The organism is Escherichia sp. 94.0001 (assembly GCF_013369155.2).
Lineage (GTDB): Bacteria > Pseudomonadota > Gammaproteobacteria > Enterobacterales > Enterobacteriaceae > Escherichia > Escherichia coli_F.
The window spans coordinates 1-50445 of the sequence record NZ_JABWMS020000032.1 but is presented as its reverse complement, the minus strand read 5'-3'; the positions used below and the strand labels follow the sequence as shown (position 1 = coordinate 50445).

Here is a 50445-nt window from a genome sequence, read left to right as displayed (position 1 = left end):
AGATTATTGTTTTTGGGGATTTGGTTGCGTTATCAAAAACGGAATGATTTAAAGTTCATTGGTTATTGATAGATTATTTGTCTGGTTTGTGTGTTTTATATTTTTATGGTCTATGCTTTAAAATTGGCGCTTTCATTAACCTATTGAAATAATGTATTTTTGTTATTTATTTCTTTATGTGTGTTCACGTGCTTTATATATGTCCGCAATCGGACTTAGGGGAAAGAATAATTGAACCATTCCTCTATAACGCCGCATAATCGTAAACGCGAAACATAATATGTTTTCTATGCATTGATAATTGATGGATCAACTTATTACGTCCCTGAGGAGGGATGACAAATGCACTCCTGGAAAAAGAAACTTGTAGTATCACAATTAGCATTGGCTTGCACTCTGGCTATCACCTCTCAGGCTAATGCAGCAAACTATGATACCTGGGGGTATCATGACAACACCACGACCGATTTAGTTTGGCCGTATGACACTGACAATGATGGAATTGCCGATGTTGGCGGTATGGACCCGATGGGTTCAGATGGTAACTACGTAACTTACAATGGTTTTGTTTACTATAACAATGCCAATGGTGATTTCGATACCGTCTTTAAAGGCGATACCGTTAACGGTACCATTTCTACTTATTACTTGAATCATGATTACGCTAGCGGTTCTGTTAACCAGGTAGATATCAGCAATTCAGTAATTCATGGGGCAATCACCTCTGAACTGCCATTTGGTTATTACAGCATTACGCCTGAAAAAGTTAATGAGAAAGGTGAAGTTACATCACCACAGATTTATAACGGCTACACTTTCCATAATGGAACCACTACTGACCTTGACTACAATTGGTACGATGGTGATGTATTCACTCTGAACGTATCCAATTCCACCATTGATGATGACTATGAAGCGCTTTACTTCACTGACACATATCTTGATGGTGATAAATCTAAGTCAACCAATGAAACGTTCTATACCGCTCTGGGTGTTGCAGTAAATCTTGATGTTGAAAGCAATATCAATATTACCAACAACTCCCGTGTTGCTGGTATTGCGCTGTCTGAAGGCAACACAAGCAACACGACTTATACTAGCGAATATCATCAGTGGGACAACAACATTAATGTGTCTAACTCCACTGTAACTTCAGGATCACAGACTCCGCTGGAAGAAAGTGATGGCTTCTTCGGTAAATCTGCTGAACCAAGTGATTACGCTGGTAATGGTGGCCAGAATGACGTAGCACTGTCATTCACTGACAATGCTGGCTCAAATTATTCCATGAAAAACAATGTAAACTTTGACCATTCAACTCTGTTGGGTGATGTCGAATTTACAAGTCACTGGAATAACGATGGCGTATTCTTCTATTCCACCGGTCATGACAGTAACGGCGACGGCGTCCTTGATACCAACGGCGGTTGGGTAGATGACGCTCAGAACGTTGACGAACTGAACATTACTCTGAATAACGGTAGTAAGTGGGTTGGTTCAGCAAACATGAGTGCTGAAGTAATTGCTCCGGCAGATATGTATGACGTTGCGCCGAACAGCCTGACCCCTGGTGCCACCATCGAAGCTAATGATTGGGGCCGTATTATTGACAACAAAGTATTCCAGAGCGGCGTATTTAACGTAGCACTGAACAATAGTTCAGAATGGAATACCGTTAATAGTTCAGTAATTGATACATTAGCTGTAAATAATGGCTCTCAGGTAAATGTTACTGATTCCTCTCTGGTATCAGATACCATTGGTTTAACCAACGGTTCTTCACTGAATATTGGTGAAAATGGCGTGGTTGCTACAGACCACCTGACTGTTGATAGCTACAGTACTGTTAATTTAACCGAATCTACTGGTTGGAATAATTATTCTAATCTGTATACCAATACTATCACTGTGACTAACGGTGGTGTGCTGGATGTGAATGTTGATCAGTTCGATACTGAAGCTTTCCGTACAGATAAACTGGAACTGACTAGCGGCAACATCGCTGACCACAACGGCAACGTAGTTGCTGGTGTGTTCGACATCAACAGCAGCGATTATGTTCTGAACGCTGATCTTGTGAACGACCGTACCTGGGATACTACCAAGTCTAACTACGGTTACGGTATTGTTGCTATGAACTCTGATGGTCACCTGACTATCAACGGTAACGGCGATGTAGACAATGGTACTGAACTGGATAACAGCTCTGTTGACAACGTTGTTGCTGCAACTGGTAACTACAAAGTTCGTATCGACAACGCAACTGGCGCTGGCGCAATCGCTGATTACAAAGATAAAGAAATTATCTACGTAAACGACGTCAACACCAACGCGACCTTCTCTGCTGCTAACAAAGCTGACCTGGGTGCATACACCTATCAGGCTGAGCAGCGCGGTAACACCGTTGTTCTGCAACAGATGGAGCTGACCGACTACGCTAACATGGCGCTGAGCATCCCGTCTGCAAACACCAATATCTGGAACCTGGAACAAGACACCGTTGGTACTCGTCTGACCAACTCTCGTCATGGTCTGGCTGATAACGGCGGCGCATGGGTAAGCTACTTCGGTGGTAACTTCAACGGCGACAACGGCACCATCAACTATGATCAGGATGTTAACGGCATCATGGTCGGTGTTGATACCAAAATTGACGGTAACAACGCTAAGTGGATCGTCGGTGCGGCTGCAGGCTTCGCTAAAGGTGATATGAATGACCGTTCTGGTCAGGTGGATCAAGACAGCCAGACTGCCTACATCTACTCTTCTGCTCACTTCGCGAACAACGTCTTTGTTGATGGTAGCTTGAGCTACTCTCACTTCAACAACGACCTGTCTGCAACCATGAGCAACGGTACTTACGTTGACGGTAGCACCAACTCCGACGCTTGGGGCTTCGGTTTGAAAGCCGGTTACGACTTCAAACTGGGTGATGCAGGTTACGTGACTCCTTACGGCAGCGTTTCTGGTCTGTTCCAGTCTGGTGATGATTACCAGCTGAGCAACGACATGAAAGTTGATGGTCAGTCTTACGACAGCATGCGTTATGAACTGGGTGTAGATGCAGGTTATACCTTCACCTACAGCGAAGACCAGGCTCTGACTCCGTACTTCAAACTGGCTTACGTCTACGACGACTCTAACAACGATAACGATGTGAACGGTGATTCCATCGATAACGGTACTGAAGGGTCTGCGGTACGTGTTGGTCTGGGTACTCAGTTCAGCTTCACCAAGAACTTCAGCGCCTATACCGATGCTAACTACCTCGGTGGTGGTGACGTAGATCAAGACTGGTCCGCGAATGTGGGTGTTAAATATACCTGGTAATATTCTTCACTCCGAAGAAATAGGTAATTTAATCTAAATAATGCCCGTCAAGGATTTGACGGGCATTACTGCAAAGGACGCGCAAATGTTATCTGTAGTTAAACCTCTTCAGGAATTTGGTAAGCTCGATAAATGTTTGTCCAGATACGGCACGCGCTTCGAGTTTAATAATGAAAAGCAAGTTATATTTTCAAGTGATGTCAATAGCGAAGATACTTTCGTTATTTTAGAAGGCATTATATCTCTGCGTAGAGAAGAAAACGTACTTATCGGTATTACCCTGGCACCTTTTATTATGGGGCTGGCTGATGGATTGATGAAAAACGATATACCATACAAATTAATATCAGAAGGAAATTGTACGGGATATCATCTGCCAGCCAAACAAACCATTACGCTTATTGAACAAAATCAACTCTGGCGAGACGCTTTTTACTGGTTAGCCTGGCAAAATAGAATTCTGGAATTACGCGATGTGCAGCTCATTGGACATAATTCCTACGAACAAATCCGCGCCACGTTATTATCAATGATTGACTGGAATGAAGAATTACGCTCACGTATTGGCGTGATGAATTATATCCATCAACGTACACGCATATCGCGTTCTGTCGTCGCAGAAGTTCTCGCTGCTTTACGTAAAGGCGGCTATATCGAAATGAATAAAGGCAAACTGGTCGCTATCAACCGTTTGCCTTCAGAGTATTAATCAGGACGCGGGGATGACCAACGGTTTATTCCCGCTCAGTTCGGTCACCAGGTCATTGATGCCATCGCTCATATTTTTAAAGCGCGTCAATGGCGAACGAGTGACCACCACAAATGCGCCAATATTCTTCTGCGGGATCATCGCCATATAGGTAATGAAACCGCCACCACCACCTGTCTTCTGAATAATCCCTGGACGACCCTCTTTCGGGGCCATATATACCCAGCCTAAACCAAGCGCATCCGCTTTGCCGGGGACATCCATGCCAATCACTTTTGTAAACTGCGCTCGCTGATAAATCAACGTCTGCATGCGATCTGCCTGGTTACTGCGCTGATAAAAATCAGATGACAAATACTGCTGCATCCAGCGCATCATATCGCCAGGCGTGGAATAGACGCCGCCACTGCCAATTGCCGCCAGCGTGTTATTGCATGGACTGGCACCGCGCTCAGCAACCATTAAACGTCGGCACTGATCCGGCGATGGAGTGTAGGTCGTGTCTTTCATCCCCAATGGACGGGTAATCTGCTCTTCAAACAACTGGGTATAAGGCTTGCCAGACGCATTCGCAAGTGCATCTGCCAGCAGGTCGAACGCAAGGTTAGAGTACGCCGCCTGACTGCCTGGCGCGGCTTTCAGCTTCGCCGTAGAAAGGTATTTCCAGCGTTGCTCGCGCGTTGGCCAGACAAACACCGGACGATGTGCCGCGCCACCGGGCTGTTCACGGGGCAGGGCGCTGGTATGGGTTGCCAGATTCACCAGCGTAATGGGCGTCCCATTGTAGGTCGGTACGCGTGCGCCTGGCGGAGCATATTTACTTAGCGGATCGTTTAACTTCACGGTCCCCTGGTCGAGCAATTTCACCAGCAACTCACTGGTCATTAGCTTGGTGAGCGAAGCAATACGCACGACCGAATCCAGCTGCGGGCGAACGTTATTACCCGGGCGCGTTTCGCCATAACTGCGAAAGACGCGCTGGTTACCGTCGATAACAACCAGCGCCATCCCCGTGGCACCACTGCCATAAAAAATATGATCGGCATAACGATCGACAATATCAGAGGCGAACTCCGGTTCAGTGATCGGCTGCGCCGCATGGACGGGGGTCAATAACGCCGCACAAAGCACGGCAGAAAAAAGCAGACTACGTTTCAACGGTGGTGTCCATAGATTGAATGAAGGTAACTGAGCGTATTTATACTACTCATTGATGGATTGCAAAGGGCGAATTAGTGCAATAATAGTGTTAAAAACGTAACGGCGCGTAAACACGATCTTTTTCCTGCTCACCAATGCCTGCATTTGTGATCCTGCGCGTGTTAATCCGCTAATGTAAATAATCTTTGGTTTGTGAAATCCGTCGAAACAATTCTTATGGTCAGGCTGGCGAACTATGCGCCTTGCTATGGGTCACAATGGGCGGTTTCATTTGGCTGATTCTTTGTAGCGGTCATGCGGTTAATACACAGCAGTTGTTAAAACGATAAGAAGTTAGCAGGAGTGCATATGTTTAAGTCTTTTTTCCCAAAGCCGGGAACGTTTTTTCTCTCGGCCTTTGTTTGGGCATTGATTGCCGTTATCTTCTGGCAAGCCGGTGGGGGAGATTGGGTGGCGCGCATCACCGGAGCTTCCGGGCAGATCCCAATTAGCGCCGCGCGTTTCTGGTCGTTAGATTTCCTGATTTTTTACGCTTACTACATTGTTTGCGTAGGGCTTTTTGCACTGTTCTGGTTTATTTATAGCCCGCATCGTTGGCAATACTGGTCAATACTCGGTACTGCGTTGATTATCTTCGTCACCTGGTTTTTGGTAGAAGTTGGAGTTGCCGTCAACGCCTGGTATGCGCCGTTTTATGATCTGATTCAAACTGCGCTAAGTTCGCCGCATAAAGTCACTATCGAACAATTTTACCGCGAAGTGGGTGTCTTTCTGGGGATTGCGCTGATCGCGGTGGTGATCAGTGTGCTGAACAACTTCTTTGTCAGTCACTACGTGTTCCGCTGGCGTACGGCGATGAACGAATATTACATGGCGAACTGGCAACAACTGCGTCATATCGAAGGTGCCGCCCAGCGTGTGCAGGAAGACACCATGCGTTTTGCTTCAACGCTTGAGAATATGGGCGTCAGTTTTATCAACGCTATTATGACGTTGATCGCCTTCCTGCCGGTACTGGTAACGCTCTCTGCGCATGTGCCAGAGCTGCCGATTGTCGGGCATATTCCGTATGGTCTGGTGATTGCTGCTATCGTATGGTCGTTGATGGGGACCGGATTACTGGCAGTGGTTGGGATCAAACTGCCGGGACTGGAGTTTAAAAATCAGCGTGTAGAAGCTGCCTACCGTAAAGAGTTGGTTTATGGTGAAGACGATGCATCGCGCGCGACGCCGCCTACGGTACGCGAGCTGTTTAGCGCCGTGCGGAAAAACTATTTCCGCCTCTATTTTCACTATATGTATTTCAACATCGCCCGCATTCTCTATTTGCAGGTCGATAACGTTTTCGGTTTGTTCTTGCTGTTTCCGTCGATTGTTGCCGGTACGATTACGCTCGGCCTGATGACGCAGATTACCAACGTTTTTGGTCAGGTTCGCGGTGCTTTTCAGTACCTGATTAACTCATGGACCACGCTGGTTGAGTTGATGTCTATCTACAAACGTCTGCGCAGCTTTGAACATGAGCTGGATGGTGACAAAATTCAGGAAGTAACCCATACCTTGAGTTAAAAAGGAGAAGTAATGTCGCGCGTCAATCATCTATCTTCGCTTTCGTTGTTGGCGGTTCTGGTTTTAGCAGGGTGTAGTAGTCAGGCTCCGCAACCGTTGAAAAAGGGCGAAAAAGCGATAGATGTGGCGAGCGTCGTGCGGCAGAAGATGCCCGCGAGCGTGAAAGACCGCGATGCCTGGGCGAAAGATCTTGCCACCACGTTTGAAAGTCAGGGGCTGGCACCGACGCTGGAAAATGTCTGCTCGGTGCTGGCGGTGGCGCAGCAGGAGTCAAATTATCAGGCAGATCCGCCCGTTCCGGGCTTAAGCAAGATAGCATGGCAAGAGATTGACCGTCGTGCCGAACGGATGCACATCCCTGCTTTTCTGGTTCATACCGCGCTAAAAATCAAATCGCCAAACGGCAAAAGTTATAGTGAGCGGTTAGATTCTGTGCGTACAGAAAAGCAATTAAGCGCGATTTTTGACGATTTGATCAGCATGGTGCCAATGGGGCAGACGCTGTTTGGTTCGCTTAATCCAGTGCGTACCGGTGGACCGATGCAGGTCAGCATTGCGTTTGCCGAACAGCATACCAAAGGGTATCCGTGGAAAATGGACGGTACAGTCCGTCAGGAAGTCTTCAGTCGCCGCGGCGGATTGTGGTTCGGAACTTACCATTTACTGAATTATCCCGCCAGTTATAGCGCGCCGATATACCGTTTTGCCGATTTTAACGCTGGCTGGTACGCCAGCCGTAATGCCGCTTTTCAGAACGCGGTCAGTAAGGCCACTGGCATAAAGCTGGCGCTGGACGGTGATTTAATTCGTTACGACAGTAAAGAACCTGGGAAAACAGAGCTGGCAACGCGAAAACTGGCAGGCAAACTGGGGATGAGCGACAGCGAAATTCGCCGTCAGTTAGAGAAAGGGGACAGCTTCTCTTTTGAGGAGACGGCGCTGTACAAGAAAGTTTATCAACTTGCCGAAGCGAAAACGGGTAGATCACTACCCCGCGAAATGTTGCCTGGCATTCAACTGGAAAGCCCGAAAATCACCCGCAACCTGACTACGGCCTGGTTTGCGAAGCGCGTAGACGAACGGCGTGCGCGTTGTATGAAACAGTGATCAAACAGGAATGTCATGCCAGATAAAGCGTTTTAGGTCCTATCTGGCAAGTAAATCTTACTGGCGGCGATGTCGCCAGTGCAGCCATAGCGCCACCACTGCAAAAATGAAGCAGCCAATTAAAAATGGGATCAGTCCGAAAATGGTACCGACACCTAAACCAATTTCCACCCGTGGGCGGCCTGTTTCCTGAGCCTGCATTAAACGCTCATAGACGCCGGGCGCATGCACTAACAGGTTCAGCAATTGCGCCCCAGCCCAAAAGCAAAACAGCACAAACAACGCATAGGCAATGTTGCCAGGCGTAGAAGAGGCATTGCGATATTTTCCGCTAAACAGCGATTTTGAAAGGGTGAAATCAGCCATAAAACCTCCGGAAGTCATCTGCTTCTCTTCTGGTGTGATACCAGCGGCTTATGGCAAGTCTGACAGGTCATTTAGATTGTCAATATCAGAATCATGGTAAATTGATGTTGGGAATATTCCCGAAGCGGGAATATTTGTCACGAGTCACAAAACGGTAACTTTAAGTTAAACTTTTTAACGATACGGGAAATGCTGTCTACCCCACAGACGTAAGTTATCGATTATGCGAAGATGTTATTTTTCGTTAACGGAGCTGCCATGAGTCTGCCTGTAAAAATTCGCCGTGACTGGCACTACTATGCGTTCGCCATTGGCCTGATATTCATTCTTAATGGCGTGGTGGGGTTACTGGGATTTGAAGCAAAAGGTTGGCAGACCTATGCCGTTGGTCTGGTGACGTGGGTGATTAGTTTCTGGCTCGCGGGGCTGATTATTCGTCGTCGCGATGAAGAAACTGAAAACGCCCAATAACAGAGGATTGGGCGTTCTGGGGGCTGACAAAGTGCTCGTTGTTTTTGCCGGATGCGGCGCGAACGCCTTATCCTGCCTACAAAATCAGTATATTGCAATTATCTTGTAGGCCTGATAAGCAAAGCGCATCAGGCAATCTTACAGTCTTAAATGCCCAATAACAGTTATTGGGCATTTAAAAATTACATTGTGGTTTTCAATGCGTTATCCGCAGCGTGACGCTCCAGCGCCAACTCGATCAGACGTGTGATCAGGTCGGTGTAACCCAAACCGCTGGCTTGCCACAGCTTCGGATACATACTGATGTTGGTGAAGCCTGGCAGTGTGTTGATCTCGTTGATTACCACTTCGTTCTCTGGGGTTAAAAACACGTCTACACGCGCCATGCCTGCGCAACCCAACGTTTGATAAGCCTGAACGGCAATTGCCCGGATCTTATCGTTAATTTCAGGCGTAATGGCTGCCGGAACCACCACTTTCGCGCCATCTTCGTCAATGTACTTGGTGTCGTAGGCATAGAAATCGCTGGTTAGTACGATCTCGCCACAGGTACTGGCTTGCGGATTGTCGTTGCCCAGAACCGCGCATTCGATCTCACGACCTTTGATCCCTTGCTCAACGATCACTTTATGATCGAACTCGAACGCCAGATCGACGGCAATTGCGTACTCTTCTTCACTGGTTACTTTGCTGACACCAACAGAAGAGCCTTGGTTAGCGGGTTTTACAAACAGCGGTAACCCCAGTTTTGACTTCACTTCGGCAAAACTGATGCTTTGACGATTGGTGCGTGTCAGGGTAATAAATGGCGCAATGTCCAGCCCGGCATCGCGTAGCAGACGTTTGGTGACATCTTTATCCATACAGGCCGCTGACGCTAAAACATCAGAACCCACAAACGGTAAATTGGCGACCCGCAGCATTCCCTGCAAGGAACCATCTTCGCCTAGCGTACCGTGAACAATCGGGAAAATGACATCCACCGTCGGCAATGGCTGACCGTTTTGCGCGTCGATAAGCTGATGCTCATGTTTACCAGGCACCTGCGCAAGACTGGTCGCCGAAGGGCGCAACGCAATATGGGCAGGATCGTCTGCATTTAGCAGATAATTGTTGGCATCGCTGACGTGCCATTGCCCTTGTTTATCAATGCCCAGCAGCACAACGTCGAAGCGACTTTTATCAATGGCATCGACAATGTTTTTTGCCGATTGCAAAGACACTTCATGTTCCGCTGATTTACCACCAAAAACGATTCCTACCCGCAGTTTTTCCATCTTGAAAACCTATCCCGTCTAACACAAAGTGCATACATTACCACGACAAAACGGGGGATTCGCGGCCTTCTGACAGAATGTTGCAATCTTCTACTGACAAAGTGTGCAACGTACTGGTGAAGAAAGTGCGTTATCTCAAAGATGTGCGCAAGATCACAAAAATGATGAACGGGAAGCTAATTTATTCCTGGTTTAAATGGCCATGCAGTGAGTTTTTTTCTCTTAATTATAAGTTAGCAAAGAGAATATATTTCATAACTTTTACTTATAATAAAGGTTGATAATTAAAAACCTATACTTTGTATGGTTACTTATTTAAATAAGAGAAACGTTTCGCTGATAAATATGGAAAAATATTTGCGCAAAGTATTTCATTCGTCATAAAAATACTACCTCCAGACACTATGAAGTTGTGAAGCATAATGTTAACTTCTCCATACTTTGGATAAGGAAATACAGACATGAAAAATCTCATTGCTGAGTTGTTATTTAAGCTTGCCCAAAAAGAAGAAGAGTCGAAAGAACTGTGCGCGCAGGTAGAAGCACTGGAGATTATCGTCACTGCAATGCTTCGTAATATGGCGCAAAATGACCAACAGCGGTTGATTGATCAGGTAGAGGGGGCACTTTACGAGGTAAAGCCCGATGCCAGCATTCCTGACGACGATACGGAGCTGCTGCGCGATTATGTAAAGAAGTTATTGAAGCATCCTCGTCAGTAAAAAGGTAATCTTTTCAACAGCTGTCATAAAGCTGTCACGGCTGAGACTTATAGTCGCTTTGTTTTTATTTTTTAATGTATTTGTACATGGAGAAAATAAAGTGAAACAAAGCACTATTGCACTGGCACTCTTACCGTTACTGTTTACCCCTGTGACAAAAGCCCGGACACCAGAAATGCCTATTCTGGAAAACCGGGCTGCTCAGGGCGATATTACTGCACCCGGCGGTGCTCGCCGCTTAACGGGTGATCAGAGCGCCGCTCTACGTGATTCTCTTAGCGATAAGCCTGCAAAAAATATTATTTTGCTGATTGGCGATGGGATGGGGGATTCGGAAATTACTGCCGCACGTAATTATGCCGAAGGTGCGGGCGGCTTTTTTAAAGGTATTGATGCCTTACCGCTTACCGGGCAATACACTCACTATGCGCTGAATAAAAAAACCGGCAAACCGGACTACGTTACCGACTCGGCTGCATCAGCAACTGCCTGGTCAACCGGTGTCAAAACCTATAATGGCGCATTGGGGGTCGATATTCATGAAAAAGATCACCCAACGATTCTGGAAATGGCAAAAGCCGCAGGGCTGGCGACCGGTAACGTTTCTACCGCAGAGTTGCAGGATGCCACTCCCGCCGCGTTGGTGGCGCATGTGACTTCGCGCAAATGCTACGGTCCGAGCGCGACCAGTGAAAAATGTCCGGGGAACGCGCTGGAAAAAGGCGGAAAAGGATCGATTACAGAACAGCTGCTTAACGCCCGTGTCGATGTTACGCTTGGCGGCGGCGCAAAAACCTTTGCGGAAATGGCAACCGCCGGTGAATGGCAGGGAAAAACGCTGCGTGAACAGGCACAGGCGCGTGGTTATCAGTTGGTGAGCGATGCTGCCTCACTGAATGCGGTGACGGAAGCGAACCAGCAAAAACCCCTGCTAGGACTGTTTGCTGACGGCAATATGCCAGTGCGCTGGCAAGGACCGAAAGCAACGTACCACGGCAATATCGACAAGCCCGCAGTTACCTGTACGCCTAATCCGCAACGTAATGACAGCGTACCGACCCTGGCGCAGATGACTGATAAAGCCATTGAATTGTTGAGTAAAAATGAGAAAGGCTTTTTCCTGCAAGTTGAAGGTGCATCAATCGATAAACAGGATCACGCGGCGAATCCTTGTGGGCAAATTGGCGAGACGGTCGATCTCGACGAAGCCGTACAACGGGCGCTGGAATTCGCTAAAAAGGATGGCAACACGCTGGTCATAGTCACCGCTGATCACGCCCACGCCAGCCAGATTGTCGCGCCGGACACCAAAGCGCCGGGCCTCACCCAGGCGCTAAATACCAAAGATGGCGCAGTGATGGTGATGAGTTACGGGAACTCCGAAGAGGATTCACAAGAACATACCGGTAGTCAGCTGCGTATTGCGGCGTATGGCCCACATGCCGCCAATGTCGTTGGACTGACCGACCAGACCGATCTCTTCTACACCATGAAAGCCGCCCTGGGGCTGAAATAAAACCGCGCCCGGCGGTGAATTTTCGCTGTCGGGTGGTTTTTTTGCGGTTAGCAACCAGACTTAATGGCAGATCACGGGCGCAAACGCTCATGGTTAAAACATGAAGAGGGATGGTGCTATGAAAATAACATTACTGGTTACCTTGCTTTTCGGACTGGTTTTTTTAACCACCGTCGGCGCTGCCGAGAGAACCTTAACCCCGCAACAACAGCGTATGACCTCCTGTAATCAGCAGGCGACGGCGCAAGCGTTGAAAGGGGATGCTCGTAAGACCTACATGAGTGATTGCCTGAAGAACAGCAAGTCTGCGCCTGGTGAAAAAAGTTTGACGCCACAGCAGCAAAAGATGCGCGAATGTAATAATCAAGCAACGCAACAATCTCTGAAAGGTGATGATCGTAATAAGTTTATGAGCGCCTGCCTCAAGAAAGCCGCCTGATACCTGATAGTGCTAACGGGTGAGCTACGAAAATGGCTCACCCGAAATTTCATACTTCTGCCTTTAGCCCCGTCTCTATAATTTGGGAAAATTGTTTCTGAATGTTCCCAAAAATAATGAATGATGAAAACTTTTTCAAAAAAGCGGCGGCGCATGGGGAGGAACCTCCTTTAACTCCTCAAAACGAACATCAGCGGTCCGGGCTGCGCTTCGCCCGTCGCGTCAGACTACCCCGCGCGGTTGGCCTGGCTGGCATGTTCTTACCGATTGCTTCAACGCTGGTTTCGCACCCGCCGCCGGGCTGGTGGTGGCTGGTGTTGGTCGGCTGGGCGTTCGTCTGGCCGCATTTAGCCTGGCAGATTGCGAGTAGGGCTGTCGATCCGCTTAGCCGGGAAATTTATAACTTAAAAACCGATGCAGTATTAGCGGGAATGTGGGTAGGCGTAATGGGCGTAAACGTGCTGCCTTCCACCGCGATGTTGATGATTATGTGTCTGAATTTGATGGGGGCAGGCGGCCCCCGTCTGTTTGTCGCGGGTCTGGTGTTGATGGTGGTTTCCTGCCTTGTCACCCTCGAATTGACGGGCATCACCGTGTCGTTCAATAGTGCGCCGCTGGAATGGTGGCTCTCCCTTCCCATTATCGTCATTTATCCTCTGCTGTTTGGCTGGGTCAGCTACCAGACGGCAACCAAACTGGCGGAACATAAACGCAGGTTGCAGGTCATGAGTACCCGCGACGGTATGACGGGCGTGTATAACCGACGTCATTGGGAAACGATGTTACGCAATGAATTTGATAACTGTCGGCGGCATAACCGCGATGCGACGTTACTGATTATCGATATCGACCATTTCAAGAGCATCAACGATACCTGGGGCCATGATGTGGGCGATGAAGCGATTGTGGCGCTTACCCGACAATTACAAATTACCCTGCGCGGTAGCGATGTGATTGGTCGGTTTGGTGGCGATGAGTTTGCGGTGATCATGTCCGGTACGCCAGCTGAGAGCGCCATTACCGCCATGTTACGGGTACATGAAGGATTAAATACGTTACGCCTGCCGAATACGCCGCAGGTGATGTTACGGATTAGTGTGGGGGTTGCGCCGCTGAACCCACAAATGAGTCACTATCGTGAGTGGTTGAAATCGGCAGATTTGGCGCTTTACAAAGCAAAGAAAGCCGGACGTAACCGCACCGAAGTGGCGGCCTGACGTCCGGCAAAAGTCATCAGGATTTACTGAGTTTTTCTGATTTTTCCATACACTTCGTCATCGCTTCGATCACGGCGGCACGGAAGCCTTTCTCTTCCAGTACGCGTACCGCCTCAATGGTGGTGCCTCCCGGTGAGCAGACCATATCTTTCAGTGCCCCCGGATGTTCTCCCGTTTCCAGCACCATTTTTGCGGAACCCATTACCGCCTGAGCGGCAAATTTATACGCCTGGGCGCGTGGCATCCCGCCCAGCACGGCGGCGTCGGCCATCGCTTCGATAAACATAAAGACGTAGGCTGGCGAAGAACCGCTCACACCGACCACCGGGTGGATCATCGGCTCGGCAATTACTTCCGCTTCGCCAAAGCAGCGGAAAATATTCAGCACATCAGCGGTATCTTCTGGGGTTACCAGCGCGTTTGGCGTTACGGAGGTCATCCCGGCATTAACCAGTGCGGGAGTGTTCGGCATGGCGCGGATAATTTTCCGGTCATGGCCCAGCGCGCGGGCAAGCTGGTCGAGCGTGACACCTGCTGCAATAGAAACGACCAGAGAGTCTTTATTCAGGCTGGAGGTGATTTCGCTAAGCACTTTAATCATGATGCCTGGTTTAACGGCGGCAAAAATGATGTCGGCGATTTGCGCCACTTCTTGCGCCGATTCTGCGGCGTTGATGCCGAACTGGTCATGCAGGGCGGCGACTTTATCCGGGGAGGGGGTATATACCCAGATTTGCCCTGGAAGCACCTGACCGCTGGCAATCAGACCGCCGAGAATGGCTTTTCCCATATTGCCGCAGCCAATAAAACCGATTTTCTTTTCCATTGCCTCACTCCTGCCGTGAAATTCATTGTTTTGATAATCGCTGGCAGAAGCATAAACAGAACTATGCCGGAAGGCAAAAGCGCGACACAATAGAGAATTACCCAACAAAGGATGACTTTATGACAATTTGGGTGGATGCCGACGCGTGTCCCAATGTAATTAAAGAGATTTTGTATCGCGCGGCTGAACGTATGCAGATGCCGCTGGTACTGGTAGCAAACCAGAGTTTACGCGTACCGCCTTCGCGATTTATTCGAACGCTGCGCGTCGCGGCAGGTTTCGACGTTGCCGATAACGAAATTGTCCGGCAGAGTGAAGCGGGCGATTTGGTGATCACCGCAGATATTCCTTTGGCTGCTGAAGCCATCGAGAAAGGCGCTGCGGCGCTTAATCCACGCGGCGAACGTTACACACCAGCGACCATTCGTGAGCGCCTGACGATGCGCGATTTTATGGATACCTTACGCGCCAGTGGGATCCAGACCGGGGGACCAGATAGCCTTTCACAACGTGACCGCCAGGCCTTTGCCGCGGAGCTGGAGAAGTGGTGGCTGGAAGTGCAACGTAGTCGTGGCTGAATGTAATTTATTATTTACACTTCATTCTTGAAAATTTATTGGTATAGTAAGGGATGTATTAAAATTTTCACTTTAAGTGGAATTTTTTCTTTACAATCGAAATTGTACTAGTTTGATGGTATGATCGCTATTCTCATGACACCGGCTTTCGCCGCATTGCGACCTATTGGGGAAAACCCACGATGACACAACCTCTTTTTCTGATCGGGCCTCGGGGCTGTGGTAAAACAACGGTCGGAATGGCCCTTGCTGATTCGCTTAACCGTCGATTTGTCGATACCGACCAGTGGTTGCAATCACAGCTCAATATGACGGTCGCGGAGATCGTCGAAAGGGAAGAGTGGGCGGGATTCCGCGCCAGAGAAACGGCGGCGTTGGAAGCGGTAACTGCGCCATCCACCGTTATCGCCACGGGCGGCGGCATTATCCTGACGGAATTTAATCGTCACTTTATGCAAAATAACGGGATCGTGGTTTATTTGTGTGCGCCAGTATCAGTCCTGGTTAACCGACTGCAAGCTGCACCGGAAGAAGATTTACGGCCAACCTTAACGGGGAAACCGCTGAGCGAAGAAGTTCAGGAAGTGCTGGAAGAACGCGATGCGCTATATCGCGAAGTTGCGCATATTATCATCGACGCAACAAACGAACCCAGCCAGGTGATTTCTGAAATTCGCAGCGCCCTGGCACAGACGAGCAATTGTTGATTTTCGAGCGCCTATACTTAACGTTCATCCCGTGAAATAAGGAAGAACGATGCCAACGAAACCGCCTTATCCTCGTGAAGCATATATAGTGACGATTGAAAAAGGAAAGCCAGGACAGACGGTAACCTGGTACCAACTCAGAGCCGATCATCCTAAACCAGACTCGTTGATCAGTGAACATCCGACCGCTCAGGAAGCGATGGATGCGAAAAAACGCTATGAGGACCCTGACAAAGAGTGACCGCATCAGACTGCTCGGAAGGGATTCTGAGTGCCACCACAAGGGATCTGCGTCACATTTTTCACAATTCATGTTTTTCAAATAATTAGAATATTAAACAATAACAATCCATTACTGGAATCATTTGGAATCTTTACATTATGCCGTGCAGGTCTGCTGCTACGCTTTTTGTCATTTGTAGCACAGGTAAGTGTCGGCAGTGGTGCTTAGCGCTTGCCCGGTAATTAACGACGAAATAAAAGTAAGGTGGAAGAACAATGAGTGCGTCGTTGGCGATTCTGACCATCGGCATTGTACCTATGCAGGAAGTTTTGCCGCTCCTGACAGAATACATTGACGAAGATAATATTTCCCATCATAGCCTGCTGGGGAAGTTAAGCCGCGAAGAAGTGATGGCGGAGTACGCGCCAGAAGCAGGCGAAGACACAATTCTCACATTATTAAATGACAACCAGCTGGCCCATGTTTCGCGTCGCAAAGTGGAGCGAGACCTGCAAGGTGTGGTTGAAGTGCTCGATAATCAGGGTTACGACGTCATTATATTAATGAGTACGGCAAACATTAGGAGTATGACCGCGCGTAATACGATCTTTCTTGAGCCGTCGCGAATATTGCCACCGCTGGTTTCCTCTATTGTTGAAGATCATCAGGTGGGGGTTATCGTTCCGGTTGAGGAGATGCTGCCCGTTCAGGCGCAAAAATGGCAAATTTTGCAGAAACCGCCAGTATTTTCATTGGGTAACCCCATTCATGATTCGGAACAAAAAATCATTGATGCCGGGAAAGAATTACTGGCAAAAGGGGCTGATGTCATCATGCTGGATTGTTTAGGATTTCACCAACGTCATCGCGATTTACTGCAAAAACAGCTCGATGTTCCTGTCTTGCTCTCTAACGTATTGATTGCACGGCTAGCTGCGGAATTACTGGTGTAATTTTGCGTGACAGCCAGCGCCTCTGGCCCCTATAGTGAAGTAGATGTTCAACTACCAGACAGGGCCAGTTTATGCTTCAAAGTAATGAGTACTTTTCCGGCAAAGTGAAATCGATCGGCTTTTCCAGCAGTAGCACTGGCCGCGCCAGCGTAGGTGTTATGGTTGAAGGCGAATACACCTTCAGCACCGCTGAACCGGAAGAGATGACGGTAATCAGTGGCGCGCTGAATGTGTTACTGCCTGACGCGACCGACTGGCAAGTGTACGAAGCCGGTTCGGTATTTCATGTTCCCGGTCACAGTGAGTTTCATCTGCAAGTTGCCGAACCTACCTCTTATCTGTGCCGCTATCTGTAATTCCCCGCCTTCCCCTTGAACGGGAGGGCATTTTTCTGAAATATCCTCTCTTTAACCCATAATAATATTTCCTTTGCTGCGATTTTTTCGATTTCCGATATATTCATAATTCATCAAGGTTGATATAAATATCAGTGAAGATTATGAATAGAATTAATATATTGGTCATCTGTATGGTCGTGTTTTTTATGACTGGCAATGCATGTGCCACAGAGTGGATCAGTAGCGAGGACCTTATCACCTCTGACTTTCATCTTATGACGGCAGATGAGCGCAACGTGGTTAAAGCGGCAACCAACGATAGTATGGAAGCTGCTTATATGCTAAAAGATAATATCCGCTGGTATTATCATAATGGTGACCTATCATTACCCGCTAACTTCAGCAATCAAAATAAACTGGTGGTGAACGGTAATTTAACGATTTCCGGCGATTATGATGATTATCTGTCAGGTAATGGTCATCTGATTGTATTAGGTAATGTTATTGTCGACAACTTTATTAATCATGATTTCGCGTATGTGAAAGGTCAGATGACAGCGAAAGGTTTGGTTTATGCTGATTATAATGATCACAACTTTGAAGTGATGAAAGGAATTAGCGCGCGAGGCATTATTGTTTCCGATAAAGCAACGCAATTTGAGGTCATCAAAGCTGAGTTTTATATCAATGAAGATGAAAGCGGTGAAGAATATAACTGGGACGAGAATATTCAAAAATCCTATTCACTGGTGACGCCTAATCTTTATGATCATAGTGAAATCGAAACCGATAATATTTCCAATGCGTATCCTGACTATGATAGCGTCGTAGACAATATCGTTCAGGGTTTACCTCTTTTTCGAGATAAAGCTGCTCCTGAAATTAATGAGAAATTACAATGGATTGAAACGGGGAAACTCGATAATTTCCTTGCGGATAAAATAAAGCATGAAGATCCACTGGTGGCACGTTTTCTGACTCATATAGAAAGTTTGTCAACCGCCGTTATGCTGCAATTGTTACAGCACCCTGATGACCAGACGCGTGAATCAATGGCGCAGTCCTGGCCTGCTCAACACATGCATTTGCTTACCGATGAATTAATTAAAGATGAAGCTGTTGCCAGAGGACTGGTTAAAAACAGCAATATATCCGCCGAAGTGAATAAAAAATTAATGTCTGTACCCGTCGAGAGCGTACAGCTGGAGCAGGCCAGACAGGATAATCTTTCTCCTGATATTGTTGTGTCGTTAAGTCAAAGCCCTTTTCTCAGTGTGCGCAAGACATTAATCAGCCATTACGATTACGCCTGGCTGGTTCCAACTGCAGTGGTTGATGAATTGATAAATAGCGAAGATCCGGAGTTACGCGAAAGAATTACCGGAACCGATTTAACCGCACAACAAGCGGTGTTGTTGAGTAAAGATAAATCGCTGAAAGTTCGTCAAGCATTAGCCCGGACGCTTACTGAACTAAAAATCACCCAACTGTCAGCGACCCTGAGGACAGAGGATGTTGAACGTATCGCAGAACAAATGTATCTGGATAATAAAGAAAATAAAAATATCGTGAAGGCGTTATTGGTCGCTTTGCCGGAGTCGCGTCAACTGACTTTGGCAAAAGAAGATGTGCACAACTTACGTGACGGCATGCGTTATCTGACCTCGAAGGAAGTGATTAGTTATCTACTGAATCAGCATGACATTCCCAGCATCTGGTATGAGCTGGCACGCGATAAATTATTACCTCTGGAGTATAAGAAACAATTATGGCAACACACCTTAAAATTAATGATGAGTAAACGGCAAGAAGATCAAGAGCAAGCCTACGAAGTACAGCTGGCGCTGATTGATAATGGTATTATTGACGAAGAGATGTTTAATAATGCCATCGATTTACTGGTTTATTTACCTGCTGAATACCGCTATCGGATGCGAAACCAGTTATTTGATAATAAAGATTTACCCTCCGGAATTATCAACAAACTCGATCAACAGTATCGTTTTAACTCCGACTGGGCGTTGTCTGTTGTCAGTATGAAAAATAGCACCCGTAGACAAAGTGAAAGAGGATTACACCGCTGGAATCATGAGGAAAGCGATATTTTTGCGGAGCTGGATACGATAAAAGATAAATCAGATGATGAATGGTGGTGCGGATTGCTGAAAAGTCACAATGATCATTTGCGGCAGACGGCGTTGCGCAATGTACATACTCCAGCCTCTTTGTTAACGACATTGACTGAGTCACAGGATCGGGCGCTGGCTATTAATAATCCACAGTTGGCTGCCGATGTGAAAACGGCGTGGTTAAAAGAGGATCCATCATTAATCTTATTTGTCGATCAGCCCGATCTTTCGCAGTTACGTGATTTAGTGAAAACCGGGGCAACGCGGCAAATTCGCAGTGAAGCGCGTAATCGGCTTGAGGAAAAACAATGACACAACGCCCCTGGAGCAAGTTACAGAGGGAGATTTATGACTTACTGACGCCAACGATCAACCTGCAAATTCACTGTACCCGTTATCCCATGCGCAGCCAAAATGGTGGAAGCACCGATTTACCGCGTTATTGGATCACGTTGGATAAAGACGTGATCTGGGATTACCCAAAAGACTTTATGGCAGGCAATGGTGGAGTGCGTAATTTTCATGGTGAAACTTGCTGGTATCCTTATCTGACGGATATTTGTTCAATTTCTGATTTATTGCGTGAATATATTGATACCCCAAAAGCGGAGCTGTTAACGAAACAATTTACCAGCGATAAATGGGGGTTAGTGAATATTCTGCGTGCCGCTGACAGGCGAATAGGGATGAGACGGTTGGATCAGTTACGGCGTAAAACGCATAATATTGCTGCTCTAAAAATTATTGCCCGCCGTAGCGAATGATTATATGCCTGGTGTGGATTCGTACGCCGGATAAGACGCCGCAGGCGTCGCATCCGGCATTAAAGGCAAATCAGCAATTAACGTTGTGCTTCGCCACCTAATCCTTCGATCAGGTTTTGGATTAATGCTGCCAGTTCACCGGTCATCAGGATGAAATCGGCATCAAAACGTTGGGCAAAATCTTCACGGTCGATATCTTCGTTTTGATCGCGCAGCTCGTCGCAGAACTTCAGACGCTTGAGTGAACCATCGTCGCACATCACAAACTGAATGCGCTGCTGCCAGTCGAGCGCCAGTTTAGTCACCACTTTTCCTGCTTCAATGTGGTTGGTGATTTCTTCGCTGGTCAAATCTTGTTTCTTCGCGCGGATCACGCCGCCATCTTCCAGCAACGATTTCAGTTCGGCTTCATCAAGCAGCTGGAAGCCTTGTGCCGCACTACCAGAGCGTACCCATTCGGTCAGCGTCAGTTCAATCGGGTTTTCCATGCTCAATGGTACAACCGGTAACGACCCCAGGCTTTTACGCAGTAATGCCAGCGTATCTTCTGCTTTTTTGGCACTGGCGCAGTCCACCATAATCAAACCGTTTACCGTGTCGATCCACATCATGGTTTGGCTGAAACGGCTGAAAGCGCGCGGCAGAAGAGAGTGCAGCACTTCATCTTTCAGCGAATCTTTTTCGGTTTTCTTCAGCTTGCGCGCCTGTTCCGCTTCCAGCTTGGCGATTTTTGCTTCCAGCGCCTGTTTAATCACCGGAGACGGGAGGATTTTTTCTTCTTTGCGCGCGCAGATAACAATTTGACCATTGGCAACGTGCGTTAACGCATCGCTGTGCGATCCCATCGGAGGAACCCAGCCCATCTTCGCCATGTCCTGGCTGCCGCATGGGGTAAATGCCATCGAGGCTAGCTGTTTTTCCATCTCTTCTGCACGCAGCGAAATCTCGCGGCTAAGACGGTAAACCATTAAATTTTTGAACCACAGCATGATAATTTCCACGGCCTTGTCGTTAAATTTAGCGGGCATGATAACGAATTGTCGGCGGCCTTGCATTGCCAATCCGGTTGTCCGTCTCTACGCTATTGATATTGAAAAAAATAAGGAGAGTACCGTGCGTATAGGTATCGATTTAGGCGGCACCAAAACTGAAGTGATTGCACTGGGCGATGCAGGGGAGCAGTTGTATCGTCATCGTCTGCCCACGCCGCGTGATGATTACCATCAGACCATCGAAACGATCGCCACGTTGGTTGATATGGCGGAGCAGGCGACAGGGCAGCGCGGAACGGTAGGCATGGGCATTCCAGGCTCGATTTCGCCTTACACTGGCGTGGTGAAAAATGCCAATTCAACCTGGCTTAACGGTCAGCCATTTGATAAAGATTTAAGCGCGCGGTTGCAACGGGAAGTGCGGTTGGCAAATGACGCCAACTGTCTGGCGGTCTCGGAAGCGGTAGATGGCGCAGCAGCGGGAGCGCAGACGGTATTTGCCGTGATTATCGGCACGGGATGCGGCGCGGGCGTAGCGTTCAATGGTCGAGCGCATATCGGCGGCAATGGCACGGCAGGCGAGTGGGGACACAATCCGCTACCGTGGATGGACGAAGATGAACTGCGTTATCGCGAGGAAGTCCCTTGTTATTGCGGCAAACAAGGCTGCATTGAAACCTTTATTTCGGGTACGGGATTTGCGACGGATTATCATCGTTTGAGCGGACATGCGCTGAAAGGTAGTGAAATTATCCGCCTTGTTGAAGAAAGCGATCCGGTAGCGGAGTTGGCATTGCGTCGTTACGAGCTGCGGCTGGCAAAATCGCTGGCACACGTAGTGAATATTCTCGATCCGGATGTGATTGTGTTGGGGGGCGGGATGAGCAATGTAGATCGTTTATATCAAACGGTTCCGCAGTTGATTAAACAATTTGTCTTCGGCGGCGAATGTGAAACGCCGGTGCGTAAGGCGAAACATGGTGATTCCAGCGGCGTACGCGGCGCTGCATGGTTATGGCCACATGAGTAAAAAAACCAGGCAATTGGTGCATCATGCCTGATGCGACGCTTGCCGCGTCTTATCAGGCCTACAAAATGAGCAGCTCGCGTAGGTCGGATAAGACGCTCGCGCCGCATCCGACAACAAGCAGTGACTGCAACCTATCCCACTGGTTTCGCCAGCACCGGACTATCCGCCGCTTGCTGGCGCTTATAGCGACCATACAGTAGCAACGACGACATCGCAGCAAACGAGAGCAGGGCGGCAGGCAGCGCCACGTAATTATAAGTCAGCCCCAGCGTCAGCATCATACCTCCGCAATATGCGCCGACGGCGCTACCGAGGTTAAACGCTATTTGCCCACCTGCGGCACCTAATAATTCTCCACCTTTGGCATTTTGCAGTAACAATATTTGCAGCGGTGCAGAGAGGGCAAATAATCCCGCGCAACAAATAAAAGCAAAAATAAGCGACGTTGTTTTCATGCCGCCGAAGAAAAAGAGCATCAGCAATGCCAGCACAATAATGAAATCAGTCACTGCCGCAATGCGTAGTGGTGAATAACGTCCTGAAATCCGGCCACTTAGCACATTCCCCAACACCATCCCCAGCCCAACTAACATCATAATAAAGGTCATCGCCGTTTCCGAAAAACCGGAAATAAACATCATGTATGGCTTTACGTAGCTGAACCAGGCAAATACACCCGCGTTGCCAAACATCGTGGCAGCGAAAATTAACCACGGGGCCGGGCTGCGCAAAAAGTGAAATTGTTCGCGCAGCTTTCCTTTCGCCTCGTCGCGAATATCCGGCACCCAAAAATAGACCGATGCCATCACCGCGATATTAAACACAGAGATCAATAAAAAGGTGTAACGCCAGCTAAACTCCTGACTTAAATACGTCCCCAGCGGAATGCCCAGCAAATTGGCAACTGTCATCCCCGAAACCATCCCCGCCACGGCGGCGGTGACTTTGCCGGGTTTGATAATTTTCGATAACACAATCGCCCCGACGCCAAAAAAAGCGCCATGCGGAAAGCCGGAAACCAGCCGACCAATGGCGAGCATCAGGTAAGACGAAGAGAGCGTGAACATGGCGTTGCCAATGACGCACAACGCCACCAGAAACAACAAGATATGTTTGAGCGAGTAGCGGCTGGAAAAGAGTGCGATGATTGGTGCACCGACCACCACCCCCAGCGCATAATACGAGATCATATGTCCGGCGGCAGGAATCGAAATACCTACGTTATGTGCCAGCTCCGTAAGCACGCCCATAATGCCAAATTCGGCCATTCCCAAACCAAACGTGCCCAGAGCCAAAGATAAAATAACTTTTTTCATACCACCATCACAACCACCAGAACGGCTACCAATCACCGTAGCCAATAAAGTGATAGCTTGCAGGATAACGACCAGTGAGGCCAAGAGATAATTCGCCCCTCTGTATTCATTATCCTGCTGAATAGTTATTTCACTGCAAACGCACTTTCCAGTTTGCTGTATCCCAGTCCGTTGATCTTTTTCACTTTGATCTGCACCGGAATACGCTCTTTCATCGCTTCAACGTGGCTAATCACACCGATGGTTTTGCCGCTGGCGTTCAGGGCATCCAGGGCATCAAGGGCGGTATCCAGCGTTTCGCTATCCAGCGTGCCAAAACCTTCATCAAGGAACAGCGAGTCAATACGCGTTTTATGGCTGACCAGATCCGAAAGCGCCAGCGCCAGCGCCAGACTGACGAGGAAACTCTCGCCACCGGAAAGGGTACGGGTATCGCGTACCGCATCTGCCTGCCAGGTATCAACAACCTCGACTTCCAGCGCCTCGCTGGCTTTGCGCTGTAACAGATAGCGCCCGTGTAACCGGGTAAGTTGCTGATTAGCGAGATGGACTAAATTATCCAGCGTCAGCCCCTGGGCAAACTTGCGGAATTTATCGCCCTCTTTGGAACCTATTAGCGAATTAAGATATCCCCAGTCCTCAACCTGCTGCGTCATTTGAGCAATTTGCTGCATTAAGGTTTGTTGTTGCTGACGGTTTTCCGCATCCTGTTTCAGCTGTTGACGAATCTCGCCCTGACTCGTGGTGTTTTCACGCAACTTTTGGTGAGTTTGCGCTAACTCTTGCTGAATCTGCTCCACCGTCACACTGAGATCCAGGCCGTCAGGTCGGTGTTGCTGATGCTGTGCCAGCGTTTCAGCTGTCTGAGTGACCAGCGTTTGCGCCTGACGGCGCTGGTTTTCCAGATTCTGCTTGAGCTGTTCCAGTTGCGTTAGTGTTTGTTCATCCATTAGCGCCGCAAGGAACGCCTGTTGATCGTCAAAGACACTGGCCTGTAGCGCGGTGTCAAACTGCGCCTGGGCTTTTTGCAGACTTTGCGCCGCCAGAACATCCTGTTGCTGTAACGTCTGCTGCTGGCTTTGTAACGCGAGACATTGTTCATGAATTTGCCGCCAGTTTTCCAGCGCCACAGTTTCTTCGCTGTGCGGGAATTCATCACTTTGCGGCAACGTTTCCAGAATCGGCGTCAGCTGCTGCATACGGTTTTGCAGCGCGGTTAATTCGTTCTGGCGTTGCTGCCAGCTCTGTGCTTCTTGCTGACGCGTCGCCAACCAGCTCTCTTCTTCATCTTCCTGTGGCAATGTCAGTGCATAACCCGCCAATGCCGTTAAGAGTTGCTGCTGGCGTTGTTCAATTTGCTGTTGATACTGGATAATTTGCTGATTATGCGCGGCAATCTGCCCTTGTAATTCATGCCGTTGGCTGAGTATCCGCAGCTGGCGCTCGTGCTCATCTTGTGCATCCAGCCACGGTTGAATATCGTCCTGTGGCTGCAAGGTGATATTGAGGCTGGCCGTGACAGCTTGCCATTGTTGAGTAAGTGCTTGCTCATCTTGTCGGAGGCTTTGCGCTTCGTTTTCATCACGCTGAAGCTGCTTCGTTAAGGCGTCCAGTTGCCCGCGCAGCGCCGCGCCTTCCTCCCCGAGCTTTTTCACTTCGTTTTCAAGCGTCAGTAAGCGGGCCTGATTAACACCCGGTTCCAGTGCCTGATACGCCTCTACTGCCGGGTGGTTGGTGGAACCACAAAGTGGGCAAGGCTGACCCGCCTGTAACTGCGCACGTTGAACTTCCAGCGTTTTGATACGCGCTTCCTGCTCGCAAATGGTTTTCACATCGGCAAGTTGTTGCGTTTTTTCTTTATAACGCTGGCGCATTTCGTTAAGTGCGGCGTTACGTTGCGTCTGTTCCTGCGTGACATTCTGGATAGCAACCTGTAATTGCGCCAGGCGTTTTTGTTGGGGAACAATCTGCCCATGCAGCGCGACCAGGCGCTGACGCAGCGTGCGTTGCTCAGCATGTTGCGCCTGGGCGCTAGCAACTTCATCGGCGCTTAACGTCAACGAGATCGCCGGAAGTGAATTAAGTTTTTGCTCTGCATGGGTTAACTGTTGCTGCCACTGCCGCAGATGCTCGCGTTCGCTGGTTTGTTGAGAGAATTGCGCACGCCAACCCGCCAGTTCGTTGTTCCACTGACGGAAGCGGTCGTGTTCCTGTAACCAGGCATTCAGGCTTTGTTGCTGCTGCTGTAATTCTGCAGACTGCTTCGCCGCGTGGTGGCGAATGCTCGCACGAAGCGCCATTGTGCGCTGTAAGCGAGTATTTACTTCTTCAATCTGCTGGCGAGTATGCGCCAGTGCCGCAGTGTGTTCTGCGATGCGTTCCCAGTGCGGACGAAGATTTCGCGCCGGTTGTGCCAGACTGAGCGCCGCCAGTTGAGGTTGCGCTTTTTCTTCTTCGGCTAACGCTTGTTGCAATACCTGCTGACGGCGGCTGGCTTCTTGCTGCAATTCGTCCAGACGCGTTAACCAGTTTAACGATTGTTGTTCTTGCTGCTGCGCGGCGAGTAACTGTTTCTCTTCGTCAGTGAGTACCTGCAAACTTTCTGTCAGCGATTGCAGCTGTTCTGGCGCTAATAACGCAACGCCGCTGGCCTGCGCTTGCAGTTTCTCCAGCTCAGTACGGGCCGATTTATGCTGTTCAAAAACCATCGCCGAGATTTGCCCGTAGATCTCGGTGCCGGTTAACTCCTCGAGCAACTCCGCGCGTTCTTTTGGTTTGGCATTCAGGAAGGCAGCAAATTGCCCTTGTGAAAGCAGCATCGAACGGGTGAAACGCCCGTAATCCAGTCCGGTTAACGTCGCCGTCAGTTCCAGCTTATCTTTCACTTTGTCAGCGAGAATTTTGCCATCGGTACAGCGCGCCAGCTCTACGCGCGGCACCTGCAAATTACCGTCTGGCTGGTTACGCGCCCGATTCTGGCTCCAGAAGGCACGGTACGCTTCACCTTTGACTTCAAACTCCACTTCCGCCAGACATTCGGCGGTATCGCGGGTCATTAGATCATTTTGCGATTGTGAAACGTTAGAAAGGCGCGGAGTTTCGTGATACAGCGCCAGGCAAATGGCATCCAGCAGGGTGGTTTTCCCCGCGCCGGTTGGGCCGGTAATCGCAAACAGCCCATTGCTGGCGAACGGCTCGCGGGTGAAATCAATCTTCCATTCGCCTTTTAACGAGTTCAGGTTTTTCAGGCGCAGGCTGAGAATTTTCATGCTTCGTGTTCTCCGGCGAGGGTCTGCAGCGTCGTGGTGAAAAGATGTTGCAGACGTTGCTGCTGTGATTCATCCAGTTCTTCCAGTGCGAGACGACGATTAAACACCTCTTCGACGCTGAGTTCGCTGAGGGTTTCACGCTGTTGGCTGGCTAACACACGCTCGCGCTGTTCACGGCTGCGGCGTACCAGCAATACTTCGACAGGCAGTGATTCAGTTAATGCCTGGATTTTGCGCTGAATATCATGCAGATACTCATCAGTAGTGATTTCGATATCCAGCCAGACAGGTGGTTCCTGTGATACATCGCGCCACTGTTCCAGCTGTTCGGTAATCGACGCCAGATCGCCTTTCAGTACCGCCATCGGTTGCGTTATCGGCACGCTCAGGTTTTCCACGCTCTCTAATTTGCCGTTTGAAAATGTCACCAGATGGACATATTTACTTTTTCCGCATTCATCAAAACTCAGTGGAATGGGGGAACCGCAATAGCGAACATGTTCCATGCCGCCAATAATCTGTGCGCGGTGAATATGCCCGAGCGCGATGTAGTCGGCTGGCGGAAAGTTTTGTGCCGGGAAGGCGTCCAGCGTGCCAATATAAATGTCACGCACGGCGTCACTTTTGCTGGCACCAACGGTCGTTAAATGCCCCGTGGCGATGATGGGCAGAGGCTGATCGCCGCGCAGTTTGCAGGCATCGGCATAATGTTGTTGGTAATAATCGGTAATAGCCGCCAGCAAATGTTGTTGTTTTTCAATACCGTTAAGCCCCGCCTGGCTGGTAATAATGTCACGCGGGCGTAAAAAAGGAATGGGGCACAGCACTGCGCCTGGCGTCCCGTCGCGACGAGGCAAGATTTGCGGCGCATGTCCGGCGCTGGCGACCACGGTAGTATTGAGGAACGCCATGATATCGCGCGATTCATTCAGCGTGGCGACCGAGTCATGGTTTCCTGCCAGTACCACCAGATGACAGCCCGTTTGCTGTAAATTGACAACAAAACGGTTGTATAACGTGCGGGCGTAACTGGGCGGTGATCCGGTATCGAAAACATCACCGGCAACAATAATCGCATCCACCTGATGGGTTTGCGCTGTTTCCAGCAGCCAGTCAAGAAAGGCCTGGTGTTCAGCTTCGCGGCTTTTACTGTAGAAGTTCTGGCCGAGGTGCCAGTCTGAGGTGTGAAGGATGCGCATAACGATTCCCTGGCGAAAAAGCATGGGCGCGATTATACCCAAACAGATGTGCCATTTGCTTTTTTCTGCGCCACGGAAATCAACTACCTGAAGATATGTGCGACGTGCTTTTCATAAATCTGTCATAAATCTGACGCATAATGACGTCGCATTAATGATCGCAACCTATTTATTACAACAGGGCAAATCATGGCGAGACGTATTCTGGTCGTAGAAGATGAAGCTCCAATTCGCGAAATGGTCTGCTTCGTGCTCGAACAAAATGGCTTTCAGCCGGTCGAAGCGGAAGATTATGACAGTGCTGTGAATCAACTGAATGAACCCTGGCCGGATTTAATTCTTCTTGACTGGATGTTACCTGGCGGCTCCGGTATCCAGTTCATCAAACACCTCAAGCGCGAGTCGATGACCCGGTATATTCCAGTGGTGATGCTGACCGCCAGAGGGGAAGAAGAAGATCGCGTGCGCGGCCTTGAAACCGGTGCGGATGACTATATCACCAAGCCGTTTTCGCCGAAGGAACTGGTGGCGCGAATCAAAGCGGTAATGCGCCGTATTTCGCCAATGGCGGTGGAAGAGGTGATCGAGATGCAGGGGCTCAGTCTCGACCCGACATCTCACCGGGTGATGGCGGGCGAAGAACCGCTGGAGATGGGGCCGACAGAATTTAAACTGCTGCACTTTTTTATGACGCATCCCGAGCGCGTGTACAGCCGCGAGCAGCTGTTAAACCACGTCTGGGGAACCAACGTATATGTGGAAGACCGCACGGTCGATGTTCACATTCGTCGCCTGCGTAAGGCACTGGAGCCCGGCGGACATGACCGCATGGTGCAGACCGTACGCGGTACAGGATATCGTTTTTCAACCCGCTTTTAACGCCTTGCTCATCGGACGCAGAGCAGGGCTTATGATTTCTTAACTGGAGTATCTTACGTGCTGGAACGGCTGTCGTGGAAAAGGCTGGTGCTGGAGCTGCTACTTTGCTGCCTCCCGGCTTTCATCCTGGGTGCATTTTTTGGTTACCTGCCTTGGTTTTTGCTGGCATCGGTAACAGGACTGCTTATCTGGCATTTTTGGAATTTATTGCGCCTTTCATGGTGGCTGTGGGTGGATCGCAGTATGACCCCGCCTCCGGGGCGTGGTAGCTGGGAACCGCTGCTATACGGCTTACACCAGATGCAGCTGCGTAATAAAAAACGTCGCCGCGAACTGGGCAATCTGATTAAACGCTTTCGTAGCGGCGCGGAGTCGCTGCCTGATGCGGTGGTGCTGACCACGGAAGAGGGCGGTATTTTCTGGTGTAATGGTCTGGCGCAACAAATTCTTGGTTTGCGCTGGCCGGAAGATAACGGGCAGAACATCCTTAATCTGCTTCGTTATCCGGAGTTTACGCAATATCTGAAAACGCGTGATTTTTCTCGCCCGCTCAATCTGGTGCTCAATACCGGGCGGCATCTGGAAATTCGCGTCATGCCTTATACCCACAAACAGTTGCTGATGGTGGCGCGTGATGTCACGCAAATGCATCAACTGGAAGGGGCGCGGCGTAACTTTTTTGCCAACGTGAGCCATGAGTTGCGTACGCCATTGACAGTGTTACAGGGTTACCTGGAGATGATGGATGAGCAACCACTGCAAGGTGCGGTACGTGAAAAAGCGTTGCACACCATGCGCGAGCAGACCCAGCGGATGGAAGGGCTGGTGAAGCAGTTACTGACGCTGTCAAAAATAGAAGCCGCGCCAACGCAGTTGCTTAATGAAAAGGTTGATGTGCCGATGATGCTGCGGGTCGTTGAGCGTGAGGCCCAGACTCTGAGCCAGCAGAAACAGACATTTACCTTTGAAATAGATAACGACCTCAAGGTGTCTGGCAACGAAGACCAACTTCGCAGCGCGATTTCTAACCTGGTTTATAACGCCGTGAATCATACGCCGGAAGGTACGCATATCACCGTACGCTGGCAGCGAGTGCCGCACGGTGCCGAATTTAGCGTTGAAGATAATGGACCGGGCATTGCACCGGAGCATATTCCGCGCCTGACCGAGCGTTTTTATCGCGTTGATAAAGCACGTTCCCGACAAACTGGCGGTAGCGGATTAGGGTTAGCGATCGTGAAACATGCGGTGAATCATCACGAAAGTCGCCTGCATATTGAGAGTACGGTGGGAAAAGGTACGCGTTTCAGTTTTGTTATCCCGGAACGTTTAATTGCCAAAAACAGCGAATAATCCGCCTTTGTCATCTTTTATTGCCATAAGCCAGCTGATGCTGGCTTATTTTCTTTGCAGTCAAAATACGGGCGTTAGATTTTACAACGGTTGGTGATTTTTTGTTCGCATGATTAGCCATGTCTTTTTCACGGAAATAGTGTTTTATACTGGTTGGTGATTTCTTATCGCTATATACCTCTGGTTTTTAGATCCCTTCTTGCTTTAAAACGTTATAAGCGTTTAAATTGCGCTTCAGGTGCTGTCATACTGACTGCATTAACGCGGTAAATCGAAAAACTATTCTTCGCCGCGCCTGGTTGGGAGTATTTCCCGCTAAAATTGTTTAAATATACCGCTGTATCATCCCCAGGGATTGGCACAAAAATTTAACGTTACAACACCACATCCACAGGCAGTATGATTTATGACCCATCAATTAAGATCGCGCGATATCATCGCTCTGGGCTTTATGACATTTGCGTTGTTCGTCGGCGCAGGTAACATCATTTTCCCTCCAATGGTCGGCTTGCAGGCAGGCGAACACGTCTGGACTGCGGCATTCGGCTTCCTCATTACTGCCGTTGGCCTGCCGGTATTAACGGTGGTGGCGCTGGCGAAAGTTGGCGGTGGTGTTGACAGCCTCAGCACGCCAATTGGTAAAGTCGCTGGCGTACTGCTGGCAACGGTTTGCTACCTGGCTGTAGGGCCGTTGTTCGCCACGCCGCGTACAGCCACCGTCTCCTTTGAAGTGGGGATTGCGCCGCTGACGGGTGATTCCGCACTGCCGCTGTTTATCTACAGCCTGGTCTATTTCGCTATCGTTATTCTGGTTTCGCTCTATCCGGGCAAGCTGCTGGATACCGTGGGCAACTTCCTTGCACCGTTGAAAATTATCGCGCTGGTCATCCTGTCTGTTGCCGCGATTGTCTGGCCGGCGGGTTCTATCAGCACGGCGACTGAGGCTTATCAAAACGCTGCGTTTTCTAACGGCTTCGTTAATGGCTATCTGACCATGGATACGCTGGGCGCGATGGTGTTTGGTATCGTTATTGTTAATGCGGCGCGTTCTCGCGGCGTTACCGAAGCGCGTCTGCTGACCCGTTATACCGTCTGGGCTGGCCTGATGGCGGGTGTCGGTCTGACTCTGCTGTACCTGGCGCTGTTCCGTCTGGGTTCAGACAGCGCGTCGCTGGTCGATCAGTCTGCAAACGGTGCGGCTATTCTGCATGCCTACGTTCAGCACACCTTTGGCGGCGGCGGTAGCTTCCTGCTGGCGGCGTTAATCTTTATCGCCTGCCTGGTCACGGCGGTTGGCCTGACCTGTGCTTGTGCAGAATTCTTTGCTCAGTACGTACCACTCTCCTATCGTACGCTGGTGTTCATCCTCGGCGGCTTCTCGATGGTGGTGTCTAACCTCGGCTTGAGCCAGCTGATTCAGATCTCCGTACCGGTGCTGACCGCTATTTATCCGCCGTGTATCGCACTGGTTGTATTAAGTTTTACACGCTCATGGTGGCATAATTCGTCCCGCGTGATTGCTCCGCCGATGTTTATCAGCCTGCTTTTTGGTATTCTCGACGGGATCAAAGCATCTGCATTCAGCGATATCTTACCGTCCTGGGCGCAGCGCTTACCGCTGGCCGAACAAGGTCTTGCGTGGTTAATGCCAACAGTGGTGATGGTGGTTCTGGCCATTATTTGGGATCGCGCGGCAGGTCGTCAGGTGACCTCCAGCGCTCACTAAATCACTGAATATTTGTTTTAACCACGGGGCTGCGATGCCCCGTGGTTTTTTATTGTGTTGATGGGTTAGGAATTGATGGAAAGTAAGAACAAGCTAAAGCGTGGGCTAAGTACCCGACACATACGCTTTATGGCACTGGGTTCAGCAATTGGCACCGGGTTGTTTTACGGTTCGGCAGACGCCATCAAAATGGCCGGTCCGAGCGTGTTGTTGGCCTATATTATCGGTGGTATCGCGGCGTATATCATTATGCGTGCGCTGGGGGAAATGTCGGTACATAACCCGGCAGCCAGCTCTTTCTCGCGCTATGCGCAGGAAAACCTCGGTCCACTGGCAGGTTATATCACTGGCTGGACCTACTGCTTTGAAATCCTTATTGTCGCCATCGCCGATGTGACCGCTTTCGGTATCTATATGGGCGTCTGGTTCCCGACGGTGCCGCACTGGATTTGGGTACTGAGCGTGGTGCTGATCATTTGCGCCGTAAACCTGATGAGCGTGAAAGTATTTGGTGAGCTTGAGTTCTGGTTTTCGTTCTTTAAAGTCGCCACCATCATCATCATGATTGTCGCCGGTTTCGGCATCATCATCTGGGGGATTGGCAACGGCGGGCAACCGACCGGTATCCATAATCTTTGGAGCATCGGCGGCTTCTTCAGTAACGGCTGGCTTGGCATGGTGATGTCGCTGCAAATGGTAATGTTTGCTTACGGTGGGATCGAAATTATCGGGATTACCGCTGGGGAAGCGAAAGATCCGGAAAAATCGATTCCGCGTGCGATTAACTCCGTGCCGATGCGTATTCTGGTGTTCTACGTCGGTACGCTGTTCGTCATTATGTCTATCTATCCGTGGAATCAGGTTGGCACTGCCGGTAGCCCGTTCGTGCTGACGTTCCAGCATATGGGCATTACCTTTGCCGCCAGCATTCTTAACTTTGTTGTGCTGACCGCTTCGCTGTCAGCAATTAACAGTGACGTATTTGGCGTAGGTCGTATGCTCCACGGCATGGCAGAGCAGGGTAGCGCGCCGAAAATTTTCAGCAAAACCTCGCGTCGCGGTATTCCGTGGGTCACGGTGCTGGTGATGACTACCGCGCTATTGTTTGCGGTATATCTGAACTACATCATGCCGGAAAATGTCTTCCTGGTGATCGCTTCGCTGGCAACCTTCGCCACGGTGTGGGTATGGATTATGATCCTGCTGTCGCAAATTGCTTTCCGTCGCCGTTTGCCGCCAGAAGAAGTGAAGGCACTGAAATTTAAAGTACCAGGTGGGGTAGCAACGACCATCGGCGGTTTGATTTTCCTGCTCTTTATTATCGGATTGATTGGTTATCATCCGGACACACGTATCTCGCTGTACGTTGGTTTCGCGTGGATTGTTCTGCTGTTGATTGGCTGGATGTTTAAACGCCGCCACGATCGTCAGCTGGCTGAAAATCACTAATCACTGCGTTCTGTAAGCCGGATCAAGGCAAGCCCTGATCCGGCTATTCCGAAAGTTATCCGCCCCCATCCTCCTCCCCCAAATATCCTTCAGATGATGAGTGATCCTGCATTAGGCTATGGCAAGGTGATCAGATTTTCATCACAGGGGAATTATGATGTTAAATGCATGGCACCTGCCGGTGCCCCCATTTGTTAAACAAAGCAAAGATCAACTACTCATTACACTGTGGCTGACAGGCGAAGACCCACCGCAGCGGATTATGCTACGTACAGAAAACGATAACGAAGAAACGTCAGTACCGATGCATAAGCAGCGCAGTCAGCCCCTGCCTGGTGTCACGGCATGGCGGGCGGCCATCGATATTTCCATTGGGCAACCCCGGCGGCGCTATAGCTTCAAATTATTGTGGCACGATCACCAGCGTTGGTTTACACCGCAGGGCTTCAGCCGAATGCCGCCAGCGCGACTGGAGCAGTTTGCCGTCGATGTACCGGATATCGGCCCACAATGGGCTGCGGATCAGATTTTTTATCAGATCTTCCCTGATCGTTTCGCCCGTAGTCTTCCTCGTGAAGCTGAACAGGATCATGTTTATTACCATCACGCAGCCGGACAAGAGATCATATTGCGTGACTGGGATGAACCGGTCACGGCGCAGGCGGGCGGATCAACGTTCTATGGCGGCGATCTGGACGGTATCAGCGAAAAACTGCCGTATCTGAAAAAGCTCGGCGTGACGGCGTTGTATCTTAATCCGGTGTTTAAAGCTCCCAGCGTACACAAATACGATACTGAGGATTATCGCCATGTCGATCCGCAGTTTGGCGGCGATGGGGCGTTGCTGCGTTTACGACACAATACACAGCAGATGGGAATGCGGCTGGTGCTGGACGGTGTGTTTAACCACAGTGGCGATTCCCATGCCTGGTTTGACCGACATAATCGGGGGACAGGTGGCGCTTGTCACAACCCCGAATCGCCCTGGCGTGACTGGTACTCATTTAGCGATGATGGCACGGCGCTCGACTGGCTGGGCTATGCCAGCCTGCCGAAGCTGGATTATCAATCGGAAAGTCTGGTGAATGAAATTTATCGCGGGGAAGACAGCATTGTCCGCCATTGGTTGAAAGCACCATGGAATATGGACGGCTGGCGGCTGGATGTGGTGCATATGCTGGGAGAAGCGGGTGGGGCGCGCAATAATTTACAGCACGTCGCTGGGATCACCGAAGCCGCGAAAGAAACCCAACCGGAAGCGTATATAGTTGGCGAACATTTTGGCGATGCACGGCAATGGCTACAGGCCGATGTGGAAGATGCCGCCATGAACTATCGTGGCTTCACATTCCCGTTGTGGGGATTTCTTGCCAACACTGATATCTCTTACGATCCTCAGCAGATTGACGCCCAAACCTGTATGGCCTGGATGGATAATTACCGCGCAGGGCTTTCTCATCAACAGCAATTGCGCATGTTTAATCAGCTCGACAGCCACGATACTGCGCGATTTAAAACGCTGCTCGGTCGGGATGTCGCGCGTCTGCCGCTGGCGGTGGTCTGGCTTCTTACTTGGCCTGGCATACCGTGTATTTATTACGGTGATGAAGTGGGACTGGATGGCAAAAACGATCCGTTTTGCCGTAAACCGTTCCCCTGGCAGGTGGAAAAGCAGGATACGGCGTTATTCGCGCTGTACCAGCGAATGATTGCGCTGCGTAAGAAAAGTCAGGCGCTGCGTCGTGGCGGCTGTCAGGTGCTATATGCGGAAGATAACGTGGTGGTATTTGTCCGCGTGCTGAATCAGCAGCGTGTGCTGGTGGCTATCAACCGTGGCGAAGCCTGTGAAGTGGTGCTACCCGCGTCGCCGTTACTCAATGTCGCGCAATGGCAACGCAAGGAGGGGCATGGGCAACTGACGGACGGGATTCTGGCTTTGTCTGCCATTTCGGCTACGGTGTGGATGAACTAAAGCATCTGTTTTATTTGTTACGTCGTTAGTCATCAGCCCTGACACTACGCAGCGAAAAAGCTGCACAATGTCAGGGCTGAGTTTGTTAAATATTTGTCCCGATCGATATGAGCGATTTTTGGTATTCTTTGCCCATGAGGTTATGTACAACCTGCTCCAGGATAACCCTGTAGTGGAGCAAAGATATGACAATTTCAAATTCGAATTTATTGAAACCGTTTATTACTGGTACTGAGTTGCCACCTTTTAAAGAGGATGTCTTTTCTAAAACAGAAGAACAATTTAAAAAAAGCCCCCATGGCAAATTGCTTTTCATTTCCGGAAATGAAAACTTAGTAAACATTTCAGCGGAAAAAAACGATGAAATAAAAAATAGCAAAAGTTTCTTTTCAAACGTTGTAAATATAATAATTTTACTCATTAAGCATCCTGATAAAATTCTGGCCATTCTTCATGGTTGCCCTGCAGAGTCCATCGAAGTCATTAAGAATGCGAAACGAACGGGGCAATGGTCATATGAGATGACTGATAAGTACGGGCAGAGTATTGAAGTGTCCTATATTTTCACTGATACCATAGATGATAAATCTGATGGAAAATTATGCTTAAAAATCTGTAACTCTTGCAACCAAAATGATTCTAGTACACATGAATATAAAATAGATCATCAACAGTTGAAAAATCACATAAGGCAACTTGAGGAGTGGGCCCTTCTTGAAAAGTTTTATGATAACAACGCTTATTATTCTAAACGTACAAAACAATTAGAGAAGAAAATTGCCGATGCGGGGTTTATAACAGGGAAGGTTAATGCCGATAACTTTAATGTAAAAGAGTTTAAAGACGATATAGCCTCGATGCTTTGTGAACAGCCCCCCATGCGTACACACCAGATTTCTTCATCCGGATACTTATCTGCCGATAAAGTGCCCGATCTCTATAAGACAAATTTGAAAGACGCGCAGAGAGATCTGAAAACAACACCGGTTGACATCGATGGTGTTAGTCTAAAATCAAAAACTCGGGAAAAAATTGCGGAAGTAATTGAGAAAAAAACTGAGGAAGAAAATGCGAAACAAAATGCGAAGACCATTGAGGAGAAGAATATCGAAAAAAACAAGAAAGAAACAAATCCTGAGGATAATTTTGTCTTAAAATTCTCACAGGAAGAAATCAATGAGATGCTCCTGGATTACAGCGATGAAGAACAAAACAAATTAAGACCTTTTTTCACTAGTGATCACATGTATTGTTTGTTTGATGCTTTTAGTCAGGGGTTGCATAATGTTGCTCGTGATGGCAGTCCACGGTATGCAGGTTTACTACATCAAATAGCATCCAACTCTGAGATATTACAAGATTTTGATCAACAATTGTTCTGGCGCACGTTTACAGGAGGGGTCTTCCATCGACGTATCTCTGTGAACAGCGAGCCAGAAAAGACAGATGTATGGCGATTCAGTGCACAATTTGATTTTCCACATATAAATGAAAACGGAGATTTGTCCAGAACGGTACTCATGTTCGAGGGGGTTGCTGAAAGCAACTTTAAAGATATCGCCAATCATTCCAGCGAATGTTTTTCTTACAGCTGTTATGCCGCCCCGCTGGATGCGAATGCTAAAAAATAGTGACGCTGGAGCTTGAAGTTTCAGAGCGCCTTGCGTGACGCCTGCGCCATCATCCGCGGATAAAACTGCCAGAAGCGGGTTTCGAGAGCATCGTAATGGGCGTCTAAATCGTACCAAGAGTCACGCAGGGCATCCAGACGTGGGCGACGGCTTGCCATGCCGTTTAACACGTTCTGGATGAAATCCATATCGCGATAGCGCACCAGCCACTGCTCTGACCATAAGTAGTTGTTCAGATTGATAAAGCGTGGCGGTGAGTCTGGAAGAATAGTCATCACTTGCTCACGGGCATAACAGGTAAATTCCTGTAGCGGAAAGTCCGGTGATAGCTGCGACCAGTGGCGTGAAAGAAAGTGATCCCACATGACATCCAGTGTAATAGGCGCAACGCGGCGAGTTTCACGACGAAACCACTCCCGTGCTTCGCGGACTTCCGGCAGATTGTCAGTCAATACGTCGATACGTCGATGCATATGAATGCCAGCCACGACGTCGGGGGGAAAACTTTCTTCAGGATTTCCGCGTACGAAATCAGCCAGTAAATTGCCGGAAAGCGAGCTTTCCGCGAGATGGGCTAGATGCAGGTGAGCTAAAAAATTCATCGATTATATTCTATCCAAAGGGGGGTAAAGGTTGCAGGGAGAGCGCCCCGGCACTAGACTACCCGCCTCTTATTTTAGTCTGAGTCAGTGTCATGCGCGTTACCGATTTCTCCTTTGAATTACCCGAATCCCTGATTGCCCACTATCCAATGCCTGAACGCAGTAGCTGTCGTTTACTGTCGCTGGACGGGCCGACGGGCGCGCTGACGCACGGTACTTTCACCGATTTACTCGATAAGCTCAACCCCGGCGATCTTCTGGTTTTTAATAATACCCGCGTGATCCCGGCGCGCCTGTTTGGGCGTAAAGCCAGCGGCGGCAAGATTGAAGTGCTGGTTGAGCGTATGCTCGACGACAAACGCATTCTTGCGCATATTCGCGCCTCGAAAGCGCCAAAACCGGGCGCAGAGCTGCTGCTGGGCGATGACGAAAGTATCAACGCAACAATGACCGCTCGCTACGGCGCACTGTTTGAAGTCGAATTTAATGATGATCGTTCTGTACTGGATATCCTCAACAGCATCGGCCACATGCCACTGCCGCCGTACATCGACCGTCCGGACGAAGATGCAGACCGCGAACTTTATCAAACAGTTTATAGTGAAAAACCGGGCGCGGTAGCGGCCCCGACTGCCGGGCTGCATTTTGACGAACCTTTGCTGGAAAAATTGCGCGCCAAAGGCGTGGAGATGGCGTTCGTAACTCTGCACGTTGGTGCGGGTACTTTCCAGCCGGTGCGCGTCGACACCATTGAAGATCACATCATGCACTCAGAATACGCTGAAGTGCCGCAGGATGTGGTAGACGCGGTACTGGCAGCAAAAGCGCGTGGCAATCGGGTGATTGCGGTTGGCACCACCTCGGTACGTTCGCTGGAAAGCGCGGCCCAGGCGGCGAAAAACGATCTCATTGAACCGTTCTTTGACGATACCCAAATCTTTATCTATCCGGGCTTCCAGTACAAAGTGGTCGATGCGCTGGTGACGAACTTCCACCTTCCTGAATCGACGCTGATTATGCTGGTTTCGGCATTTGCCGGCTATCAACACACTATGAACGCCTATAAAGCGGCGGTAGAAGAGAAATATCGCTTTTTTAGTTACGGTGATGCGATGTTTATCACGTACAATCCGCAGGCAATTAATGAGCGCGTCGGGGAGTAATTCCGCGGCGCTGGTTTAAACGTTGGACTGTTTTTCTGACGTAGTGGAGAAAAAATGAAATTTGAACTGGACACCACCGACGGTCGCGCACGCCGTGGCCGCCTGGTCTTTGATCGTGGCGTAGTGGAAACGCCTTGTTTTATGCCTGTTGGCACCTACGGCACCGTAAAAGGGATGACGCCGGAAGAAGTTGAAGCCACTGGCGCACAAATTATTCTCGGTAACACTTTCCACCTGTGGCTGCGCCCGGGTCAGGAAATCATGAAACTGCATGGCGATCTGCACGATTTTATGCAGTGGAAAGGACCTATCCTTACCGACTCCGGCGGCTTCCAGGTCTTCAGCCTTGGCGATATTCGTAAAATCACCGAACAGGGCGTTCACTTCCGTAACCCGATCAACGGCGACCCGATTTTCCTCGACCCGGAAAAGTCGATGGAGATTCAGTACGATCTTGGTTCAGATATCGTCATGATCTTTGATGAGTGTACGCCGTATCCTGCTGACTGGGATTACGCAAAACGCTCGATGGAGATGTCTCTGCGTTGGGCGAAGCGTAGCCGTGAGCGTTTTGATAGTCTCGGTAACAAAAATGCGCTGTTTGGTATCATTCAGGGCAGCGTTTACGAAGATTTACGTGATATTTCTGTTAAAGGTCTGGTAGATATCGGTTTTGATGGCTACGCTGTCGGCGGTCTGGCTGTGGGTGAGCCGAAAGCAGATATGCACCGCATTCTGGAGCATGTGTGTCCGCAAATTCCGGCAGACAAACCGCGTTACCTGATGGGCGTTGGTAAACCGGAAGATCTGGTTGAAGGCGTACGTCGCGGTATCGATATGTTTGACTGCGTAATGCCAACCCGCAACGCCCGAAATGGTCATTTGTTCGTGACCGATGGCGTGGTGAAAATCCGCAATGCGAAGTATAAGAGCGATACTGGCCCGCTCGATCCTGAGTGTGATTGCTACACCTGTCGCAATTATTCACGCGCTTACTTGCATCATCTCGACCGTTGCAACGAAATATTAGGCGCGCGACTCAATACCATTCATAACCTTCGTTACTACCAGCGTTTGATGGCGGGTTTACGCAAGGCTATTGAAGAGGGTAAATTAGAGAGCTTCGTAACTGATTTTTACCAGCGTCAGGGGCGAGAAGTACCACCTTTGAACGTTGATTAATATTAATAATGAGGGAAATTTAATGAGCTTTTTTATTTCTGATGCGGTAGCGGCAACGGGTGCACCGGCGCAAGGTAGCCCGATGTCTTTGATTTTGATGCTGGTGGTATTCGGTCTGATTTTCTATTTCATGATCCTGCGTCCACAGCAGAAGCGCACCAAAGAACACAAAAAGCTGATGGACTCCATTGCCAAAGGTGATGAAGTTCTGACGAACGGTGGCCTGGTCGGTCGCGTAACCAAAGTAGCAGAAAACGGCTACATTGCTATCGCACTGAATGACACCACTGAAGTAGTTATTAAACGTGACTTCGTAGCTGCCGTTCTGCCGAAAGGCACCATGAAGGCGCTGTAATTAAAATTTTTCCCTAAGGGAATTGCCGTGTTAAACCGTTATCCTTTGTGGAAGTACGTCATGCTGATCGTGGTGATTGTCATCGGTCTGCTGTATGCACTTCCCAACCTGTTTGGTGAGGATCCGGCTGTTCAGATCACTGGCGCGCGCGGAGTCGCCGCCAGTGAGCAAACGCTGATCCAGGTCCAGAAAACGTTACAAGAAGAAAAAATAACTGCTAAGTCTGTGGCACTGGAAGAGGGCGCTATTCTTGCGCGCTTCGACTCCACTGACACCCAACTGCGCGCTCGTGAAGCATTAATGGGCGTTATGGGTGACAAATACGTCGTGGCGCTTAACCTTGCCCCGGCAACGCCGCGCTGGCTGGCAGCTATTCACGCTGAGCCGATGAAGCTCGGCCTTGACCTGCGTGGCGGCGTTCACTTCCTGATGGAAGTGGATATGGACACCGCGCTTGGCAAACTCCAGGAACAAAACATCGATAGCCTGCGCAGCGACCTGCGCGAAAAGGGCATCCCGTATACCACCGTTCGTAAAGAAAACAACTACGGCCTGAGCATCACTTTCCGCGATGCTAAAGCTCGTGATGAAGCCATTGCGTATCTGAGCAAGCGTCATCCGGACCTGGTGATTAGTAGCCAGGGCAGCAACCAGCTGCGTGCGGTAATGAGCGATGCTCGCCTGAGTGAAGCGCGTGAATATGCGGTGCAACAGAACATCAACATCCTGCGTAACCGTGTAAACCAGCTTGGCGTGGCGGAGCCGGTGGTTCAGCGTCAGGGTGCTGACCGTATCGTTGTTGAGCTGCCTGGTATCCAGGACACCGCACGAGCGAAAGAGATTCTGGGTGCAACGGCAACGTTGGAATTCCGTCTGGTAAACACCAACGTTGACCAGGCCGCTGCTGCGTCTGGACGCGTACCGGGCGACTCTGAAGTGAAACAGACCCGCGAAGGTCAGCCTGTTGTGCTGTACAAACGTGTAATTCTGACCGGTGACCATATCACTGACTCCACTTCCAGCCAGGACGAATACAACCAACCGCAGGTTAACATCTCGCTCGATAGCGCTGGTGGTAACATCATGTCGAACTTCACCAAGGACAACATCGGCAAACCGATGGCGACCCTATTTGTGGAGTACAAAGACAGCGGTAAGAAAGATGCAAACGGTCGTGCGGTTCTGGTGAAACAGGAAGAGGTGATTAACATCGCTAATATCCAGTCTCGTCTGGGTAACAGCTTCCGTATCACCGGTATCAATAACCCGAACGAAGCGCGCCAGCTTTCGCTGTTGCTGCGTGCCGGTGCGTTGATTGCACCGATTCAGATTGTTGAAGAACGTACCATTGGCCCGACCCTGGGTATGCAGAATATTGAACAGGGGCTGGAGGCATGTCTCGCCGGTCTGCTGGTTTCTATTCTGTTCATGATCCTCTTCTATAAGAAGTTTGGTCTGATTGCGACCAGTGCTCTGATTGCGAACTTGATCTTGATTGTCGGCATTATGTCGCTGTTGCCAGGTGCAACGCTGAGTATGCCGGGTATCGCGGGTATTGTCTTAACCCTTGCGGTGGCGGTCGATGCGAACGTACTGATCAACGAACGTATTAAAGAAGAGTTGAGCAACGGACGTACTGTTCAACAGGCAATTGATGAAGGTTATCGTGGCGCATTCAGTTCTATCTTCGATGCGAACATCACCACGCTGATTAAAGTCATCATCCTGTACGCAGTGGGTACCGGGGCAATTAAAGGGTTCGCGATTACTACCGGTATCGGTGTGGCGACGTCGATGTTTACCGCGATTGTCGGTACGCGTGCCATCGTAAACCTGCTATATGGCGGCAAGCGCGTCAAGAAGCTGTCAATCTGAGGAGTGCGATGTGGCACAGGAATATACTGTTGAACAACTAAACCACGGCCGTAAAGTCTATGACTTTATGCGCTGGGACTACTGGGCTTTCGGCATCTCTGGTCTGCTGTTAATCGCCGCTATCGTTATTATGGGCGTGCGCGGCTTTAACTGGGGGCTGGATTTCACTGGTGGTACGGTTATCGAAATTACGCTCGAAAAACCGGCTGAAATCGATGTGATGCGTGATGCATTGCAGAAAGCGGGCTTTGAAGAGCCGATGCTGCAAAACTTTGGTAGCAGCCACGACATCATGGTCCGTATGCCGCCTGCTGAAGGCGAAACCGGCGGTCAGGTGCTGGGCAGCCAGGTTCTGAAGGTGATTAACGAATCCACCAATCAGAATGCGGCAGTGAAGCGTATTGAGTTCGTCGGTCCGAGCGTGGGGGCAGACCTTGCGCAAACCGGTGCGATGGCGTTGATGGCGGCGCTGCTGTCTATCCTCGTGTACGTAGGTTTCCGCTTTGAGTGGCGACTGGCGGCAGGGGTTGTTATTGCGCTGGCGCACGACGTTATCATTACGCTGGGTATTTTGTCGTTATTCCATATCGAGATTGACCTGACCATTGTGGCATCGTTGATGTCGGTTATCGGTTACTCGCTTAACGACAGTATCGTGGTATCGGACCGTATTCGTGAAAACTTCCGCAAGATCCGTCGCGGTACGCCTTACGAAATCTTTAACGTGTCCTTGACCCAGACGCTGCACCGTACCTTGATCACATCCGGTACTACCTTGATGGTTATCCTGATGCTGTACCTCTTCGGTGGTCCGGTACTGGAAGGCTTCTCGCTGACCATGCTTATCGGTGTTTCCATCGGTACTGCATCTTCCATCTACGTAGCATCGGCGCTGGCTCTGAAACTGGGTATGAAGCGCGAACACATGCTGCAGCAGAAAGTGGAAAAAGAAGGGGCGGATCAGCCGTCAATTCTGCCTTAATCAAGTTTCAGCTGATGTTGAAAATCCCGGTCAGAAGATCGGGATTTTTTTTGATGTAAGGTGATTGCGAAAACCCTCGCATCTTGGGAAACTGCGCCTAACCCTACATTTCATCCAGGTAACTTCTCATGGCTATCATCCCAAAAAATTATGCGCGGTTAGAAAGCGGCTATCGCGAAAAAGCATTAAAAATCTATCCGTGGGTGTGTGGACGCTGCTCCCGCGAGTTTGTCTATTCCAACCTGCGTGAACTTACTGTTCACCACATTGATCACGACCATACTAATAACCCGGAAGATGGTAGTAACTGGGAATTGTTGTGTCTCTATTGCCACGATCATGAGCATTCGAAATATACCGAAGCGGATCAGTATGGTACGACCGTTATCGCAGGGGAAGATGCGCAGAAAGATGTCGGTGAAGCGAAGTACAACCCATTCGCTGATTTAAAAGCGATGATGAATAAGAAGAAGTGATTAAAACGCAAAATTGCCTGATGCGCTACGCTTATCAGGCCTACGTAATCTCAGCAATGTATTGAATTTACGTGTTTTTGTAGGCCGGATAAGGCGTTTACGCCGCATCCGGCATGAACAAAGCGCACGTTGTTAACAATCTGAAATGCCGGATACAAGATCCGGCATTTCAGTCATCAGAAGTTGTAACCTACTACCAGGTAACCACCCCAGCCGGTAGAGCGAACGTTGAAGTTGCCGTTGCCGAAGTTCAGTTCTGCATCGTCGTTCCACTGACCACCGTCGTGCCAGTAACGAGCTACGACAGAGTAGTGCCAGTGATCGTAGTTCAGAGCCAGAATATGGCTGGAAGCGATGGAGTTATTGGTACGGGTCTTAATACCGTTGATTGCGTTACCGCTGTCATCCCCTAAATCGGAACCCCAGTCGAAGTTGGTGAAGCCGATGTAGCTCAGCTGACCACCCCACAGATCGGTAATCGGCACAAAGTATTTAATTTTGAAACGGTAACCGTCCCACTCGTTTTCATTCGCTGCGCCATAGTTCTGCCACTGGTATTTTGCATAGACGTTCATGGACAGGCTCATCGGCAGGCCAGTATCGATATCGGTACCCAGACCCATGTACCAGGTGCTCTGGCGACCATCTTTATTACGACCCATGTCGTAAATGTAGTTGTTCGCGAAGTACCACTCTTTGAACGGACCAAAGCTAAGGTCAGTATTGGTCAGCTTGTCGATGGAGAAACGTGGTTCGATTTCCATAAACAGCGGGGAACCGTGGTTCCAGATACCTTTTGCATCGGAGTTACCGCCGAAGAATACCGGCGCATCCGCATACCCATAGAAGTCGAACCAGTCTTTTTTAGCGAATGCTTCGTACTCAAGGTAGGTATCGTTGCGGATCTGCGGTCCGAAACGGGTGTGATAGCTTCCGACAACGTTAACGCTCTGGTGCCACCAGTCGGAAAGATACTGCGGTTTGTCGTTTTCAGCTGCGTTGACAGTAAAAGACGAAGAGAGCGCCAGTACCGCACCGGCTGCCAGTAATGTTTTTTTCATATGTATGCCACTGTTTGAAAATCCCTTGCGGGAGTGAAAAAGGCGCAAATTGCGTTTCTAAATATTTCGTATACAGAGGAGCCTATTATAAAAATCATTGCTCACAAAAATATGTTTCGTTTCACAGTTCTATCATTTACGTAATCGATTGCGTTCACGTTTACACACATTCGGGCGGGGATTGTACTGACTTTCACCCTTGTTGCAAACTTTTACTATCAATCTGGGTGATGTAAGCAGAGTAACAAAATGACGGGGAAAGATGTTGCGGGACGCACAAAACGCCCCGCGATACGTTTACTGCATAACAGGTTGAATGTCGTGGATACGTACAAAGCCTAACTGATCCGCAGAAATACCCTTTAACTGTAACGGAATATCAACATCGCTGGGGGCGAGGACGCTGGCAGGGGCGTTAATCAATTGATTCTGCACATTGATTTCCTGAAAGTTGTCTATTGTTCCCTGAATTTGCCCATATTCAACAGTTCCGCTGAATGCGGGCAAGGGATCATTCGACTCGCCCTGAATACGTAGCGTCAGGGTGGTGCCATCTGTATCAGGCGTAATATTCACCAGCGACATACGTAAAGTACCGATCTGGCTTTCCAGTCTTGCTGGTGTTTTCGCTCCAGGCAGAAGGTAAACCCCACTGCTGGATTTTGCATTCAGCCTGTTTTGCTGAGTGATTTTGACCGTTTCTTTATTGAGTTGCGTCATCTCCTGGTTCAGTGTGCTGACGCTGTGTTTCATCTGCCGCACTTCGCTTTGCTGCACACAGGCGCTAAGGCTGAACAGGCTTCCCAGCAGGAGCAGTCGAAAAACGTTAGTATTCATAGGTCGTCCCTTTCTCATCGCAATAAGCCTAATGGTAGAGGGTAAAAGCAGTGAAAGCATCGATCCTTTATCTCAAAAGCGTTGCGCCTTTGTTGTATCGTCAGTTCAGGGTAAAATAGATTTCTGTTAACCACCTGGTCAGGACGCCGTATGCATTGCCCATTCTGTTTCGCCGTGGACACTAAGGTAATTGACTCTCGTCTCGTGGGCGAGGGCTCATCCGTACGCCGCCGTCGGCAGTGTCTGGTGTGTAATGAACGTTTCACCACCTTTGAAGTGGCGGAGCTGGTTATGCCACGTGTTGTAAAAAGCAATGACGTGCGTGAACCGTTTAATGAAGAGAAATTACGTAGCGGAATGCTGCGCGCGCTGGAAAAACGTCCGGTGAGTTCCGATGACGTCGAAATGGCAATCAATCATATTAAATCGCAGCTGCGCGCCACCGGTGAGCGTGAAGTGCCGAGCAAGATGATTGGCAATTTGGTGATGGAGCAATTGAAAAAGCTCGATAAAGTCGCCTATATCCGTTTTGCCTCTGTCTATCGCAGTTTCGAAGATATCAAAGAATTTGGCGAAGAGATCGCGCGCCTGGAGGACTAAGCCGTGCAGGACGAGTATTACATGGCGCGGGCGCTTAAGCTGGCGCAACGAGGACGTTTTACCACTCATCCCAACCCGAATGTCGGGTGCGTCATTGTAAAAGATGGCGAAATCGTCGGTGAAGGTTACCATCAGCGAGCGGGTGAACCGCATGCCGAGGTACACGCGTTGCGCATGGCTGGCGAAAAAGCCAAAGGTGCCACGGCGTATGTCACACTCGAACCTTGTAGTCATCATGGTCGTACGCCGCCATGTTGCGATGCGTTGATTGCTGCGGGTGTCACGCGCGTGGTTGCCGCGATGCAGGATCCTAACCCGCAGGTCGCTGGGCGTGGACTTTATCGTTTGCAACAGGCTGGCATTGACGTCAGCCACGGCCTGATGATGAGTGAAGCCGAGCAATTGAATAAAGGCTTTCTCAAGCGCATGCGCACCGGCTTTCCTTATATCCAGTTAAAACTTGGCGCGTCGCTTGATGGTCGCACGGCGATGGCGAGCGGTGAGAGCCAGTGGATCACGTCTCCTCAGGCGCGACGCGATGTACAACGTCTGCGTGCGCAAAGTCATGCCATTTTAACCAGCAGCGCAACAGTCATGGCGGACGATCCAGCCTTAACGGTGCGTTGGTCTGAACTGGATGAACAAACTCAGGCGCTCTATCCGCAACAAAATCTCCGCCAGCCAGTACGTATTGTGATTGATAGCCAAAATCGCGTGACGCCGGAACACCGTATTGTGCAGCAGTCTGGCGAAACCTGGTTCGCGCGTACGCAGGAAGATTCTCGCGAGTGGCCGGAAACGGTGCGAACCTTGCTGATTCCAGAGCATAAAGGTCATCTGGATCTGGTTGTATTGATGATGCAACTGGGTAAACAGCAGATTAATAGCATCTGGGTGGAAGCTGGGCCAACGCTCGCTGGCGCATTGCTACAGGCGGGCTTAGTCGATGAGCTGATTGTCTATATCGCACCTAAACTATTAGGCAGTGACGCCCGCGGATTATGTACGTTGCTGGGGCTTGAGAAATTAGCCGACGTCCCCCAATTTAAATTCAAAGAGATACGTCATGTAGGCCCGGATGTTTGCCTGCATTTAGTGGGTGCATGATCTCCCGACTCGAAAGGGAAGCAGCGCACGAAATATTATGCTAAAATCCGCCCCCCTGCGGGGCCATACTCGAACCCGAAGGAAGAAAATGAACATTATTGAAGCTAACGTTGCTACCCCGGACGCTCGCGTCGCCATCACCATTGCGCGTTTCAACAACTTTATCAATGACAGCCTGCTGGAAGGTGCAATTGACGCACTGAAACGTATCGGTCAGGTAAAAGATGAAAACATTACCGTTGTTTGGGTGCCTGGTGCCTATGAGCTGCCGCTGGCGGCGGGTGCACTGGCTAAAACCGGTAAATATGACGCGGTGATTGCGCTGGGTACGGTTATTCGTGGTGGCACTGCCCACTTTGAATATGTCGCTGGTGGTGCAAGCAACGGCCTGGCGCATGTTGCCCAGGACAGCGAAATTCCGGTTGCTTTTGGGGTGCTGACCACTGAAAGCATTGAACAAGCGATCGAACGTGCTGGCACCAAAGCTGGCAACAAAGGTGCAGAAGCTGCACTGACCGCGCTTGAAATGATTAATGTATTGAAAGCCATCAAGGCCTGAAATTAGTAAGGGGAAATCCGTGAAACCTGCTGCTCGTCGCCGCGCTCGTGAGTGTGCCGTCCAGGCGCTCTACTCCTGGCAGTTGTCCCAGAACGACATCGCTGATGTTGAATACCAGTTCCTGGCTGAACAGGATGTAAAAGACGTTGACGTCCTGTACTTCCGTGAGCTGCTGGCCGGGGTGGCGACTAACACCGCATACCTCGACGGACTGATGAAGCCATACCTGTCCCGCCTGCTGGAAGAACTGGGCCAGGTAGAAAAAGCTGTACTGCGCATTGCGCTGTACGAGCTGTCTAAACGTAGCGATGTGCCATACAAAGTGGCCATTAACGAAGCGATCGAACTGGCAAAATCGTTCGGCGCAGAAGACAGCCATAAGTTCGTCAACGGCGTACTCGATAAAGCAGCACCTGTGATTCGCCCTAACAAAAAGTGATATCCAGGCCGGTAGATTCACGGAAGACCGTTCCGCGATCGCCGGCCTTTTCTTTTTTACCTGCTGAGGCATAACGTATGGCATGTGGCGAGTTCTCCCTGATTGCCCGTTATTTTGACCGTGTGAGAAGCTCTCGTCTTGATGTCGAACTGGGCATCGGCGACGATTGCGCACTTCTCAATATCCCCGAGAAACAGACCCTGGCGATCAGCACTGATACGCTGGTGGCGGGCAACCATTTCCTCCCTGATATCGATCCTGCGGATCTGGCATATAAAGCTCTGGCAGTGAATTTAAGCGATCTGGCCGCGATGGGCGCCGATCCGGCCTGGCTGACGCTGGCATTAACCTTACCGGACGTCGACGAAGCGTGGCTTGAGTCCTTCAGCGACAGTTTGTTTGATCTACTTAATTATTACGATATGCAACTCATTGGTGGCGATACCACACGTGGGCCATTATCAATGACGTTGGGTATCCACGGCTTTGTTCCGATGGGACGAGCCTTAACGCGCTCTGGTGCGAAACCGGGGGACTGGATTTATGTGACCGGGACACCGGGCGATAGCGCCGCCGGGCTGGCGATATTGCAAAACCGTTTGCAGGTTGCCGATGCTAAAGATGTGGACTACTTAATCAAACGTCATCTCCGTCCGTCGCCGCGTATTTTACAGGGACAGGCTTTGCGTGATCTGGCAAATTCAGCTATCGATCTCTCTGACGGTCTGATTTCCGATCTCGGGCATATCGTGAAAGCCAGCGACTGCGGCGCACGTATTGACCTGGCATTGCTGCCGTTTTCTGATGCGCTTTCTCGCCATGTTGAGCCGGAACAGGCGCTGCGCTGGGCGCTCTCTGGCGGTGAAGATTACGAGTTGTGTTTCACGGTGCCGGAACTGAACCGTGGCGCGCTGGATGTGGCTCTCGGACACCTGGGCGTACCGTTTACCTGTATCGGGCAGATGACCGCCGATATCGAAGGGCTTTGTTTTATTCGTGACGGCGAACCTGTCACATTTGACTGGAAAGGATATGACCATTTTGCCACGCCATAAAGATGTCGCGAAAAGTCGCCTGAAGATGAGTAATCCGTGGCATCTGCTTGCTGTTGGATTTGGTAGTGGATTAAGCCCAATTGTTCCAGGCACGATGGGGTCGCTGGCGGCGATTCCGTTCTGGTATCTGATGACCTTTTTGCCCTGGCAGCTCTATTCGCTGGTAGTCATGCTGGGGATCTGTATCGGCGTCTATCTTTGTCATCAAACGGCGAAAGACATGGGCGTGCACGATCACGGCAGCATTGTCTGGGACGAATTTATTGGTATGTGGATCACGCTCATGGCGCTGCCGACCAATGACTGGCAGTGGGTTGCCGCCGGGTTTGTGATTTTCCGTATTCTGGATATGTGGAAACCGTGGCCGATCCGCTGGTTTGACCGCAATGTACATGGCGGCATGGGGATCATGATAGATGATATTGTCGCCGGGGTGATCTCCGCTGGCATCCTGTACTTTATCGGTCATCATTGGCCGCTGGGTATTCTTTGATGCCATTGACCGGGTGGTGTAGTCGATTCCAGACCACCCGGTTTGATTTATAAATGAACAGAGCCCCAATTTGGGGGCACTCTGTTAAAGTAAAATCCGACATCACCGAATATATTATGGGGAGATATTTCAAGGTGTAACTTTGTCACTCATAATTCAATGACACTGAAATATCGTCAGTCGACGAACTCATAATAATTGCTCATATTCTCTGACTGATTCCGAAAAGTATCATCAAAATTATGCTTAATTGTTTCATTAATAGTGTTGAATAATTTGTTAGAAAGATCATCTATTTTGTCTTGAATCTTTGATTTGATTTCATCTTGAATTTCACGGGTAACCAAAAGTTGATTTAATTGATCATCCATTTTGTATTTTGCAATTAATTGTGCAGTTAAAGGTATTTTCTTTAAATAATCATTTTTTGTTATTTTATAC

General features: G+C 49.6%; 47 protein-coding genes and 1 pseudogene. 36 read left to right on the top strand and 12 right to left on the bottom strand.

Features of this window, described 5'->3' with window-relative positions; translation table 11 throughout:
* Positions 1–342 precede the first annotated feature (342 nt).
* Positions 343–3330, top strand: coding sequence for an autotransporter outer membrane beta-barrel domain-containing protein (locus HEN33_RS15340; RefSeq protein ID WP_176262525.1), 2988 nt, complete (start codon positions 343–345; stop codon positions 3328–3330).
* Between the two features lie 85 nt (positions 3331–3415).
* Positions 3416–4039 carry a hydrogen peroxide resistance inhibitor IprA gene (gene iprA, locus HEN33_RS15335; RefSeq protein ID WP_024211937.1) on the top strand — a complete coding sequence of 208 codons (624 nt, stop codon included), beginning with the start codon at positions 3416–3418 and terminating at the stop codon, positions 4037–4039.
* Here iprA and ampH read toward each other — a convergent pair whose 3' ends face one another.
* Positions 4040–5197, bottom strand: coding sequence for a D-alanyl-D-alanine-carboxypeptidase/endopeptidase AmpH (gene ampH / locus HEN33_RS15330; protein ID WP_000830728.1), 1158 nt, complete (start codon positions 5195–5197; stop codon positions 4040–4042).
* A gap of 351 nt (positions 5198–5548) precedes the next feature.
* Here ampH and sbmA point away from each other — a divergent pair, with 351 nt between their 5' ends.
* Together sbmA and yaiW are read left to right on the top strand one after the other, a co-directional pair.
* Positions 5549–6769, top strand: a complete 1221-nt coding sequence (sbmA, locus tag HEN33_RS15325) for a peptide antibiotic transporter SbmA (protein ID WP_001353414.1) — start codon at positions 5549–5551, stop codon at positions 6767–6769.
* Between the two features lie 12 nt (positions 6770–6781).
* Complete coding sequence (yaiW, locus tag HEN33_RS15320; RefSeq protein WP_000092052.1) at positions 6782–7876, top strand: surface-exposed outer membrane lipoprotein YaiW; 1095 nt, start codon at positions 6782–6784, stop codon at positions 7874–7876.
* Between the two features lie 57 nt (positions 7877–7933).
* Here yaiW and HEN33_RS15315 read toward each other — a convergent pair whose 3' ends face one another.
* On the bottom strand, positions 7934–8242 hold the full coding sequence (locus HEN33_RS15315; RefSeq protein WP_000763146.1) for a YaiY family protein: 309 nt from the start codon (positions 8240–8242) through the stop codon (positions 7934–7936).
* A 258-nt stretch (positions 8243–8500) separates the two neighbouring features.
* Here HEN33_RS15315 and HEN33_RS15310 point away from each other — a divergent pair, with 258 nt between their 5' ends.
* Positions 8501–8713 (top strand): DUF2754 domain-containing protein, encoded by a 213-nt coding sequence (locus tag HEN33_RS15310; protein ID WP_000056900.1) that lies wholly within the window; start codon positions 8501–8503, stop codon positions 8711–8713.
* Positions 8714–8895: 182 nt separating this feature from the next.
* On the opposite strand, the gene ddlA is transcribed toward HEN33_RS15310, so the two are convergent.
* The gene (gene ddlA, locus HEN33_RS15305; RefSeq protein ID WP_176262524.1) at positions 8896–9990 is read right to left on the bottom strand and encodes a D-alanine--D-alanine ligase; all 1095 of its coding nucleotides are present in this window, start codon (positions 9988–9990) and stop codon (positions 8896–8898) included.
* Between the two features lie 77 nt (positions 9991–10067).
* Between ddlA and HEN33_RS15300 the strand changes: the two genes are divergently transcribed.
* The 5 genes from HEN33_RS15300 to adrA all read left to right on the top strand — a co-directional run bounded on the left by HEN33_RS15300 (position 10068) and on the right by adrA (position 13884).
* The gene (locus tag HEN33_RS15300; RefSeq protein WP_001353412.1) at positions 10068–10271 is read left to right on the top strand and encodes a hypothetical protein; all 204 of its coding nucleotides are present in this window, start codon (positions 10068–10070) and stop codon (positions 10269–10271) included.
* Between the two features lie 180 nt (positions 10272–10451).
* Positions 10452–10712 (top strand): anti-adapter protein IraP, encoded by a 261-nt coding sequence (gene iraP / locus HEN33_RS15295; RefSeq protein WP_000792970.1) that lies wholly within the window; start codon positions 10452–10454, stop codon positions 10710–10712.
* A gap of 100 nt (positions 10713–10812) precedes the next feature.
* Positions 10813–12228, top strand: a complete 1416-nt coding sequence (gene phoA, locus HEN33_RS15290) for an alkaline phosphatase (RefSeq protein ID WP_176263061.1) — start codon at positions 10813–10815, stop codon at positions 12226–12228.
* A gap of 118 nt (positions 12229–12346) precedes the next feature.
* Positions 12347–12667 carry a phosphate starvation-inducible protein PsiF gene (psiF, locus tag HEN33_RS15285; RefSeq protein ID WP_001295332.1) on the top strand — a complete coding sequence of 107 codons (321 nt, stop codon included), beginning with the start codon at positions 12347–12349 and terminating at the stop codon, positions 12665–12667.
* A gap of 101 nt (positions 12668–12768) precedes the next feature.
* A complete protein-coding gene (gene adrA / locus HEN33_RS15280; protein ID WP_000484041.1) occupies positions 12769–13884 on the top strand; it encodes a diguanylate cyclase AdrA in 1116 nt (371 codons plus the stop codon).
* 16 nt (positions 13885–13900) lie between these two features.
* Here adrA and proC read toward each other — a convergent pair whose 3' ends face one another.
* A complete protein-coding gene (gene proC, locus HEN33_RS15275; RefSeq protein WP_001295331.1) occupies positions 13901–14710 on the bottom strand; it encodes a pyrroline-5-carboxylate reductase in 810 nt (269 codons plus the stop codon).
* 119 nt (positions 14711–14829) lie between these two features.
* On the opposite strand from proC, the gene HEN33_RS15270 reads away from it, so the two are divergent.
* The 7 genes from HEN33_RS15270 to HEN33_RS15240 all read left to right on the top strand — a co-directional run bounded on the left by HEN33_RS15270 (position 14830) and on the right by HEN33_RS15240 (position 20402).
* Entirely contained in the window at positions 14830–15288 is a 459-nt protein-coding gene (locus HEN33_RS15270; RefSeq protein WP_032183449.1) for a YaiI/YqxD family protein, read from the top strand.
* A 182-nt stretch (positions 15289–15470) separates the two neighbouring features.
* Positions 15471–15995 carry a shikimate kinase AroL gene (gene aroL, locus HEN33_RS15265; protein WP_105270953.1) on the top strand — a complete coding sequence of 175 codons (525 nt, stop codon included), beginning with the start codon at positions 15471–15473 and terminating at the stop codon, positions 15993–15995.
* A gap of 49 nt (positions 15996–16044) precedes the next feature.
* Positions 16045–16236, top strand: a complete 192-nt coding sequence (gene yaiA / locus HEN33_RS15260) for a protein YaiA (protein ID WP_001142439.1) — start codon at positions 16045–16047, stop codon at positions 16234–16236.
* 257 nt (positions 16237–16493) lie between these two features.
* Positions 16494–17171 carry an AroM family protein gene (locus tag HEN33_RS15255; RefSeq protein WP_105278239.1) on the top strand — a complete coding sequence of 226 codons (678 nt, stop codon included), beginning with the start codon at positions 16494–16496 and terminating at the stop codon, positions 17169–17171.
* Positions 17172–17242: 71 nt separating this feature from the next.
* Positions 17243–17527 carry a pyrimidine/purine nucleoside phosphorylase gene (gene ppnP / locus HEN33_RS15250; protein WP_000941940.1) on the top strand — a complete coding sequence of 95 codons (285 nt, stop codon included), beginning with the start codon at positions 17243–17245 and terminating at the stop codon, positions 17525–17527.
* A 143-nt stretch (positions 17528–17670) separates the two neighbouring features.
* The gene (locus tag HEN33_RS15245; RefSeq protein WP_176263060.1) at positions 17671–19950 is read left to right on the top strand and encodes a DUF2773 domain-containing protein; all 2280 of its coding nucleotides are present in this window, start codon (positions 17671–17673) and stop codon (positions 19948–19950) included.
* Positions 19947–20402: an SF0329 family protein gene (locus HEN33_RS15240; protein WP_000194192.1), complete on the top strand. Its 456-nt coding sequence runs from the start codon at positions 19947–19949 to the stop codon at positions 20400–20402. The genes HEN33_RS15245 and HEN33_RS15240 overlap by 4 nt, the downstream gene beginning before the upstream one ends.
* 77 nt (positions 20403–20479) lie before the next feature.
* Here the strand turns inward: HEN33_RS15240 and rdgC are convergent, their stop codons facing one another.
* The gene (gene rdgC / locus HEN33_RS15235; protein WP_001298537.1) at positions 20480–21391 is read right to left on the bottom strand and encodes a recombination-associated protein RdgC; all 912 of its coding nucleotides are present in this window, start codon (positions 21389–21391) and stop codon (positions 20480–20482) included.
* Positions 21392–21515: 124 nt separating this feature from the next.
* On the opposite strand from rdgC, the gene mak reads away from it, so the two are divergent.
* A complete protein-coding gene (mak, locus tag HEN33_RS15230; RefSeq protein WP_039020991.1) occupies positions 21516–22424 on the top strand; it encodes a fructokinase in 909 nt (302 codons plus the stop codon).
* Positions 22425–22555: 131 nt separating this feature from the next.
* Here the strand turns inward: mak and araJ are convergent, their stop codons facing one another.
* The 3 genes from araJ to sbcD form a co-directional block, all read right to left on the bottom strand.
* Positions 22556–23740 (bottom strand): MFS transporter AraJ, encoded by a 1185-nt coding sequence (gene araJ / locus HEN33_RS15225; RefSeq protein WP_039021006.1) that lies wholly within the window; start codon positions 23738–23740, stop codon positions 22556–22558.
* 125 nt (positions 23741–23865) lie between these two features.
* Positions 23866–27009, bottom strand: coding sequence for an exonuclease subunit SbcC (gene sbcC, locus HEN33_RS15220; RefSeq protein ID WP_176263058.1), 3144 nt, complete (start codon positions 27007–27009; stop codon positions 23866–23868).
* Positions 27006–28208 carry an exonuclease subunit SbcD gene (gene sbcD, locus HEN33_RS15215; protein ID WP_001221329.1) on the bottom strand — a complete coding sequence of 401 codons (1203 nt, stop codon included), beginning with the start codon at positions 28206–28208 and terminating at the stop codon, positions 27006–27008. Before sbcD ends, sbcC begins: the two co-directional genes overlap by 4 nt.
* Positions 28209–28397: 189 nt before the next feature.
* On the opposite strand from sbcD, the gene phoB reads away from it, so the two are divergent.
* The 6 genes from phoB (at position 28398) to HEN33_RS15185 (ending at position 37218) form a co-directional block, all read left to right on the top strand.
* The gene (gene phoB, locus HEN33_RS15210) at positions 28398–29087 is read left to right on the top strand and encodes a phosphate response regulator transcription factor PhoB (RefSeq protein ID WP_137594693.1); all 690 of its coding nucleotides are present in this window, start codon (positions 28398–28400) and stop codon (positions 29085–29087) included.
* A gap of 57 nt (positions 29088–29144) precedes the next feature.
* A complete protein-coding gene (phoR, locus tag HEN33_RS15205) occupies positions 29145–30440 on the top strand; it encodes a phosphate regulon sensor histidine kinase PhoR (RefSeq protein WP_032183454.1) in 1296 nt (431 codons plus the stop codon).
* Between the two features lie 406 nt (positions 30441–30846).
* On the top strand, positions 30847–32166 hold the full coding sequence (gene brnQ, locus HEN33_RS15200) for a branched-chain amino acid transporter carrier protein BrnQ (RefSeq protein WP_000149639.1): 1320 nt from the start codon (positions 30847–30849) through the stop codon (positions 32164–32166).
* A 75-nt stretch (positions 32167–32241) separates the two neighbouring features.
* On the top strand, positions 32242–33615 hold the full coding sequence (proY, locus tag HEN33_RS15195; protein ID WP_176263057.1) for a proline-specific permease ProY: 1374 nt from the start codon (positions 32242–32244) through the stop codon (positions 33613–33615).
* A 154-nt stretch (positions 33616–33769) separates the two neighbouring features.
* Positions 33770–35587, top strand: a complete 1818-nt coding sequence (gene malZ, locus HEN33_RS15190; protein ID WP_176263056.1) for a maltodextrin glucosidase — start codon at positions 33770–33772, stop codon at positions 35585–35587.
* Between the two features lie 185 nt (positions 35588–35772).
* Complete coding sequence (locus tag HEN33_RS15185) at positions 35773–37218, top strand: hypothetical protein (protein ID WP_183083439.1); 1446 nt, start codon at positions 35773–35775, stop codon at positions 37216–37218.
* Positions 37219–37238: 20 nt separating this feature from the next.
* Here HEN33_RS15185 and acpH read toward each other — a convergent pair whose 3' ends face one another.
* Positions 37239–37820, bottom strand: coding sequence for an ACP phosphodiesterase (acpH, locus tag HEN33_RS15180; protein WP_001009877.1), 582 nt, complete (start codon positions 37818–37820; stop codon positions 37239–37241).
* Positions 37821–37912: 92 nt separating this feature from the next.
* On the opposite strand from acpH, the gene queA reads away from it, so the two are divergent.
* The 6 genes from queA (at position 37913) to yajD (ending at position 43853) form a co-directional block, all read left to right on the top strand.
* Positions 37913–38983 carry a tRNA preQ1(34) S-adenosylmethionine ribosyltransferase-isomerase QueA gene (gene queA / locus HEN33_RS15175; RefSeq protein WP_100733721.1) on the top strand — a complete coding sequence of 357 codons (1071 nt, stop codon included), beginning with the start codon at positions 37913–37915 and terminating at the stop codon, positions 38981–38983.
* Between the two features lie 54 nt (positions 38984–39037).
* On the top strand, positions 39038–40165 hold the full coding sequence (tgt, locus tag HEN33_RS15170; RefSeq protein ID WP_000667319.1) for a tRNA guanosine(34) transglycosylase Tgt: 1128 nt from the start codon (positions 39038–39040) through the stop codon (positions 40163–40165).
* A 22-nt stretch (positions 40166–40187) separates the two neighbouring features.
* Positions 40188–40520 (top strand): preprotein translocase subunit YajC, encoded by a 333-nt coding sequence (yajC, locus tag HEN33_RS15165; RefSeq protein WP_000007629.1) that lies wholly within the window; start codon positions 40188–40190, stop codon positions 40518–40520.
* 27 nt (positions 40521–40547) lie between these two features.
* Positions 40548–42395: a protein translocase subunit SecD gene (gene secD / locus HEN33_RS15160; protein ID WP_064735139.1), complete on the top strand. Its 1848-nt coding sequence runs from the start codon at positions 40548–40550 to the stop codon at positions 42393–42395.
* Between the two features lie 10 nt (positions 42396–42405).
* On the top strand, positions 42406–43377 hold the full coding sequence (secF, locus tag HEN33_RS15155; protein WP_000046637.1) for a protein translocase subunit SecF: 972 nt from the start codon (positions 42406–42408) through the stop codon (positions 43375–43377).
* A gap of 128 nt (positions 43378–43505) precedes the next feature.
* Positions 43506–43853, top strand: coding sequence for an HNH nuclease YajD (yajD, locus tag HEN33_RS15150; protein ID WP_000974813.1), 348 nt, complete (start codon positions 43506–43508; stop codon positions 43851–43853).
* Between the two features lie 176 nt (positions 43854–44029).
* Here yajD and tsx read toward each other — a convergent pair whose 3' ends face one another.
* Both tsx and HEN33_RS15140 read right to left on the bottom strand, forming a co-directional pair.
* On the bottom strand, positions 44030–44914 hold the full coding sequence (tsx, locus tag HEN33_RS15145) for a nucleoside-specific channel-forming protein Tsx (RefSeq protein WP_001295328.1): 885 nt from the start codon (positions 44912–44914) through the stop codon (positions 44030–44032).
* Positions 44915–45211: 297 nt separating this feature from the next.
* Complete coding sequence (locus tag HEN33_RS15140; protein ID WP_105270960.1) at positions 45212–45751, bottom strand: SadB/YajI family lipoprotein; 540 nt, start codon at positions 45749–45751, stop codon at positions 45212–45214.
* Between the two features lie 150 nt (positions 45752–45901).
* On the opposite strand from HEN33_RS15140, the gene nrdR reads away from it, so the two are divergent.
* The 6 genes from nrdR (at position 45902) to pgpA (ending at position 50004) form a co-directional block, all read left to right on the top strand.
* A complete protein-coding gene (gene nrdR, locus HEN33_RS15135) occupies positions 45902–46351 on the top strand; it encodes a transcriptional regulator NrdR (protein ID WP_000543535.1) in 450 nt (149 codons plus the stop codon).
* Between the two features lie 3 nt (positions 46352–46354).
* The gene (gene ribD, locus HEN33_RS15130) at positions 46355–47458 is read left to right on the top strand and encodes a bifunctional diaminohydroxyphosphoribosylaminopyrimidine deaminase/5-amino-6-(5-phosphoribosylamino)uracil reductase RibD (RefSeq protein WP_176262779.1); all 1104 of its coding nucleotides are present in this window, start codon (positions 46355–46357) and stop codon (positions 47456–47458) included.
* An 88-nt stretch (positions 47459–47546) separates the two neighbouring features.
* Entirely contained in the window at positions 47547–48017 is a 471-nt protein-coding gene (gene ribH / locus HEN33_RS15125; RefSeq protein WP_001021161.1) for a 6,7-dimethyl-8-ribityllumazine synthase, read from the top strand.
* A gap of 19 nt (positions 48018–48036) precedes the next feature.
* Positions 48037–48456, top strand: coding sequence for a transcription antitermination factor NusB (gene nusB, locus HEN33_RS15120; RefSeq protein ID WP_000801125.1), 420 nt, complete (start codon positions 48037–48039; stop codon positions 48454–48456).
* Between the two features lie 77 nt (positions 48457–48533).
* On the top strand, positions 48534–49511 hold the full coding sequence (gene thiL / locus HEN33_RS15115) for a thiamine-phosphate kinase (protein WP_176262778.1): 978 nt from the start codon (positions 48534–48536) through the stop codon (positions 49509–49511).
* Positions 49489–50004, top strand: coding sequence for a phosphatidylglycerophosphatase A (gene pgpA / locus HEN33_RS15110; RefSeq protein WP_000154043.1), 516 nt, complete (start codon positions 49489–49491; stop codon positions 50002–50004). The genes thiL and pgpA overlap by 23 nt, the downstream gene beginning before the upstream one ends.
* 176 nt (positions 50005–50180) lie before the next feature.
* Here the strand turns inward: pgpA and HEN33_RS15105 are convergent.
* Positions 50181–50445: pseudogene (locus tag HEN33_RS15105) on the bottom strand (hypothetical protein); the annotation flags it as partial.

Coding starts and splice junctions, on each gene's coding strand:
- ribH (WP_001021161.1), top strand. CDS start 47,547: ATGAACATTATTGAAGCTAACGTTGCTACCCCGGACGCTCGCGTCGCC.
- thiL (WP_176262778.1), top strand. CDS start 48,534: ATGGCATGTGGCGAGTTCTCCCTGATTGCCCGTTATTTTGACCGTGTG.
- adrA (WP_000484041.1), top strand. CDS start 12,769: ATGTTCCCAAAAATAATGAATGATGAAAACTTTTTCAAAAAAGCGGCG.
- tsx (WP_001295328.1), bottom strand. CDS start 44,914: ATGAAAAAAACATTACTGGCAGCCGGTGCGGTACTGGCGCTCTCTTCG.
- tgt (WP_000667319.1), top strand. CDS start 39,038: ATGAAATTTGAACTGGACACCACCGACGGTCGCGCACGCCGTGGCCGC.
- HEN33_RS15270 (WP_032183449.1), top strand. CDS start 14,830: ATGACAATTTGGGTGGATGCCGACGCGTGTCCCAATGTAATTAAAGAG.
- HEN33_RS15245 (WP_176263060.1), top strand. CDS start 17,671: ATGAATAGAATTAATATATTGGTCATCTGTATGGTCGTGTTTTTTATG.
- sbmA (WP_001353414.1), top strand. CDS start 5,549: ATGTTTAAGTCTTTTTTCCCAAAGCCGGGAACGTTTTTTCTCTCGGCC.
- HEN33_RS15240 (WP_000194192.1), top strand. CDS start 19,947: ATGACACAACGCCCCTGGAGCAAGTTACAGAGGGAGATTTATGACTTA.
- acpH (WP_001009877.1), bottom strand. CDS start 37,820: ATGAATTTTTTAGCTCACCTGCATCTAGCCCATCTCGCGGAAAGCTCG.
- psiF (WP_001295332.1), top strand. CDS start 12,347: ATGAAAATAACATTACTGGTTACCTTGCTTTTCGGACTGGTTTTTTTA.
- HEN33_RS15300 (WP_001353412.1), top strand. CDS start 10,068: ATGTTGCAATCTTCTACTGACAAAGTGTGCAACGTACTGGTGAAGAAA.
- aroL (WP_105270953.1), top strand. CDS start 15,471: ATGACACAACCTCTTTTTCTGATCGGGCCTCGGGGCTGTGGTAAAACA.
- yajD (WP_000974813.1), top strand. CDS start 43,506: ATGGCTATCATCCCAAAAAATTATGCGCGGTTAGAAAGCGGCTATCGC.
- HEN33_RS15255 (WP_105278239.1), top strand. CDS start 16,494: ATGAGTGCGTCGTTGGCGATTCTGACCATCGGCATTGTACCTATGCAG.
- phoB (WP_137594693.1), top strand. CDS start 28,398: ATGGCGAGACGTATTCTGGTCGTAGAAGATGAAGCTCCAATTCGCGAA.
- brnQ (WP_000149639.1), top strand. CDS start 30,847: ATGACCCATCAATTAAGATCGCGCGATATCATCGCTCTGGGCTTTATG.
- sbcC (WP_176263058.1), bottom strand. CDS start 27,009: ATGAAAATTCTCAGCCTGCGCCTGAAAAACCTGAACTCGTTAAAAGGC.
- proC (WP_001295331.1), bottom strand. CDS start 14,710: ATGGAAAAGAAAATCGGTTTTATTGGCTGCGGCAATATGGGAAAAGCC.
- HEN33_RS15315 (WP_000763146.1), bottom strand. CDS start 8,242: ATGGCTGATTTCACCCTTTCAAAATCGCTGTTTAGCGGAAAATATCGC.
- malZ (WP_176263056.1), top strand. CDS start 33,770: ATGATGTTAAATGCATGGCACCTGCCGGTGCCCCCATTTGTTAAACAA.
- sbcD (WP_001221329.1), bottom strand. CDS start 28,208: ATGCGCATCCTTCACACCTCAGACTGGCACCTCGGCCAGAACTTCTAC.
- HEN33_RS15140 (WP_105270960.1), bottom strand. CDS start 45,751: ATGAATACTAACGTTTTTCGACTGCTCCTGCTGGGAAGCCTGTTCAGC.
- nrdR (WP_000543535.1), top strand. CDS start 45,902: ATGCATTGCCCATTCTGTTTCGCCGTGGACACTAAGGTAATTGACTCT.
- HEN33_RS15185 (WP_183083439.1), top strand. CDS start 35,773: ATGACAATTTCAAATTCGAATTTATTGAAACCGTTTATTACTGGTACT.
- araJ (WP_039021006.1), bottom strand. CDS start 23,740: ATGAAAAAAGTTATTTTATCTTTGGCTCTGGGCACGTTTGGTTTGGGA.
- yajC (WP_000007629.1), top strand. CDS start 40,188: ATGAGCTTTTTTATTTCTGATGCGGTAGCGGCAACGGGTGCACCGGCG.
- HEN33_RS15340 (WP_176262525.1), top strand. CDS start 343: ATGCACTCCTGGAAAAAGAAACTTGTAGTATCACAATTAGCATTGGCT.
- iraP (WP_000792970.1), top strand. CDS start 10,452: ATGAAAAATCTCATTGCTGAGTTGTTATTTAAGCTTGCCCAAAAAGAA.
- pgpA (WP_000154043.1), top strand. CDS start 49,489: ATGACCATTTTGCCACGCCATAAAGATGTCGCGAAAAGTCGCCTGAAG.
- iprA (WP_024211937.1), top strand. CDS start 3,416: ATGTTATCTGTAGTTAAACCTCTTCAGGAATTTGGTAAGCTCGATAAA.
- HEN33_RS15310 (WP_000056900.1), top strand. CDS start 8,501: ATGAGTCTGCCTGTAAAAATTCGCCGTGACTGGCACTACTATGCGTTC.
- yaiW (WP_000092052.1), top strand. CDS start 6,782: ATGTCGCGCGTCAATCATCTATCTTCGCTTTCGTTGTTGGCGGTTCTG.
- queA (WP_100733721.1), top strand. CDS start 37,913: ATGCGCGTTACCGATTTCTCCTTTGAATTACCCGAATCCCTGATTGCC.
- ddlA (WP_176262524.1), bottom strand. CDS start 9,990: ATGGAAAAACTGCGGGTAGGAATCGTTTTTGGTGGTAAATCAGCGGAA.
- rdgC (WP_001298537.1), bottom strand. CDS start 21,391: ATGCTGTGGTTCAAAAATTTAATGGTTTACCGTCTTAGCCGCGAGATT.
- proY (WP_176263057.1), top strand. CDS start 32,242: ATGGAAAGTAAGAACAAGCTAAAGCGTGGGCTAAGTACCCGACACATA.
- yaiA (WP_001142439.1), top strand. CDS start 16,045: ATGCCAACGAAACCGCCTTATCCTCGTGAAGCATATATAGTGACGATT.
- ppnP (WP_000941940.1), top strand. CDS start 17,243: ATGCTTCAAAGTAATGAGTACTTTTCCGGCAAAGTGAAATCGATCGGC.